The sequence below is a fragment of the Halomonas sp. ALS9 genome (assembly GCF_001651035.1).
Lineage (GTDB): Bacteria > Pseudomonadota > Gammaproteobacteria > Pseudomonadales > Halomonadaceae > Vreelandella.
Window position 1 is genome coordinate 1 of sequence record NZ_LXRG01000200.1, and the last position, 41901, is coordinate 41901.

Here is a 41901-nt window from a genome sequence, read left to right on the forward strand (position 1 = left end):
CCAGTTGAATACCCGTCCCCGAAAGCGGCTGGGATTTAAGCCGCCGCTAGAGGTTTTTATGAATCTGATCAAGCGCACTCAGGAGGCGCCATCAGGCATTCATTGACCGAGTGTTGCACTTAGAGTTGGAGACCGCCAGGTATTGAGATGCGAGAGGTGATCATCCGCTTGCTGCAACGCCTCTAGCGTCTTAGGCCGGTCGAATTCCGCCAATAAGCTGCACAGCACTTCGGAGACCGCTAACGCAGGAGTTAGCGTATGGAAGAAGCTGTCGCTTTCCGTGGGACAAAAGATAGCCTGCTCTGACAGCGCTACCAGCGGCGACACCTCGCTATCGGTGATCGAAACAATGCCCACCCCCTTCTCTTTTGCCAACTGGGCCAGTTCCAGCGTCCCTGTTGCATAAGGTTTGATGGAAATAACCAGCATAACGTCTTCCGGTGTCGCACGAATTAACGCGTCTCCGCCGGTTCCCCCCGGGCCATCCAGGTGAACCGAACGCTCGCCCAGTAGGGTCATCACGTAATGGAAATGCCAGGCAATGGCATGGCTGGAGCGTAAACCTAGCACGTAGACCTTTCGCGCTGACCTCAGTCTATCGGCGGTGGCTTCCAGCCGCCGGAGCGAATCGGGCTCGCAGAGTTTAGCCAGCTGGGCACTTAGCCCTTGAAGCATATGAATGGCGATATCGCTGGCTACCGTTTCGCTACCTCCATCAACCCGCTGGCGAACCTTAGCCGCAAAGCCATCGCCGCCCTGCCTAAGCGCCGCCGCATAATGCGCCCGAAGTTCATCGTACCCTGGTAACCCCAAGAACTTGGCCAGCCGGGTCATGGTGGCGGGTTGTACCCCCGCTAGGCGTGCCACCTCGCGCATGGAGACCAGCGCTACTTCCTCGGGATGCTCAAGCACATAGCGCGCGGCCTGTTGCAGCTGCGGTGACATGGCATCGTACTGGGCAATCATCTGCTCTCTCAGCGAATCGCTTGGCTGCATAGTGGTTGGCTCTGTGAAGAAATAAGGGTTGGCTCTGCGAGAAAATGATCCATGTGACTCATATTATATTTAAATGATTTATTTGTTGCAAACATCTTTGTGAGTGTGCCAATCTCATTGTCGTATGAATTACTCACCGTTTGATAATGAGGGTCAGGGGCTATGACGCGTATTCTTCACCGCGGTATTGGCGGGGCACTTCCTTATGCCGCGTCAGCGCAAGGTGTCTATATCACCGATACCACGGGTCGGCGCTACCTGGATGGATCGGGGGGTGCAGCGGTTACCAGCGTCGGTCATGCTCACCCGGAAGTGCTGGCCGCCATGCGCGCACAGATCGATAGCCTTTGTTACGCCCATACCGCTTTTTTCACCACCGATGCCGCCGAAGAACTTGCTGAAAAACTCGTGGATTTAGCCCCGGTCGGGCTGGATTATGTTTATTTGGTGTCGGGTGGATCAGAGGCCGTTGAAGCGGCGCTGAAAATGGCCCGGCAGTACTTTGTCGAGATTAATCAGCCCCAGCGGCGGCACATCATTGCCAGACGCCAGAGCTACCACGGCAACACCATCGGCGCGTTGGCCACCGGTGGCAATGCCATGCGGCGCCAGCAGTTTCAGCCCATCCTGCCCGAAACCCACCACGTATCGCCCTGCTATGCGTATCGCGATAAGGGCGACGATGAGTCTCCGGAGGCCTACGCTGCAAGGCTTGCCGATGAGCTTGAGGCAAAGATTCTGGCGCTAGGCCCCGACGAGGTCATGGCCTTTGTGGCCGAACCCGTCGTTGGTGCCACCTTAGGGGCGGTCGCCTCTGAGGCGGATTACTTTAAACGCGTGCGTGCCATCTGCGATAAATACGGCGTACTGCTGATTCTCGATGAAGTGATGTGCGGTATGGGCAGAACCGGCACCGTCTTCGCCTGCGAACAAGACGGGGTAACGCCGGATATCGTTACCATCGCCAAAGGGCTAGGGGGCGGCTATCAGCCTATCGGCGCGGTGATGCTATCGGCCAAACTCTACGCCAGCTTCGCCAATGGGTCTGGGCTGTTTCAGCATGGCCATACCTACCTTGGTCACCCTGTCGCCGCTGCAGCCGCCAATAAAGTGGTTGAGATCATTGCACGTCCGGAAACAATGGCAAACGTTAATGCCATGGGCGCGAGACTGCAGAGCGGCCTTGAAGCGGCGCTTGGTGCCTCGCCCCATGTGGGCGATATTCGCGGCAGAGGCTTGTTTCGCGGTATCGAGCTGGTGGCGGATAGGGAAAGCAAAACGCCGTTCGACCCGGCTCGCAAGCTTCACGCCAAGATCAAACGTCAGGCCATGGCGCGGGGCCTGATCAGCTACCCAATGGGCGGCACTATTGATGGCATTAGCGGTGACCATATCCTGCTGGCACCGCCCTATATCATTGCCCCTGACGAAGTAGATTTGCTCATTGAGCGTATTGCCGCGGCCATCGACGCCGCTATCGCAGAGTGATGATGAAATAACAACTATCTCAAACAGCCATCTCAAATAACGATCTGACTGGAGCTCAGCCATGACAACCCCCGTGACACCGTCTCCCTGCCCGCCTGTTTCCGATGCCGACTGGCCTGAAGAGATCGCGGATTTACGCGAAGATTTTGCTGGCGCACTCAACGTTTACCGCACCATGGCCCACCACCCGGCCCTGCTTAAAGCATGGGCACCGTTGCGCCAACACGTTGTGAAGGAGAATGCCTTAGGCCCGGAGTTGACCGAAGTGGTGATTCTTCGCGCTGGCCTACGTATGGGCTCAGCGTACGAGTGGGCCCACCATGTCAGTCGAGCGCTCGCTCTAGGGTTCTCCGAGGCCCGCATCAATGCCCTTCGCGGTAACCCCGAAGGCGTTGACGGGCTTATCGTCAAGGCCGTGGATGCGCTATTTGACGAGCGCATGCTGGCCAGAGAGCAGGAAGCAGAGCTTGCCGAGGCAATCGGGCGCACCGCCGTCATCGACCTAATCGCCATGGTGGGTTTCTATTCGGTGCTGGGTTATCTGCTCAAAACCTACGACACACCGATTGACGACAATATTCAGCAAGAAGCGCAAAAAAAGCCGGCGCTGTTTTCCATAGCGCCGGGCTCCAGCTCATCAATCAGCGGTGCTAACGATTAGCCCGTTTTAAAAGCGAGTCACGTTAGTTGCTTGACCAGCACCTTCGATTTGCGGGCGTGATTGTAGGTTTCGCGTTTTAGCGGGGGTAGGTCTTCCAGGCTGGCGGTACGGAAGCCATGCTCGACAAACCAGTGTGCGGTGTGGGTCGTCAGCACAAATATTTCCGTTAAACCGCGCTGGCGGGCGCGGCGCTCCATGGCTTCGACCAAGCGCTCGCCGCGTTCGCCGCCGCGGTAGCTGTCGTGAACCGCCACGCAGGCCAGCTCGGCAATGCTGGTATCAGTGAACACGTGCAGCGCCGCACAGCCAATCACCATGCCATCGCGCTCGATCACCATGTAGTCATCAATCTCATGTTCCAGCCGCTCACGGGAGCGCGCCACCAGCATGCCCCGCCGTTCTAGCGGCTCCAACAGCTCCAGCAAGCCAGCTACATCGTTAAGCGTGGCCGGGCGCAGCTGTTCGTAGCGGTGCTGGGTGATCATGGTACCCACGCCGTCGCGGGTGAACAGCTCCCCTAACAAGGCGTCGTGGTTGCGCCAGGAGAGCAGGTGGGTGCGCGCCACGCCTTCCCGTGCGGCGGTGCAGGCGGCCTGTAAATGGCGGGCTAACTCGCTGCCTGGAACGGCGTGGGTTAAACGCGGCTCCGCCTCCGCTGGGGAGAGCTGGCGCAGCAGTGCGCCGTGCTCATCTTCCAAGCCTTCCGACTCGCCGAGCAGAATCAGCTTATCGGCTTTTAGCGCCACGGCAGCGTGCTGGGCAACTTCTGAAGCGTCTAGATCAAACACCTCGCCGGTGCTGGAGAACCCCAGCGGCGGCAGCAGCACCAGCGAGCCCTTTTCCAGCAGGCCTTCAATGGCGCTGGCACGCACCCGGCGCACTTCGCCGCTGTGGTCGAAATCGACCCCTTCGCGTACGCCTAACGGCTTGGCAGTCACCAGATTGCCGGAGATCACGCTGAGCTCAACACCGTGCAGCGGCGTGCTGGGCAGGCCTAGCGAGAGCCGCGCTTCCAGCCATAGCCGTTGATGGGCAGCGACCTGCTCTACATGGGCCATCACCGCGCGGTCGGCGACCCAGCGGCCCTCGATACGGGTGGGCTCAACGCCTGCCACCGTTAGGGCTTCATGCACCTGGGGTCGAATACCAAACACCACCACCAGGCGCACGCCCAGGGTATGCAGCAGCGCCAAATCCTGGATCAGCTGCTCCCCTCGCCCAGACGCCATCGCTTCGCCTTCAATTAAGATGACAAAGGTTCGCCCCCTGTGCGCATTAATGTAGGGGGAGGCGTTACGAAACCAATCAACAAAGGGGAAGCGCGTATCCAAGGGCCGCTCTCCGGCAGCAGGTGAAAGAAATATCAGACGTTTACCACATCCAATCAGGTTACTTTACCAGAGCACAAAAAACAGCGGCACCTTCTAATGTAAATCTGCTCAAACTAATGCAGAAAAACATGAAGATGCCGCTGTGATGTTACCGCTTGGCGACTTATAAGCGCATGCGAGCCTGTTGTTAGCCGAACATGCCCTTGAACATAAAGAAGAACAGAATCGCCAGGCCCGCGCCCGCGGGTAGGGTGATCAGCCAGGACATCACAATGGTGCCGATAACCCGCAGGTTTAGCGCGGCCATACCGCGCGCCAAGCCAACGCCCAGTACTGCGCCAACGAGGGTGTGCGTGGTCGAAATGGGCAGGCCAGTTCCTGAGGCCAACACCACCGTGGTCGCCGCTGCCAAGGTAGCGGCAAAACCACGACTTGGCGTCAGTTCAGTAATCCCGGTGCCCACAGTGGCAATCACTTTATGGCCGTAAGTGACCAAACCCACCACGATACCGCCGCCACCTAGCACCAGCACCCACCAGGGCACCAGCGCAGCGCTGTCGATCACGCCTTCGCTCCGTACAACGCTAATAACCGCCGCTAGCGGGCCCACCGCATTGGCTACATCATTAGAGCCGTGGGCAAAGGCCATGGCGCAGGCGGTAAAGATCATCAGCACGCCGAACACGCGCTCAACGTTGTCATAGCCGAAGTGATCGCTGTCGTTCTGCACGTATTTGACCCGACGCTGCATAAAAACACCCAGCGCCATGATAACCACACCCAGCAGAATGGAGAGCAGCAGGCTTTGGCCAAAGCTGAGATCCAAACCAACGTGGGACAGACCTTTGGTCAGCGTCACCATGGAGACAATAAAGCCGACCAGGAAGATATAGCCTGGCACGTAGCGTTTGGCTGCGGCAAAGGGGTCGTCGTTTTCAAAAATCAGGTGGTGAACCGACTTAAACAACACGAAACCGATCGTACCAGCAAGCAGTGGCGAAACAATCCAGCTGGAGGCTATTTGACCTACTTTGCCCCATGCCACAGCTTCCATGCCGAGGCCTACGGCACCAAAACCGACGATTGCACCGACAATGGAGTGGGTAGTAGATACCGGCCATCCACGGGAAGAGGCAATCATCAGCCAAATGGCGGCAGCTAACAGCGCCGAGAGCATCCCGTAAACCAGCAGTTGGGGGTTATCCGCCAACAGTACGGGGTCAAGCATTCCCCCTCGAATGGTCGCGGTGACTTCGCCACCAGCTAACCAAGCGCCAAGGAATTCAAAAATAACCGCGATAATGATCGCTTGTTTGATAGTGATCGCTTTCGACCCTACCGAGGTTCCCATCGCATTGGCGACGTCGTTGGCACCAACGCCCCAGGCCATAAAGAAGCCGAACAAACAGGCCAGGATGATAAAAATTTCACCGTGCTGGGCAATAATCAGCATGAAAGTCCCCTTAGCGGGCAGTCAGGATCTGCAGACGGCTACCCACACGCTCGGCGCGGTCGGATAGTTCACCCACCCATTCAATAATCTTGTAGAGAAAGATCACATCTACAGGCGGTAGCTGGCTCTCAAGCGCGAACAGCTGGCGACGAATGGTCACCTGTTGGTCATCGGCCTGATGCTCGAGGGTGTGCAGTTCACGGATCATCTTCTGCATCACATCGGAGACATTTTTGCCAAAGCCGGATTCAAGCAGGTCTTTAAGCTCTTCCAGCGCCTGGCGCGCTTGAGCCACGCAAGCCACGCTGGTTTGGATGTAGTCACGCATCGGTTCGGCCAGTTCATCCGGCACGCGCATTTTACGCCCCAGCATAATGCCGGTAATGTCACGCACCTTATTGGCGATTTTGTCCTGCACACTAATCAAGTCGAGCAGGTCAGAACGCGAGACGGGCAGGAACATGGTGTTGGGGAGGTTCAACCGCAGCTCGGTTTTCAGCGTGTCGGCGTCATGCTCTAAGCGGGTGACGTTTTCGCGCAGTTCAGCCGCTTTGTCCCAGTCACCAATAAGCGATGCCTCGAAGAACGGCAATAGCTGGTCGGCGCATTCATTGGCCTTGACGATGTGCGCCAGTAGCGGCTGGAATGGCGAGCGGCCAAACATCGAAGAAAAAGGATTGGAGGTAACCATAGTGCCTTTAAGCCTGTTTTCGGGGAGCCTGGAAATGGCGGCGCCAGTATAAAGAGTGCGCCCGCTGCCGTCATGAAAAGTTCATAAATGTAATCAAATATTCATCTAAATGTCACGAAAACGAGGTGGCGAACATCATGAAAACACCAACCCCCATCGAAGTGGAGCTAAAGCTAGCCCTCACTCCAGAGGGGCCTGCCGCGCTGCGCCAACACCCGCGCCTGGCGTCACAACCAGCGCTTCAGCAATCGTTGACCAATACCTATTTTGATTCCCCCCAGGGAGATTTGGCCAAGGCACGCATTGCGCTGCGCCTACGCCAGGTGGATGGTCAGCTACTGCAAACAGTAAAAACCGCGGGTCAGGGCGGCGGCGGGCTCTCGCAACGCCAAGAGTGGGAGTGGCAGATTACGGGGCCTGGGTTAGATTTAGCGACGCTTGCCGAACTCCCCCCTTTTCAAGGTGAGCTTAGCGGTGTGCTCGATGCCCTCGCCCCCCAACTCAGCACCGATTTCACACGGCGTAGCTGGCAGCTAAAAGAGGGTGCACAAGGCCAGGAGAGTCATATTGAGCTGGTGTTGGATGAGGGCGAAATTATTAGCGGTGGCTACCGCACACCGATTCGCGAAGCAGAACTCGAACTTAAAGGCGGCGACCCGGAAGCGCTGTGGGCACTGGCATTAACCCTTGCCGAACAGATAGCGCTGCGGCCTTCAGACAGCAGCAAAGCGGCCCGGGGTAATGCATTGAGCGAGCAACGCTGGCTGCTACCGCAAGCGCACTCCCCAGCGGAGTGGCAACACCGCGCCACCTTGGCACTGGACGCCTACCACGACAGCCAGCAGGCCAGCTTTCTAAGCGATGCCCAGCAGGCGTTGACCACCCTCGCCGATCACCCCGAACTGGATGTCACTTCGCGCGGCTATGCCCAGGCGCTTCCCAGCGCACTCGATGCCCACGGCCAGCCCAAGAAGGCTTACGGTAAAGCGGCGTTAGCACTCGCCCATCGCCTGGCGCACCAAACCGCGCTACGCTAGCGGTTTATCCCCCTTTTTCAGGACAGGATTGAGGCTCACTTCAGGATGATGCGATGAATTTAAACTTAACCCCTGGCGGAGAAGGCCTGCGCGCGCGGCTGTTCCACATCATCTTCGAATCCGACACGCCGGGCGCTAAGGCGTTTGATATCGCCTTGATCGTGGCCATTCTCATCAGCGTCGCGGTTATCCTGCTGGGTAGCGTTGAGCGCTATGCGGAGCACTACGGGGCGCTGTTTTTTTACGTTGAGTGGATCCTTACCCTGCTGTTTAGCCTTGAGCTAATTGTGCGCATCTACTGCCTGGAGCGGCCATTACTCTATCTAAAAAGCTTTTATGGCATCGTCGATTTAATCGCGATTCTGCCTACCTGGCTGGTGCTGCTGGTACCTGGCGCCCATGGGTTGGTGATTGTGCGCATCCTACGCGTGCTGCGTATCTTCCGCATTTTGCGTTTGATGGAGTTTGTCGGTGAAGCAGGCCTGTTAATTGATGCCCTCAAACGCAGCCTGCGGCAAATACTGCTGTTTTTCAGTGCCATTTTTATGGTGATCACGCTGTTTGCGGCGTTGATGTACACCATCGAATCGCCGGAGGCTGGCTTTACCAGTATTCCCATGTCGATGTACTGGGCTATTGTCAGCATGACCACGGTCGGCTATGGCGACATTGTCCCCGCCACCGCTCTGGGCAAAGCGATCACCATGGTGCTGATGCTACTCGGCTACTCGATTATTGCGGTGCCCACCGGGGTTTTCTCCGCCCAGGTAATTCGCTCGATTCGTGAGGATCGCTACTCCGAGGAAGCCTGCCCTGGCTGCGGGCACGACCGCCATGAAAAGCGCGCCCACTACTGCCTGCGCTGCGGCACCTGGCTTGATGAAGACAGCGAAGACCCACGCAAGAAAGACAACGACAAAAAAGAGGAAGCTCAAAAAAGCAGTGACGAGGGAGACGCAGACAAAAACGCGCCCCAGGACAGCTAGACTAAGTTGCTTAGAAACAAAAACTCAATGGCCTAACCTGGAGCGCGCAGCGTTCATTTAATGCGCAATGGAGTGGTTATCTAACCGATCACTCCACTTCGTGGGGAGCGTCCCAGGCATCTAGCTCGGCATCGCTCCAAGCGCCATAGGTTGCGTTGGGGAATACAATCCAGTCGTTACCAAACCGCTCGGCATTCTCCTCAACCAGCCCGTGCTGCTGTTCCAGATCGGCACCGGCGAAGTCACCCGCGAAATCGTGAAGCGAGTCGCCTAACTGCATTACTAGGGTGTGGTTATCAACCACCTCGGCACGGCGCTCCGCCTTGGCAGGCCCTAATAGCATCACGCTCTGTTCAGAGACCTGGGGCAGCTCTAGCGCTTCTAGAGTGGCGATCGTATCGGCCTCGTTCTCCTGATAGCGGTCGGAGACGTAAAAAATGGCCACGCCCTGCTCGTCCGCAAAATCCAGAAACGCTTTGGCTCCCGGCATTAAGCGCGGCTCGCCTTCACGTTCCCAATGCTTCCAGGTGTCCCAGGTGGTGTAGTCGTGGCACGCCTGCATATCGCGAACCAACAGCGCGCTATTATCCAGCACCGTTTCATCCAGGTCGGTAATGATAGCCAAGCCGTCGCTGCCACCATGCGCCTCGATCTGATCCTCAAGCCGATAGGTGGCGAGGGCAAACCCCTGGCGCTGCAGGGCGGCCGCTTCTGCAGACTGCTGCTGATAGCGCAGGCCCATCGCATAGGCTTCTTGAGCACACATTTCAGCATCATCGCTAGCCGCATGGCTGGCCAAAGGTAATGCGGTCAAACTGGCTAACGCTGCGAGACTAAAGAGGCGAGAAGTGAAAGGTTTCGTCATTAAATGATCTCCTGGAATAGGCGATCTCAAAAAGACGAGGCGAGTCCTCGCCTTAAAGGATCACGATTTATTATCGAAAATAAGCACAAGGATCATATTTTATTTTCATTGATCATTCAAACAACAATAAAACCAAGCGAATCCCTGCCCGATATGCCTACGAGTCAAGGATTTGCCTTAAAATTAGCCTTCAAGAAGTGCTGTTAGCCGACGAAAGGCGAAATATCGCCGCGCCCTTCACGGATGATTGTCGGCGGCAGTTCACGCAGGTCAATAACGCTTGTGGGGTCTAAATGGCAGGCACCGCCGTCGATAATGGCATCCAGATGAGCGCCAAAGCGCTCGCGGATCTCTTCCGGGTCATTCATGGGCAGATCATCGCCGACCGGGATCAGCGTGACGCTCATCAGCGGCTCACCCAATGCCGCCAATAGCGCGTGGGTAATGCGGTGATCCGGCACGCGTACACCAATGGAGCGGCGCTTGGGGTGCAGCAGCAGGCGCGGCACTTCGGATGTGGCGTCCAGAATATAGGTGTAAGGTCCAGGCGTGTGGGCTTTCAGAAGCCGGAACACGTCGTTATCCACCTTGGCGTAGGTGCCGATTTCCGAGAGGTCGGAACACACCAGGGTGAAGTTGTGTTTATCGTCCAGTGAACGCAGCCATTTGATCTTCTCGATGGCTTTCTTCTCGCCCAGGTGGCAGCCGAGCGCATAGCCCGAATCCGTAGGGTAAGCCACCACACCGCCTTTACGAATGATGGCAATCGCCTGATCAATCAGGCGTTTTTGAGGGTTTTCCGGGTGAATCTGAAAGTATTGGCTCATTGGTAGCTCCTATCCGTAGGCTCTTCTTGTACCGCATTCGTACAACTGTACTCATATAAACGTATTCGTATAACCGTACTCTTATCACTGCACTTCTAAAACATAGCGTAAACGCTAAGCGGGTTCCCCTGCCGCCAGCATTCCAGCGGGCGCATCGCGCAGGTGCACCAGACGTGGGTGCTGCCATATGGGGGGCGCCGCCGTGCGCGGCACCAGGCTCATACTGCCGGGGGCCGAGTGGCTGCCGGGAAAGTGAAAATCACTGCCCATGGAAGCATACAGTTCGCGCTCCACTAGCTGACGCGCCAGGTCACGGGTGCTATCCGGATTCTGCTGGCCGCTGACCAGCTCCACCGCCTGTCCGCCCGCGGCCTGGAAAGTATCCATCAATAGGCCACGCTTGCGCCGGGTTAAGCCGTGGCGCAGGGGATGGGCAATTACGGCCACACCGCCGGAGTCGACAATCCAACCTACCGCTTCGCTGATTTCCGGCCAGTGGGCTTTAACATCGCCCTTTTTGCCGCTGCCCAAATAACGCTTGAAGGCACTGGCCCAGTCGGGCACCACGCCTTCCTCCACCAGCGCGCGGGCAAAGTCCGGTCGGCCCAGGGGGCGGTCGCTGCCTGCGTGCAGGCGCGCTTTTTCCAGCGCGTTGGATAAACCGACTTTTTCCAGCCTTTCGGCGATGACTTCAGCACGCTGAATACGCGCTTCCCGCTGCTGAATCAGGCCTTCCACCATTGGCCCCTGCAAGCCGCCGGGCAACAGCGCCACCACATGAATATTGACCCCCTGCCAGCGTGTGGATAACTCGCAGCCGGGAATAAGACACAGCCCAGCTTGCTCCGCCGCACGGCCCGCTTCTTCAATGCCGTCCATGGTATCGTGGTCGGTGAGCGACATGTGCGTCAGCCCACGCTCGAAGCACAGCGTCACCAGTTCGGTGGGCGATAGCGCGCCATCGGAAGCGGTGGAGTGCATGTGCAAATCAACCGGGTAGCGTTGATCGGCATCAAAAGTAGTGGGAAGTAGAGGCATAAGCATGACGCCGTGTGGCCAGTTTGTCAGAATGCGTTTTTCAGCTGTGAATAAAGCCTTCGCAATGGGTAAGATATGGTGCGCGCTTATGCCAGTGCGGTCAATTAGCGGTCACGATGCATCCTCGTTTAATCAAGGAGTTAACCCCCATGCTGTATGCCATTATGAGTGAAGATGTGCCCAATAGCTTAGAGCGTCGCCTGTCTGCTCGGCCCGACCATTTAGCGCGCCTGGAAGCGCTGCGCGATGAAGGCCGCCTGGTACTGGCTGGCCCCCACCCCGCCATCGACGCTGAAAACCCCGGTGATGCAGGCTTTTCCGGCAGCTTGGTAGTAGCGGAATTTGCCAGCCTGGAAGACGCCAAGGCCTGGGCCGATGCCGACCCTTACATGATTGCAGGGGTGTATGCCAAGGTTATTGTTAAGCCGTTCAAGAAAGTTTTGCCTTGACCTCAATAGGCGAGTGTGGAGGATCCGTATGCTTTTACACAGAGCCTGTGGAAAACTCTGTGCAAACCCGGCGGACGCTTTGCGCTAAGCCAGAGATAACGCCAGCGCCGACAAATTGATCATTTTTTAACCACCTGTTCATCAATACGGATACCCGCGTGACCCAACGTTCAAACGCTTTGCCACCGCTGGCGGCATTAACCACGCCCACACTGACCTGGAACGAGGGCGCCCCCCACGCAACAGCGTTTGATGACATCTACTTTACCCGTGGCGATGGGCGCGCAGAGACCGAACATGTGTTTCTGGGCGCCAACCACCTTCCTTGGCGTTTCGCTGCCTGGGAGGCCTCGCGGCCCTTTGTGATTGGTGAAACAGGCTTTGGCACCGGGCTAAACATGCTCTGCGCCTGGGCCTGTTTCGAGCAACATGCCCCGCCTTCTGCACGGCTGCATCTGTTATCCACAGAGAAGTTTCCCCTAGCGCTTGGCGCCCTTGAACAAGCGCTAGCGAGTTGGCCCTCACTCGCCAGTTATGCACAGGCACTCTGTGCCCAGTGGCCCGCCGCCGTTAGCGGTATTCACCGCCTGAACTTAACCGAGCGCGTCACCCTGGATCTACATTTCGGCGACACCACCGAGCGCCTGGAACAGTTAGATGGTCTAGTCGACGCCTGGTTTTTAGACGGTTTTGCGCCGTCTAAAAACCCCGATATGTGGCAGCCGGCGCTGTTTAACGCCATGGCCGCCCGCTCGCGCCCCGGCGCGACGTTCGCCACCTTTACCTGCGCAGGCATCGTCAAGCGGGGCCTCAAAGCGGCAGGTTTTAACTGGAAGAAAGTACCGGGCTATGGCCGCAAGCGGGAGATGCTGGCAGGCAGTATCGAAACGCCGCCAGCGGATCAGCGCCGCCAATCAACGCCCTGGTTTACGCCGCTGCCTGCGGCTTCAGCAAAGCACGTTGTCGTCGTCGGCGCCGGGCTAGCAGGAAGCAGCATGGCGGCGGCGCTGGCGCGGCGGGGGGTTAAGGTAACCGTAGTAGAGCGCGAAGCCCCCGCCGCGGGTGGTTCAGGCAATCGCCAGGGTGCGCTGTATGTAAAGCTAGCGGCTGAGACCAACCACCAAAGCAGGGTTTATCTCGCTGGCTTGCTGTATAGCCAGCGCTGGCTTTCGCAGCAGCTATTAACACAGTCGTTATCCACAGCTCCTTTATGGCAGCCCTGTGGCGTGGTGCAATTGGCAAGTAGCGTTAAAGAGGCGCGTCGCCAGCAGCGCTTTATCGAACAGCACCCGCTGCCCGGCGAGGTGGTTACCGCCCTGGAGAACCCGGCGCTATCCGAGACGGCGGCCATGGCCATTGACGCCCCTCACGGGCTTTATTATCCACAGGCGGGCTGGGTAAGGCCGAAGGCGCTATGTGAGCATTTACTTAGCCAGCCAGGTGTTTCCTTCCAACAAGGCGAGGTTAGCTCCCTGACCCAACTAGAGGACGGCTGGCAGCTCAACTTGGCCGACGGCAGCACGGTTGAGGCGGATCAGGTGGTGATTGCCAGCGCCCATTTGACCAACCGCTTTGCGCAAACGGAGGAGCTGCCACTGCAGTCAGTGCGCGGTCAGATTAGTGAATTGCAGCTACCCAAAGAAGTAGCCGGCCCTAAGCGAGTGGTGTGCGCCGGGGGTTATGTGGCGCCTGCTCTGGAGGGCGTGCTGACCTTCGGCGCCAGCTTTGTGCCCAATAACGCAACGATTGATGTGACGGCTGACGACCATCAGCGCAATATCGATGAGCTGCGCCAGACGCTGCCCGCTTTGGTAGAGGAGTTGGCTCAGGCAGGTATCGAGCTGACGCCGGAACACCTTCAAGGCCGCGCGGCGGTGCGGGCAGCAAGCCCCGACAAGACCCCTTACGCAGGGCCGGTACCGGTGGCAGCGGCATGGCGCGCTGACTATGCATTACTCAGCAAAGACGCCACCCGGGTGGCAGATACGCCCGGTGAGCACTACCCCGGCCTGTGGATATCCACCGCCCACGGCTCGCGGGGATTAGCCAGCGCGCCGCTATGCGCCGAGGTCATTGCCTCACGAATCTGCGATGAGCCAATGCCACTGGAAGCGCCGCTAGTCGATCACTTGCATCCAGGGCGGCGCATTATCAGCGCGATTATTCGTGGCAAGAACGCCTAACACCTAACACCTAACACCTAGAACATAGGCTTAGATATCGCCCTCTTCCTCGTCGTCGGCGATATCGCGGCCAAACGATCGCCACCGAGCCAGCGTCATCACTTCGGTCATCTCCAGCTCAAGGTCATGGGCGATGATCAGCTCATTACGCTCTAGCTGCTGTTTCAGCTCGGCTACCCAGCCGTGCATACCCTCGCCGGTGGTATCAGTGGTGTCGTAGCCCTGGCGGGTCACAAACGCCTCTAACAAGGCATTGAGGGTATCCGGCGGAAGCATTCTGGCGGGTACTTCAATAAAACGGCTCATTAGCGCTGCTCCCACTCTGCTAAACGTTCAATAAAGGTGGCTTCGTCGACGACTTCCACGCCCATCTGTTCGGCTTTAGTGAGTTTACTGCCCGCGGCTTCGCCAGCGACCAGGCAGGTGGTTTTTTTCGAGACGCTGCCCGCCACCTTGGCGCCCAGCGCCTGCAGGCGCGCCTTGCCTTCATCTCGGGTCATACTCTCAAGCGAGCCGGTAAGCACCCAGGTTTGGCCTTCCAGCGGCGTGGGGCCCTGGGTGACTTCCGCCTCTTGCCAGGTAATGCCCGCGTCAATCAACGCGGCGATGGTTTCCTGGTTGTGCGGTTGGCGGAAGAAGGTATGCACATGGGCGGCGACAATCGGGCCGACATCGTTAACCGCTTCCAGCGCTTCCAACTCTGCGGCTTGAATGGCGTCTAAAGTACCAAGATGATTGGCTAGGTTGGCAGCCGTGGCCTCGCCTACTTCACGAATACCTAGGGCATAGATAAAGCGTGCCAAGGTGGTCGACTTAGCTGTTTCAAGCGCGTTGACCAAGTTGGTAGCTGATTTCTCGCCCATACGCGGCAGGCTTTGTAGCTGCTCGACGGTTAAATGAAACAGCGCCGCCGGGGTTTCCACCCAGTCCAGATCGACCAACTGCACGATCAACTTTTCACCCAGGCCGTCAATATCCAGCGCTTTGCGGCTAGCGAAGTGCTTAAGCGCCTCTTTACGCTGCGCGGCACAATAAAGGCCGCCGGAACAGCGCGCCACCGCTTCGCCTTCAAGGCGCTCGATATCCGAACCGCACACTGGGCAGTGTTCAGGGAAAATAATCGCCTTTGCATCTGCGGGGCGCAGCTCGGTGTGCACGCTCACCACTTGGGGGATTACATCACCGGCCCGGCGAATTGAGACTGTATCGCCGATCATGACGTCCAGGCGTTTAATCTCATCGGCGTTGTGCAGCGTGGCGTTGGAAACCGTCACGCCTGCTACGGTCACCGGTTGAAGACGCGCCACGGGGGTAATCGCCCCGGTACGGCCAACCTGGAACTCCACATCGTTAAGCGTAGTGACCTCTTCCTGGGCAGGGAACTTGAACGCCACCGCCCAGCGCGGCGCGCGGGCGACAAAGCCAAGCTCTCGCTGGTAGCGCAGATCGTTCACCTTGATCACTACGCCATCGATATCGAACCCTAAACCGTCACGCTTTTCGCCTAGCTGCTCGCAGTAGTCGGCAACAGCCTGGGGGCCTTTGACTATCTGCAGCTCTGAACTGGCACGAAACCCTAGTGTGGATAACCGCGCCATTAATTCGCTGTGAGCCGTATCGCCAAGATCCGGTTCCAAGCGTGCAGCTTGGTAGGCGTGAAACTCCAGCGGACGCTTAGCCGTAATGCGCGGGTCGAGCTGACGCAGGCTGCCCGCCGCTGCGTTACGCGGGTTGGCAAAGACCTTGCTGTCTTCTTGCCGAGCTCGCTCGTTCAGCGCCTCAAAGCCAGCGTGGCGCATAATCACCTCGCCACGGACTTCCAGCAGCGCGGGTACGTTTTTGCCCATCAGCTTTAACGGCACCGAACGCAATGTGCGCAGGTTTGAGGTAATGCCTTCCCCGGTGCGGCCATCGCCTCGGGTCGCTCCGCTTACCAGTACGCCCTGCTCATAGACTAGCGAGACGGCGGCACCATCCAGCTTTGGCTCGCAGGTAAACTCAACGTCGTCTGCGCTGCATTCAAGGCGCTCGGCCACCCGCTCGGCAAAGGCGTGAATATCGTCACGACTAAAGGCGTTATCCAGCGACAACATGGGGATCGCGTGGGCCACCGAAGGAAAGCCGTCCGCAGGGGCAGCGCCAACGCGCTGGGTCGGCGAATCGGTGGTCACCAGCTCTGGATGTTCGCTCTCCAACTGCTGTAGGCGCTGAAATTTGCGATCGTAATCGGCATCCGTGAGCGTCGGTTCATCGAGCACGTAGTAGCGGTAGTTGGCCTCGTCCAGGGCGGCCCGCAGTTGGGTAATCTCTTCCAGAGATTGAGAATCAGACTGACTCATTAGGATGGGTTCCAGTACTAGCTAAAAGCGGCAGCGAAAATGCAAAAGTTAAATTTAAAAAAGCTAAGTTTCAAAAACATAAAAATGACAAAACGTCAGCGTATTGAACAGAAACACCCGCCTTCTGGCAAGAAGGCGGGTGTTCGCGGCAAGTGCTGCTTCGTCGGTTAGTGGGCGACGTTTAGCGCGCTTGCATCTGACGGTGCAGCCTATGGCGGCGCTCAAACTCACGCACCCGCTGACGGGCGAATTCGATGGTTTGTGCGGTCATCACGCTGCGGTTTTCATCTTTCAGCTCACCGCCCATATGGCGTACCACGACCATGGCGGTTTCTACCATCGCTTCAAAGGCAGCGGCGCTATCAATGGCGCCAGGCAGCGGCATCAGCAGCGTGATACCCGGCGTCATAAACTCACCCATTTCTTCAATGGGGAAAGTACCCGGCTTAACCACGTTCACCATCGAGAACTGAAGCTCGCTATCATCGCTCTCGGTTTCAAAGCGGTGGAATACGCCCATTGCGCTACTGTAACGCAAACCGCACACCATCATCAGGTCGAGCAGTTTGGTGCCATCGAAGCCTTCCGGGTCTCTGGAGAGCACGCTAATCACCACGACTTCTTCTGCGTTAGTCAGCGTTTCTTTAGCGTGCTCACCGCTCACATCATGACGTAACGCTTTTTCTAACGTTGGGTGTATGCGAACTCTCTCATTCACCTCACGCTCGTCGGCAGCTTGGCTGTCATAAGCGTTAGCCTCAAAGCTTTCTTCAAAACCATCTTCCTGGGAATACTCACTGGTTTCGTAGCGACGCGCTTCTTCCTCTGCAGCACGTTGCTGAGCGGCGAGCCTATCTGCAGCCGCCGCACTAGCTGCTGCTTCTTCACGGGCTTGGGCCTGCTCTTGGGCGAGACGCGCACGCTCTGCGTCGGCGGCTTCTTTGGCTTCACGCTTTTGCTCTGCTTCCAATGCTTTACGCTCAGCCTTCTGTTTGGCCAAGGCTTTATCACGCACTGCTTTCTCGGCTTTTTTACGCTGTTTCTCTTTACGCCGTGCAATTAGACGACGCTTCAGCGAGCGTCCCATGCCTTCAAAGTCGACTAGGCGATATTCATCAACTTCGTCATCATCCAACTCGTCGTATTCACCCACTGTGTCAGAGCGCAACTGGCGCCGCTTAGGCGAGTGCTCATTGGCGTGCTTAGCAAACACGGCGTCTTCTGGCTCCGCCCGCAGTACAGGTTCTTGCTCAGTCTTTTTCTCAGCTATTTGCTCAGATTCTGGTTCATATTCAGGCTCAGAGCGGAGCGGTGCCGACATTTCAGTGTCTGCTTCACTGGCAGAAAGCGAGATGGCGTCAGAGGCCGCTGGTCGAGTCGCTGCAGCTTCAGCCGCCGAAGCATTGGGCGTCGCAGCATTAGTCGTCGCAACATTGGACGTCGCAACAGAGTAAGCAGGCTGCTGAGGTACAGCTTCCTTGACTTGCGACGTCTCAATTGGCGAAGCGTCGGTCATTGAGATACTGGGCTCGCGACGCTCGTGTTCTGTCGGCGCATTATTGGCAGCATATGAAGTAGCCGCGACAGAAGTCACTGGCTGCTCTGGCTTAGTAGCTACGCTGGGATAAACCGCTGCGCTGGGCGCTGGTTTCGCAATTGATGCCGCTTTATCTAGTTTGCTTGCCTTATCTGCTTTTCGCTTGGCCGCTTTAGCAGAGGCTGAACGTCTAAACTCGGAAAGCACCCTAGAGGGCCCTGGATGCTCTTGACGTTCTAACTTTGGTTTATTACCTAAGCCACTATAGTCAGCGGGCTTAACAACTCGCGCACCGCCATTAGGAAGTTCCCAATTGATCTCCGCGGCTTTAGCAGCCTCATCGGGATCATCGAGCGAACTGCCGGAAAGATCTTTCTCCGCCTGATCCAGACGGGGTACGCGTCGCTGACGTTGAAGTCTCCGCACACCGTCAATAACGATGAGCGATACCAACGCCAGCCCTAAAATGATTAGCCACTCTCTTAGTTCCATGTCGAACGTTCCATGGTCGTCTTGCCGGTTGCTAAGGCACTGGGTCTAAAAAGGCATGCCTGAATTTGGATAACTGTAACTGCTATTTGATAAGTACTTGTCACCAAGCATAGCGCGATTGTGGTGAAAATGGCCAATTTTTGCTGTATTTAACGCGATTTTCACGTTTTGGCAAAATTTTGACACTGTTTGAGGCGAAGCAGTTCGACCTTAACTTCAAACAAAAGTGCCACAATCATTTGCTCTAACATCTATGATTAGCTTTATAAAGGAATCCTAGAAGCAAGAAAAGCCGTTTTGACAGCCGTCTCACCCTTCAGTGTATATTCTCTCTATAAGCCGTTTAACCATCTCAAGCGCGCTATTAGTAGGGGTAATATAGTTAAGTTGAGCGCTTTAGGACATTTTTTTACGCATTTAGCCAATAAAAGATTACCCACTTGGCGTTTGTCTCTCCCGCTTTGTCGCTCGAAATAGATTATTCAGGACTCACTCACAACACTTTCTTAGTTTTGCTTTAATCAACTAACGCCGCTGCCTCTTCAATACCCACCGAGACTAAACGCGAAACGCCTGGCTCCTGCATGGTGACCCCCATCAAACGCTCGGCGGCTTCCATGGCGATCTTGTTGTGGGTGATATAGATAAACTGAACGTTTTCAGACATTTCCTTCACTAGCCTAGCGTAACGTCCGACGTTGGCGTCATCCAGCGGCGCATCCACTTCATCCAGCATACAGAACGGCGCGGGGTTAAGCTGAAAGATCGCAAATACCAGCGACAGCGCAGTCAGCGCCTTCTCGCCGCCCGAAAGTAGATGAATTGTGCTGTTCTTTTTACCCGGGGGGCGAGCCATTATCGCCACGCCGGTTTCTAAGAGATCATCACCAGTGAGCGTTAGCCATGCAGCACCGCCGCCGAATACGCGTGGGAAAAGGGTTTGTAGCCCGGTATTCACCTGCTCAAAGGTTTCCCGGAAACGCACGCGGGTTTCCTGGTCGATTCGTTTGATCGCCCTTTCGAGGGTTTCCAGCGCCTCGGTCAGCTCGGCGTGCTGGGCCTCCAAGTAATTACGCCGTTCGGCCTGCTGATCGTACTCCTCAATGGCGGCCAGGTTGATCGCCCCCAAACGACGGATTTTATCTGTGGTGCTTTCCAAGAGCTCTTGCCAACGGGTTTCCGTCGCTTCCTGGGGCAGTTGCTCGGTAAGCGTTTCAACGTTATGACCTAATTCCGCCAGTTGCTCATCCTGGGTGGCGGCTTTGAGCGCTAGCGCCTGGGCATCCATACGCCGCTGCTGTAACTGCTCGCGGCTCTGTTCCAGGTTGCGCTCGTGCTGTTGGCGGGCCAGTTCATCATTGCGCAGCTGCTCTGCCAGCCCCTGAGCCTGCTGTTTAGTAGCGTTTAAGCGTCCTTCCTGCTGCTCGCGCTGGTGAAGCAGTTCTTCGAGCTCTTCTCCTGCCAGTTCATCGGGCTCAATCAACATCTCCCGCGACTCTTCCAGCTCGGCAATCCGCAGCGCTAGGCGCTCTTCAGAGTCGCTGGAGCGCGCCTGCTGGGAGCGCAGGCTATCGCGCTCGGCACTTAAACGTTCCCGCTCAAGTGCCAACGCCTGCTGCTGCGCTTTGAGTGGAGCATGCTGCTGAGTGAGTTGTTCTCGCGCTTCGCGTTGCTGGTTGCGCTGCTCGGCGCTGGCTTCCCGCGCTTGCGCTGCACGTTCCAACTGTTCCATCGCCACGTCCCAGCGGGCGCGCTGCTCGTCGATGGTAAGCGCTAACTCTGCTTCATCCTCTTGCAACTGGGCAAGTTCAGCATCGAGCTCAGTGGCGCGGCTTTCTAGATGTTCCAAGCGCTGGGCTAAACTGCGCTCTTTCACCGCCAGCCGTTGCAGGGTGGTAGCGTGGGCACGCTCCTGTTCGGCCTGCTGCTCGCGGGTCTGCTCCAGTGTTTCAATCGTCTCACTGGCAGCCTCACACTGCTCTTCCGCCAGCGCCAGCGCTTCTTCTTCACTTTCGCGCTGAGTGGTCAGTTCGGCGTAGCGGCGACGGGTTAGCAGTAGCCCATCGATACCTTCGCCGTTGGCCTGCTGGCTCAGCCAACCGCGGCCTAACCAAACCCCATCCTGGCTCACCACGCTTTCGCCAGGGGCCAGGTGCGCGACCTGCTGCTTCGCCTCTTCAGCGGTTTGCGTATAGTGAATGCTTGCTAACCATTCGCCCAGCGCCCCTGCGTTTTTTACCAAGCCATCCAGCCGCTGCCCTGATGCTGAGGCGGCAGGCGACGTTTGATCGATCAACCGCCAGTCCGTGGCTAACGCCTCGGGCAAAGCAGCCAGCTGCTCGCGCGCCACCAGACGGGCATTGAGCCAGGGCGCCAGCAGCCAGGACACCAGCGTTTCCCAGCCGGGCGCTACCTGCAGCACTTCCCCAAGCTGAGGCGCATCCGCCAAGCCATGCGCTTCCAGCGTCGTGCCAATGGCCGGATCGTGATCGGCTAAGGCGGCGTCCATTAATGCTTGCAGCGAAGCCAGCTCGCCCTGGCGTTGGCTGAGTTCGGCGCGCTGTTGATCCCGTGCCTGAGTTGCCTGCTGGTAAGCCGCTTTGGCATCGCCGTAGCGCTGCTGCCACTGGTCGCGCTGGGTCTGAAAACCTTCCGCCTGCTGCTGGGCATCGGCTAACTGCGCCTCACACACGGCGTGCTCTTCACGTAGCGCGGTGAGATCGGCGACCTCGCTGCGCTGCTGGCGACGGCGCTGGTTTTCCGCCTGCAGGCGCGCAATACGTTGTTCAAGATCACGCAGTTGATCCTGGCTGCGATCTGCATCGCGGCTGGCATCTCGCCAGCGGGTTTCGGCATCGGCCCACTGCTGTTCGGCGGCTTCCAGTGCAGGAGAGGCGTCGGCCAACGCCTGTTCCAGGCTTTCAAGCTGCTCTTCCAGCGCTTCGTGTTCCGGGAGCAGATCGTCAAAGCGCTCGTCAATGGCGGCTAAACGCGCCTGATCGCCTTCACTGACCCGGCGCTGCTCGTCTAACTCGCGCCGCGCCGTGGCGATATCACTGGCCAACTGAGTTTCACGGCTACGCCGGTGGGCCTGATCCTGCTCTAAACGCGCAATCCGCGTGGTAGTTTCAAAGAACTGCTGCTGGTGGCGGTCGAGCACTTCAGAAAGTTCGTCGTGTTGTTCGCGAGCTTGCTCCAGACGGGTTTCGCACTGGCGTACGCCGAAGACATCTTTTTCAACGGCTATTTCCAATTCGCGGACACGGCTTTCTTGATGCGACTGCTCCGCCCGCAAGGCGCGCCCGCGCAATAGCGCCAGCTCACCCTTAAGTCGATACTCCTGCTCTTTTAGGTCTTGATAGCGTTTGGCGGCTTCGGCCTGACGCTTGAGACGCTCTAGCTGCTTATCCAGCTCTTCGCGAATATCGTCAAGGCGTTCCAGGTTCTCCTGGGTGCGCCGCATGCGGTTTTCGGTTTCCCGGCGGCGCTCTTTGTACTTGGAGATCCCCGCGGCCTCTTCAAGCGTTGAGCGCAGGTCGTCGGGGCGCGCTTCGATCAGCCGCGAAATCATTCCCTGGCCGATAATCGCGTAGGAGCGCGGCCCAAGGCCGGTACCCATAAACAGGTCGGCGATATCGCGGCGACGGCACTTCTGACCGTTAAAGAAATAGTTGGACTGTCCGTCCCGGGTGACCAAGCGCCTTACGGCAATTTCCGCATACTGGGCATAAACACCGCCCATGCCGCCGTCGCGATTGTCGAACTTGAGTTCTATGGACGCCTGACTGATCGGTTTACGGCCGGTGGAGCCGTTAAAAATAACGTCGGCCATGGATTCGCCGCGCAGGGTTTTGGCGGAGGACTCCCCCATCACCCAGCGCACGGCGTCAATAATATTGGATTTTCCGCAGCCGTTAGGACCCACAATGGCGGTCATATTGCCATCAAAGGGCACCGTGACGGGATCCACAAAGGACTTGAACCCGACTAAGCGAATCGACGTTAAGCGCATACCGAGGCGACGTTCCCGTTGCGGTTATTCAAAAACACGGTTAATCACCACTTCAACCGCTTCACCTTCGTCGATCGGCCCTACGCTGACGCTCTCAAGGTCACCAAACAGATCCCCAGGCTGGGGCGTTGCTTGGCCGGAGGGAGAAACGCGTACCACCAAGCGCGCTTCACGTACCTGGGAGATCTGCGCCTGGGGCGACATAGCAGCGCTGTCGTTTAGGGTCACCGTCATGGGCAGCTCAGATACCTGCGCACGCACCACGGCAAGCGGCGGTAACTCGCCCTCAAGATCGCGGGCAGTGATAAACACCGTGTCGTTAACGCCAACGCGCCCGGCGAGTTCTTCGTCTAATGCAACGCGAACTCGAATGCCATTGCCCTCGGCAATGGCCTCTTCAGATTCTATGCCCATGCGTTCCTGAGCTACACGAATACCCTCGCGTAGCGAGGCAACCGTGTTGGGATCTTCGATATTGGCAATCGCTCGGCGCCAGTGATCAATGGCCTGTTGGTAATCGCCGTTATCAAAGGCGTTAACTCCCAGTAGGCCCAACACCGTGGGCTGACGAGGGTCTTGTTCCAGGGTCTCATCGACCAGCGCCTGCACTTCGTTGGTCAGCTCGCGCTCGGCCATAAAGAAACGAATTTGCGCCAGTTGTGCGAGCAGCGGTGGGATGCGTCCTTCAATCTCAATCAAACGCTCCAGGGCGTTCACGGCCTTGGGCATTTGCCCGGTTTCGCGGTAAAGCGGAAACAGTGTGCTCCACACATTGGGATTATCCGGCTGGCGCTCGGCCTGCTCCTCCATGCGTTCGATATACATGGCGAGCGATCCTTCAGGGTCGTTCTGCACTTCTTGTTGCACGGCCAGTAACACCAGGTCGCCCTCAGCGCCCTTGTGCTGGTACCAAATGACGCTTACGGCCACCACAGCGACCATGACCAGTGGCACGACAATTCGGCCGGCGCTGGCTGTTTTTAACGGCCGACGCTCGCGAAATGCGGTGTCTTCCAGCAGGCTACGCTCAAGCTCGAGGCGGTCTTCTTCAAAACGTGCGGCATCAATATCACCGCGCTCCTGGGCCGCTTCCAAGGACGCCAGACGGCGCTTAAAAATCGCTACGTTCTGCTCCGCGGAGGTGTCGTTGGCTTCAAAATCGCGCTGCTGGTCATGCAGTGCACGCGCGTTTCTTAGCGGCGACACCAGCAGCCACAGCGCGGGAACCAGTAAAACGGCAATCGCAATCCAGAGCAGCGTCATGAAGACCTCTTACGGTTAGTCAGCGCTTCTATACGCTGGCGCTCTTCGGGGCTCAACGCTTTAGCAGAGGCGTTGCGGCGGGCACGGATCATCAGTACGACCACAACAGCGCCCAGCAATACCAGGCCGATGGGCAGGCCCCAAAGCAGATAGGTGCGGCTCTCTAAACGCGGGTTGTAGAGAATATATTCGCCAAACCGCTGCACCATGTGATTGATGATTTCGATATCCGACTGGCCGTCTTGCAGCAGTTGATAAACGCGGTCGCGCATATCGGCTGAAATAGGGGCGTCGGAGTCATTGATCGCTTGGTTCTCACACAGCGGGCAGCGCATGGAGGCGGTCAAGTCGTGATAACGCTTCTCCGTAACAGGGTCGTCAAATTCACGCAGTTCAATGCCGCCCGCCATTACGCCAAACGCCATGACTAGCAGTAGTAGCGCTGTTAGGGTTCGCATTAGCGCCATTTTTCCACCTCCGGCAGAATCCGCTCGCGCACATCTTGGGGTGATACATAGCCTTTATGGTGGTAGCGGATCACCCCGTCGGCGTCGACCAGGAAAGTTTCCGGCGCACCGTAGACGCCGAGATCAAAGCCTAGCTCACCTTCTGGGTCGAAAATATTCACCTCAAACGGGTCGCCAAATTCGCTGAGAAACTGCATGCCCTTCTCACGGGTATCGCGGTAGTTAACCCCGATCATGCGAATGCCGTGGTCAGCCAGCTCCAGCAACTGCGGCATCTCCTGCTTACAGGCGGGGCACCATTCGCCCCATACGTTTACCAGGGTCACTTCACCCTCTAACAGCGTTTGGTCGACGCGGCGATTCTCATCACGTAGCGTGGCGGCTTCAAAGGGCGGGAACTCCCGCGCCATCAGCGCTGAGTCGCGCTGGGAAGGATCCAGCGAAAGGCCCTGGTAAAAGAACAGTGCCAGACCTAAAAAACAGAGCGGCAGCAGTAATAACAGCAGTCGTCGCTTCATGCCGTTGCCTCCCGCGCGCTATCGCCCTTGCTGGTCATATTGGGCGCTTCACGGGTTACCGTGGCGCGCCGATAGCGCTTGTCGAGCACCGCCAGCACACCGCCGAACGCCATCAGCAGCGCACCTAGCCACAGCCAGCGAACAAATGGCTTGTACTGCACTCGCATCGCCCAACTGCCATCGCCAAGGTTTTCCCCCATGGCTACATAGAGGTCGCGGAACAGCCCTGGGCGCAGCGCTACTTGGGTCATTGGCATACCGGTGGCCAAGTAAAGGCGTTTTTCAGGTCGCATGGTAAAGCTGCGGCCTGACTCGCCCCGCTGAACCTGAATGATCGAGGTGTCAGCCAGGAAGTTAGCCCCACGACGCTCGGTCAACTCGGTCATGGTGAACTGATAGCCGGCTACTTCGACCGTGGTGCCCGGCGACATACGCACATTGCGTTCAATGTTGTAGTTGGATACCACGGCAACACCGACGATAGTGACCGCAACGCCGACGTGACCCAACACCATGCCCCAGTAAGCCAGGGAGAGCTTGCGGACACCGGCAACAAACGAGCTGGCGTGGCGGGTTTTGTCGAACACATCACGCACCATGGGCAGCACAATCCAGAGTGCAGCGACAATGCCCAAGGAGACAAACAGGTTCCACTCTCCGCGATACAGTAGTGGCATCAATATGCCCAGCACCAGGGCAGCGACGCCTGCCAGCCACAGTTTACGGATCAGATCCCGCGCCGCCATGCTTTTCCAGCGCGTTACCGAGCCTAGCCCCATAAAGATGCACATCACCACGGTGAGCGGCACAAACAGGGCATTAAAATAAGGCGGGCCTACGCTGATTTTCCCCAACCCCAGAGAGTCCAAGATGAGCGGATAGACAGTGCCCAGCAGCACGGTGACGGTCATGATCACCAGGAAGATATTATTGACCAGCAGCAGCGCATCCCGGGAAAGCCAGTTAAAGCCGACTTTATGGCTTACCCGCGGTGCGCGTAGGGCAAATACCAGCAGCGACAGCGTTACCGTAATGGCCAGTAGCATCAAAATAAAGAAACCGCGGGCAGGATCGTTGGCAAACGCGTGTACCGAGGTCAGCACCCCAGAGCGCACCAGGAAAGTACCCATCAGCGATAGCGAAAAGGTCGAGATCGCCAACAGTACGGTCCAGCTTTTAAACGAGCCACGCTTCTCGGTGACCGCCAGCGAATGCACTAGCGCGGTTCCCGTCAGCCAGGGCAGTAGCGAGGCGTTTTCGACCGGATCCCAGAACCACCAGCCGCCCCAGCCAAGCTCGTAGTAGGCCCACCAGCTACCTAACGCGATACCGACGGTTAGAAACGCCCAGGCCAGATTCGTCCAGGGCCGTGCCCAGCGCGTCCAGGCCGCATCTAAACGCCCGCCCATTAGCGCGGCAATAGCGAAGGCAAAGACCACGGAAAAGCCCACATAGCCCATGTAAAGCATCGGCGGATGTACGATCAACCCGAAGTCTTGCAGCAGTGGGTTAAGGTCGGCGCCATCCTGAGGCATGTCGGGCAGCAGCCGCTCGAAGGGGTTCGATGTGATCAGAATAAACAGCAAGAAACCGACGCAGACCATGCCCATCACGCCCATCACGCGCGCGACCATATCCCGCGGTAAGTTGCCGGTGAACAGGCTAGCCGCAAAGCCCCAGCCCGCGAGCATAAAGCTCCATAGCAGCACCGACCCTTCGTGGTTGCCCCACACGGCGCTGAACTTGTAGTACCAGGGCAGCAGCGAATTGGAGTTGTTGGCCACATTGGCCACGCTAAAGTCGTCGAGCATGTAGCTGGCGGTCAAACAGGCGTAGGCAATAGCAATAAATACAAACTGCCCCACCGCCATGGGTTGACCGTAGGCCATCCATAGTGGTCGCCTTGTCGCCGCACCGGCCAACGGCATCACCGCCTGCACCATCGCCATCAGCAGCGCGATGATAAGAGCAAAGTGGCCAATTTCAGGGATCAGTTTAATAAGCATGAGTGCTCCGCATAAGGCTTTGTTGCCAACCCTGGATGACGAAAACTAGTATTCGCTTGCCTGGGGTACGCCTTCTTCGTCCAGGCGTTTGCCCACCTCAGCGGCTTTGGCTTGGTAGTCGGCCGGCGAGTAGCCCGCTTCTTCTAGCGCCTGGGCGACTTCTGGGGGCATATAGTTCTCGTCATGACGGGCGAGCACTTTGTCGGCATACAAACGACCATCCGCCTGAAGTTCACCCACTACCACCACGCCTTGGCCTTCACGGAACAGATCAGGCAGGATCCCGCTGTAGTAGACCTCCAGGTCATCGACGTAATCGGTGACGGTAAATTCGACGTCCAGGCTCTCTGGGTCACGGGAAACCGACCCCTCTTTGACCATGCCGCCGGCGCGAATCTGCCGCTCCATCGGGGCATCGCCCTGGGCGATCTGCACCGGGCTAAAAAACAGATTAATGTTCGCACGTAGCGCGTATAGGGTTAGTCCCACGGCAATCGCTGCCAACGACACAAGGCCCAGAATAACAAACAGTTTCTGTTTACGTTTAGGCGTCATTGGGCACTCCCCCTCGCTCTGTTTTCGCGTCTTGCGCGACGCTTTAAGCCTTTCAGCAGTTGGCGTTGCTCTGCACGTGCATGCCAAACGATGGCGAGCAACAGCAGCGCGGTAACGCCCCATGCAGACCATACATAAGGCGCGTGGCCACCCATGGCGAGAAATTCGGAAAATGAGGTAAATGCCATTAGCGGGCCTCCTCTGCCTCTACGTTCATTACCTGGCCGTTAACCAGATCCTGTACCCAGCGCTTGTTAGCTTCGCGGCGCAGAATCTCACTGCGCGTGCGCATCAACGTTAAGGCGATAAAAAAACTGTAAAAACCCAGCACCATAATCACCAGCGGCAACCACATCTCGGTCGGCATGGTCGGGCGCGACGTCAGGGTAAAAGAAGCGGGCTGGTGTAGGGTGTACCACCAATCCACCGAATATTTGATAATGGGAATATTAATCACCCCCACCATGGCTAGCACCGAGGCTGCCCGTGAGGCGCTATCGCGGCTGGTGAACGCGCCACGTAGAGCAATCACGCCCAAATACAAAAACAGCAGTATCAACATGGAGGTCAGTCGGGCATCCCACATCCACCAGGTTCCCCAGGTGGGCACGCCCCACACGGCGCCAGAGAAAAGCGCCACAAAGGTCATAGCTGCGCCAAGAGGGGCCATCACCGCGGCTGCCATATCAGCCACTTTGATTTTCCAGACCATAAACACCAGGCCAGATACCGCCATGGCGATAAAAATGGATTGGGCTAAAAAGGCTGCTGGCACATGAACGTAAATAATCCGGAAACTATTACCTTGCTGATAATCCGCCGGGGCAAACGCCAGCCCCCACAGCGAGCCAACAACCAATAACAGTACCGCCGCTGCCCAGAACCAGGGCTGCAGCTTGGCGCTAATGGTGTAGAACCACTTGGGTGATCCCAGTTTATGTATAAAGGCCCACATAGCGTGTCCTGTCCTTAACCGTTGATACTGATACGCAGCGATGCGGCAATCGCCCACGGCGCCAACATGAGTGAGGCGGCGAGCAGCGCGCCCAGGATAGCCAGATGGGCAGCGACGCCGTCTCCGAAAATGGCCGCCTGCACCGCGCCGGCGCCAAAAATAAGCACCGGGATATACAGCGGTAGCACCAGCAGCGAGAGCAGCACCCCACCCCGCGCCAAGCCGACGGTTAACGCCGCCCCAATCGCGCCAATCAAACTCAAGCTGGCCGTGCCCAGAGCAAGCGACAGCGCCAGCACGGCGTAGCTACCCGCGGGCAGCGCCAGCATAATACCCAATATCGGCGCCATCAGCGCCAACGGTAGGCCTGTCAGCAGCCAATGCACGGCCACTTTGGCTAAACTCAGCGCGGCTAACGGCTGCGGCGCCAATAGCAGTTGCTCCAGACTGCCATCGTCATAATCGCTACGAAACAGGCTGTCTAATGAAAGCAGCGCGGCTAACAGCGCCGCTACCCACAGCAAACCTGGAGCAATTACTGCTAACAGCTCAGGGTCGGGCGAAATCGCGATCGGAAACAGCGTGATCACCAGAGCGAAAAACACCAGCGGATTGAGCACTTCGCCACGGCGTCTCAGCAACAGCGTTAAGTCACGCACGAGCGTGGCCTTCACTGCGATCATCAAGCCACCTTTATGCTCACGCAGTGGCACTGCTAGCACCTGCGAAGTGGTATCTGAACCTTGTGAAGAGCTGTGTACAGAGCTGTGCAACCCTTTCTCCTTTACCCCAGGGATATTCGTCTCAACAATGGTGAAGCGGTTAATTCATGGTGTGTCGTTACCAGCACGCACCCCCCTGCTTGAGCGTGGGCAACAAGCTGCCTTTCTAGCTCAGCGACGCCGTGGCGATCTATCGCGGTAAAAGGTTCATCCAACACCCAGAGAGACCGTGGCGTTAGCGTCAAGCGTGCCAGCGCCACGCGACGCTGTTGGCCTGCAGAGAGTTGCCCCGCAGGCACATCTTCAAAACCTGCCAGGCCAACCCGCTCAAGGGCATCCAGGCGCTGTTCCTCATTACCGTTTTCCCCGCTTAGGGCCTGATACCATGCCAGGTTTTCTAATGGGGAAAGCCCTAACTTAATGCCAGGGGCGTGCCCTAAATAGAGCAAGTTAGCGAGGAAATGTTCACGCGCCTCTTTCATCGCAGCGCCATTCCAAAAGAGCTCGCCCTGATAGTCACTGAGCTGCCCGGAGAGGATTTTTAGCAGGCTGGTTTTACCACTGCCATTAGGGCCCTCAATACGCACAACTTCACCACTGCAAATATCCAGATCCAAGCCTTCAAATAGCCAACGATCATCGCGTTCACAGGCAAGCTGTCGGGCTTGTAGACACAGGCTCAAGCGTCTCTCCAGGCATATTGATTTCGCGTCGAACTCTACACGTAAAGCCCCTTTCTCGCCACTCACACAATGCGGCGCTGGGTCGCAGCGTGATCTCCATCAAGGAGTGTTAAGACTAATTACTGCTAGCACTGTATGCAAAAACAGGTCTACAATGAAAACCACTGTATGAAAGAACATGCAATGGAGATTTCCTCATGACTCTATCGATGGCAGCACCTACCGCTACATTCGGCCGTAGACAACCTGCACCACGTCCATACGCGATGGCGCCTAGCGTTACCCGACGCAATACCTATGCGCTCAAAGTGCGCGGCAATGCATTGTGTGATTGCAACTTATTCGATGGCGATGTCATTATTATCCGGCGCTATCAACACGATACCCAGACAGAAACAGCCGTTGCCGAAATTAACCAGCAAACAATCGCCTTGAAGCAGCTCTCGATCAGCCGCTTTGGCGTAGAGCTATGGCCAGAGGATACTCAGCAGCCAGCGCTTTTTTTGCATAACCGGGATATTCAGGTGCTCGGCATGGTAATGGGTGTGAAAAGTGAGACTACCTTCACGGAGCATTAATGCGCTATCGGGTTCCCGAGTTACCCCCTACATCATGGCATACGGCTGACACCGAAGTAGAAAAGAGCCAATTTATCACCTGGGTCTGCTACGCCCCAGATATCCAGTCATTCACTAACCTGCTGAATGCTGCAAAAACCGCGCACCCTAATGCCAGCCACCACTGCACTGCCTATATTGCCGGGCCACCTGGCGAGCAAAATTTGATCGGCTTTTCCGATGATGGCGAGCCTGGCGGCACCGCTGGCCGTCCCATGTATCAGGTTCTCCAAGGTAGTCAACTTGGCCAGATCGGCTGTGTTGTCATTCGTTATTTTGGCGGCACCAAGCTGGGTACCGGAGGCTTAGCCCGCGCCTACGCCCAGGCGGTTAGCCATGCCCTAGAGACGCTGCCTACCCGTGAAGTAGTCGAGCGAGACACCTATACCCTGCGACTCACCTTTGCCAATGAAGCGATTGCCCGCGCCTGGTGCGCAGAGCGCGATATCCCTATTGAGCAAGCCGATTACGATGGCGATGGTGTGCGCCTAACCATTGGCTGGCCACGGGACTGCCCACTTGACCTTGCCCCGCTAGAAAACCGCTTAAAGAGTGCTATCGACATTCTCACTGTCTAGATAGCCCATCGAAACAGCCCATCGAAACAGTCCATCGAAACAGTCCATCGAAATAGCCCACCCATAAAAAAACGCGACATACCGAACGTATCAGCATGCCGCGTTCTGTCATTCACTATTAAGAACCCGTTTTTAAATCCAGCTATTAAAACCAGTTTTGAACGGTTAACCCAAGTATTTAATCATCACCCCGGCGGCGACCGCCGAGCCAATGACACCGGCCACATTGGGCCCCATGGCGTGCATCAGCAGGAAATTATGTGGGTTCGCCTCGAGCCCCACCTTGTTGGCCACGCGCGCGGCCATCGGCACAGCGGACACCCCCGCAGCGCCGATCAAAGGGTTGATGGGCATTTTGCTGACCAAGTTCATTAACTTGGCCATCAATACCCCGGCGGCCGTACCAATGCCAAAGGCGACAATCCCCAAACCTAATATCCCCAGGGTCTCAAACGACAGGAAGCTATCGGCCATTAGCTTTGAACCTACCGATAGACCTAGGATAATCGTGACAATATTGATCAGGGCATTTTGCGCGGTATCCGACAGGCGCTCTACCACACCGCACTCACGCATCAAATTACCGAAGCAAAACATGCCCAGCAGCGGTGCCGCATCGGGCAGAAACAGCGCCACTAGAATCAACAGCACCAGCGGGAAGACCACTTTCTCCAGTTTGGAGACCGGCCGCAGCTGGGTCATCTTGATCTCACGCTCTTTCTGGGTGGTCAACAGACGCATAATCGGCGGCTGAATCAGAGGCACCAACGCCATATAAGCGTAGGCAGCCACGGCGATAGCCCCCAGCAGCTCCGGCGCCAGCACGCTGGAGACGTAGATAGAGGTCGGGCCATCGGCACCGCCAATAATACCGATGGCGGCGGCCTGATTAAGCGAGAAGTCCATGATCCCCATCGAGCTTAGCACTACAGCGCCAAACAGGGTGGCAAAAATACCAAACTGAGCGGCCGCACCTAAAAATAGCGTGCGTGGGTTGGCCAACAGCGGGCCGAAGTCGGTCATGGCGCCTACGCCCATAAAGATAATCAGCGGAGCAATACCCGAAGCAATCGCGACATTGTAGAAGCTATAGAGCATGCCATCGCCGTAGCCAACGCCCACGGCAATATCACGCGCAGCGCGCAGTTGGTCGGGGGCCGCAGCATCGTGTGCGATGGCGTGCAACGACTCCCGCCAAACGTCTGCGTTCGATAGCGGATCAAGGCTTGCACCCAGCGCCGCCGCCATCTGCTGCAGTACCGCAGGCTTGGCCACCTCAATGGCCTGGTCTAGCGCTGAAATGGCCAGCCCAGCCTCAGGAATATTGGCGAGAATGCCGCCAAAACCAATCGGCACCAGCAGCAGCGGTTCAAACTTCTTATAGATCGCCAAGTAGAGCAGCAGTAGCCCCACTACCATCATGACCGCCTGGCCAAGCTCAAGGTTATACAGCCCAGAGCCTTCCCATAACGTTACTAATTTATCCATTACTTTTTATCCATTACCGGGGGCCCTTAGAGCTCGATCAGCGTGTCGCCTACGACAACGCTGTCGCCTTCGCTGACGTTAACCTTAGACACAGTGCCCGCGCTGCTGGCTCGCACTTCGGTTTCCATTTTCATCGCTTCAAGGATGATTACCACATCCCCTTCGGCGACTTTGTCGCCAGGGCGGACATTGACCTTGAAAATATTGCCCGCTAACGGCGCATCGATGCTGTCTCCACTGCCTTCACCGCTGCCTTCACCACCGGAAGCAGGCGATTGCTCTTTGGGTGCGTCAGTAGTGGCTACCGTTTGCTCTTGCACCTCGCCTAGCTCGCCACCTTCAGACACTTCCACCACAAAGGCTTTGCCGTTGAGCTTAACGGTATAGGTTTCAGGGCCGCTGCTAGCAACTGGCGCGCTGCTTTCCACCTTGGCAGGTGTCTTTTCAGCGCTTGCTTCAGCGGCTTGAGGAACAGGCTCAAAGGCATCAGGATTGTCGCGGTTTTTAAGAAACTTAAGACCAATCTGCGGAAACAGCGCATAGGTCAGCACATCATCCACTTCGCGCTTACCTTCGGCTAGACGAATGCCCTCAGTGCTGGCTTTGTCTTTCAGCTCAGCGGCCAGCTTGTCCATTTCTGGTGAAAGATTGTCTGCCGGGCGGCAGGTGATCGGTTCGCCACCTTCCAACACGCGCTTTTGCAGCTCGGCGTTGAAAGGCGCAGGCGCCGCGCCATATTCGCCCTTGAGCAATGCCTGAACTTCTTTGGAGATCGACTTATAGCGCTCGCCCATCATCACGTTCATTACCGCCTGGGTGCCCACAATCTGCGAGGTGGGCGTCACCAGCGGGATAAAGCCAAGGTCTTCACGAACGCGAGGAATTTCGCTTAACACGTCGTCTAGCTTATCGCCTGCGCCTTGCTCCTTGAGCTGGCCTTCCATATTGGTCAGCATGCCACCCGGCACCTGGGCAATCAGGATGCGCGAATCAATACCGCGCAGCGAGCCTTCAAAAGCGGCGTATTTCTTGCGCACTTCGCGGAAGTAGCCGGCAATGTCTTCCAGCAGCTCAAGATCCAGACCGGTATCACGGCCGGTATCTTTCAACATTGCCACCACAGACTCGGTGGGGCTGTGGCCGTAGGTCATCGACATGGACGAAATCGAGGTATCAACATTATCAATACCCGCTTCCACTGCTTTCAAAATGGTCGAAGTAGAAAGGCCAGTGGTGGCATGGCAATGCAGGTGCACCGGAATCGACAGCTCTTTTTTGAGCCGGGTGACCAAGTCGAACGCCGTGTAGGGCGTCAATAGCCCCGCCATATCCTTGATAGCCAATGAGTCTGCGCCTAAACCGGCAATGGTTTTAGCGAGATCAACCCAGCTATCCAGGGTATGTACCGGGCTCACGGTGTAAGAGATGGTGCCCTGGGCGTGACCTTCAACATTGCGCACGGCCTGAATGGCGCGTTCTAAATTGCGCGGGTCGTTCATGGCATCGAAAACACGGAAGACATCCACGCCATTGGTTTTCGCCCGCTCGACAAACTTATCGACAACGTCATCGGCGTAGTGGCGGTAGCCCAGCAGGTTCTGCCCACGCAGCAGCATGGCCTGCGGGGTATTGGGCATAGCCTCTTTTAACGCGCGAATGCGCTCCCACGGATCTTCACCTAAATAACGTATGCAGGCGTCATAGGTTGCTCCACCCCAGGTTTCCAGCGACCAGTAGCCAACACGATCCAGCTTTTCGGCGATCGGCAGCATATCGTCCAGACGCATGCGCGTGGCAAACAGCGATTGATGGGCATCGCGCAGCACGACATCGGTAATGCCTAGAGGGCGTTTAATTTCGTTCATGGTTTTGGCTCACAGTAGAGAGTTGTAAGTTTGTAGTAAAAATAACAAAAAAATAGCCAAAAGAGGGCTGAAATGGAAAAAATTGAGAAAGTTAGCGACGCCGTGTTGAACGGTAACGGTGCACTGCAGCACTGATAACGGCCATGACTTCGTCACTTTGCGCAGAAGGGGCCGAAGACTGCGACGTTTTTTTACCCGTATCAACAGCGACGGGGACGGGTTGGAAACGCCCGATTAGCTTCGACATCAGCGTGACGCTAATAACCAAAACAGTAAGAAAAACAAACACTAAGCCCATACCGAGCGCCATCAATGCTAACCCATCTTGTAATAGTTCTTGATCCTGCATAAGACGCTCTCCTTTCTTAAAGTACCGTTCAAGTACTGTTTTACGCACATCATTCTGCCAATACGACGAAAGGCGCTTGGCGCAGTAAGGGGAATACACTAACCTGCCACACCCAGAATAGAATGCAATGGCGCGATAGTGGAAGTCATGGTTGTTAATTTACTACAAAACGGCAGAATCGGCCTAGCCCCTAAAATTGGTCTAGCCCCTATGGAAGGCGTGATCGACGCACTGACTCGTGATCTGTTAACCCGTCATGCTGGGTTCGACTGGACGGTCACCGAGTTTGTCCGCGTTGTTGATGCCCGCCTGCCACCCAGAGTGTTTTATAAGCACTGCCCCGAACTTACGCAACCGCCTGTAGCAACACCAAGCGGAATTCCGGTGCATTTACAGCTATTAGGCTCTGACCCAGCCGCCTTGGCCGCCAACGCGCGCCAGGCACTTAGCTTAGGCGCAGTGAGCGTCGACCTTAATTTCGGCTGCCCTGCCAAACTGGTTAACCGGCACGATGGCGGCGCTTCGCTGCTGCGCCAACCTGATCGCGTCTATCAAGCAGTTAAAGCCGTTCACGACGCTTTAGACGGAGAAATCCCGGTAACCGCCAAGATTCGCCTGGGCTTTGCCAATCGTCGCTTAGCGGTTGCCTGCGCTCAGGCCACCGAAGCGGGAGGCGCTGCGCAGCTAGTGGTGCATGCGCGCACCCGAGACGAAGGCTACCGTCCACCGGCTCACTGGGAGTGGATCGGCAAAATTCGCCGTCAGGTGAGCATTCCGGTTGTCGCCAATGGCGATATTTGGACACTGGAAGATTACTGGAAGGCTCGCACGCTGTCAGGGTGTCGCGATGTGATGCTAGGGCGTAGCGCACTGGCCGACCCTTGGTTGGCGCCACGTATCCGCCACTGGCTGCAAACCGGCGAGCGTCTGCCTGAAAGCAGTTGGGCAATGCGCGCCAACGTACTCAAAGAGTACGCCGCACTTCAGCGTCAACAGCTACCAGACCGCGTCGTCGTCTCCTTAGTAAAGCAGTGGCTCGCCCAAATGCGCCAAGGCAGTAGTGAAGCCGAACAGAACTTTCAGCGCGTGAAGCGGCTCACCGAGCTGGATCAACTCCTCGACAGCCTTGTTGTTGTTGAACATGTTGATGAACAGCACGCCACACTGGCTTAACTGCTTTCGATCACCCTCGTCCAATCAGCAGGCAAAAAAAAGCGCCCTACCGCAAAGCGGGGGGCGCTACACACGATCGCAAGACCGGGGTGCGAGCCTTAGCCGGTCAGGCTGGAAATAGATGATTAGGCTGGAAACAGGTAACAAGACTGGAAGCGGACGGTCAAACCGGAAACAGAAAACCCGCTCTCTATAAGAGAACGGGTTTTGGAATCTGGCGCGCCCGGGAGGATTCGAACCTCCGACCCCCTGATTCGTAGTCAGGTACTCTATCCAGCTGAGCTACGGGCGCGTAATAAAATACTAACACTTGAACTTGCCAAGACGATGTTCATCAAGACAATACTTATCAAGAAAATGCTTACCAAACTACTACTTATCAAAACACATACAACGATTAACAAGCAGTCAACAAGGTAGATAAAAAGGTGGCGCGCCCGGGAGGATTCGAACCTCCGACCCCCTGATTCGTAGTCAGGTACTCTATCCAGCTGAGCTACGGGCGCATACCTTCTAACATGCAATTGGCGGAGAGAGAGGGATTCGAACCCTCGATAGGGCTATAAACCCTATACTCCCTTAGCAGGGGAGCGCCTTCAGCCACTCGGCCACCTCTCCTCAACGGCACGGCGCGAATATTACCGATTTAGCCTTCTTGTGTCTAGTCCCCTACGGTTTTTTTTTCGCACCGGCCATACCTTACCTATTAACTTACGCTTTAAGCATCGTTTCATCATGCAAGCCCGCAAGTCTTATTCCACTTCGTTTTCACTGTCTCTTTCACGCTGGATACGCTGGTAAATCTCTTCACGGTGAACTGCCACATCTTTCGGCGCATTAACGCCAATTCGTACTTGATTGCCTTTCACACCTAGAACGGTGACGGTGATTTCATCACCGATCATCAGGGTTTCGCCAACACGGCGAGTTAGGATGAGCATGGCTGATCTCCTTTTCAGACGTTTTATGCAACGGGATATGTCAGCCGGAGGCAACACCATGCCATTATGCGGCATAGTGCTGCCTGTCACCAATGACGCCGGCTCCATGACACCTTACAACCTCCCGTTGAAAGAAAGCTCACCACCACACGGCAGCAAGTACCTCTTCAGCGTAGAAGGTTTAAGGCATAAATGTTATTCAGATTCGATATCTGCCTTATCTAAACCAAAAGCTTTGTGTAATGCATTAACGGCAAGCTCCATATGTTTCTCATCAATAACCACCGAGATTTTAATCTCAGAAGTGGAGACCATACGAATATTGACGTTTTCGTCGGCTAGCACGCGGAACATTTTCGACGCCACACCGGCATGAGAACGCATACCAACACCGACCAAAGAGACTTTAGCAATATTGTCGTCGCCGCGCAGCTCACCGCCGCCCAAATCAGGAATCACCGTCTCTTCAAGCAGCTTCTTAGTGGCCTTGTAGTCACCCTTGGCAACGGTAAAAGTAAAGTCGGTATAATCACCGGCAGGCGCCACGTTTTGCACGATCATATCAACTTCGATATTGGCATCGGCAATAGGGCCTAGGATGCGCGATGCGACACCAGGCACATCCGGGGTATTGAGCAGGGTTAATTTCGCTTCATTCTTGGTAAAGGCGATACCGGAGATCAGTGGTTCTTCCATAGCGTCCTCGTCTTTGTCTGCTTCTGCAACAATTAGGGTACCGGGGCCGTCTTCAAAGCTCGACAGCACCCGCAGGGGCACGTTGTATTTACCGGCAAACTCTACCGCGCGGATCTGCAACACTTTAGAGCCAAGACTGGCCAGCTCCAGCATTTCTTCCACGGTAATGCTGGTTAAGCGCTGAGCTTTTGAGCATACGCGAGGGTCGGTGGTATATACCCCGTCGACATCGGTGTAAATCTGGCACTCATCGGCGCCTAGCGCAGCGGCCAGGGCCACACCAGTGGTATCAGAGCCACCGCGACCTAGCGTGGTGATATTGCCGTCTTCGTCGACCCCTTGGAATCCGGCCACAACCACTACTTGTCCGGCTTCAAGGTCAGCTTTCAGGTCGTCAGTTTCGATGCGCTGGATACGCGCCTTGGTATAAGCGCTATCGGTATGAATACCTACCTGGGCGCCGGTGTGCGAAGTCGCTGGCACGCCGATTTGCTGAAGCGCCATGGCGAGCAGTGAAATAGTCACCTGCTCACCGGTCGACAGCAGCATATCCATCTCGCGCGGTGCCGGATCTTCGTTAAGCGCCTGGGCCATATCGGTAAGGCGGTTGGTTTCGCCGCTCATGGCGGAGACCACGACCACTACCTGATGGCCTTGATCGCGGAAACCCTTAACCTTTTCCGCTACGGCCTTGATACGCTCGACAGAGCCCACCGAAGTGCCGCCGAACTTCTGTACGTATAGTGCCATATGCCGTTTTTCCTATGCGTTCGGGAATGGAGGGTGAAAGTGTCGTAAGTGTTAGATAAATAATAAGGCCGATAGCAATAATGCCACCGGCCCAGGGGTTTAGCTAAGAACGTTTTCCAACCATCCTGGCACGCTCTTCAACGCATCCGGCAAGGCGTCGGGTTGACTACCTCCGGCTTGGGCCATATCGGGGCGGCCTCCACCCTTTCCGCCTACTTGAGAGGCGACATGGTTAACCAGCTCACCGGCTTTCACTCGGCCAGTCAGATCCTGGGTTACCCCAGCGATCAAACTTACCTTGCCCGCCGCTTGGTCGGCAACGCCAAGGATAATCACCCCAGAGCTTAACTTGTTCTTAAGCTGGTCAAGGACGCCGCGTAGATCTTTGCCAGACACGCCATCCAATTGCGTCGCCAACAGCTTAACCCCATTGATCTCCTGCACCTGGCTGAGCATATCGCTACCCGCAGCACTGGCTAGTTTGGCTTTGAGCTGTTCAAGCTCTTTTTCTAGGCTACGGTTGCGCTCAACCAGTGACTCTACCCGCGCTTCGACCTGCTCTGGCTTAGTCTTCAAACGTTCGCCAAGTCGTTCAAGGCGGGCTTCCTGCTCGCGGAAGTAGCTCAGCGCATTGCTGCCAGTGATCGCTTCGATACGGCGCACACCGGAAGCAATGCCTACTTCGCTCATTACATGGCAGCAGCCAATATCGCCGCTACGTGCCACGTGGGTACCGCCACATAACTCGATAGAGAAGTCGTCGGCACCAATGGTCAGCACGCGCACGTTGTCGGCGTATTTGGCCTCAAACAGTGCTGCTGCGCCCTTGGCCTTGGCTTGATCCAGGCTCATTTGCTCAATCTTGGTCGGCGCGTTAGCCAAAATCTGCTCATTGACCAGCCGCTCGACTTCCGCCAGTTGCTCGGCGGTCATCGGCTCGAAGTGGCTAAAGTCGAAGCGCAGGCGCTCGGCGTTAACCAGCGAGCCTTTCTGCTGCACATGATCACCCAGCACCATACGCAGCGCTTTGTGCAGCAGATGAGTGGCCGAGTGGTTACGGATGGTGGCGGTGCGCAGGCTGGCGTCTACTTCGCCGCGCACGCTGGCACCGACTCTTAGCGAGCCTTCAACCATTATGCCCTGGTGAAGATGATGCCCACTCTGTTTCTGGGTATCGGTGACCTGGAAACGGCCGCCGTCGACATACAGGTAGCCAGTATCGCCCACCTGGCCGCCCGACTCGCCGTAAAACGGCGTGCGGTCTAGTAACACGACACCCTTCTGCCCCGCTTCCAAGGCGGCCAATTCGTTGCCTTCGCTGTCGACCAGCGCCGTTACCTTGGCCTGATCTTCCAGGCGGTCATAACCGGTAAAGGCCGTCTCACCCTCCAGCTCGATGGAGGCGCTGTAGTCGGCGCCGAACTGGCTGGCTGCCCGTGCGCGTTCGCGCTGGGCCTCTAACGCCTGCTTAAAGCCCTCTTCGTCCAGGGTAACGCCACGCTCACGACAGACGTCAGCGGTGAGATCGAACGGGAAGCCGTAGGTGTCGTAAAGTTTGAACACGGTTTCACCCGGCAGTACTTTACCGTCCAACTCAGCCAAAGCCGCATTCAATAGCCCCATACCGTGATCCAGGGTGCGCGCGAACTGCTCTTCTTCTTTCAGCAGCACCCGAGCAATTTGATCGCTCGCTTCACGCAGCTCCGGATAGGCATCACCCATCTCAGCGTCCAGCGCCTCAACCAGCTTATGGAAGAACGGCTCCACCGCACCCAGCTTGTGGCCATGACGAATCGCGCGGCGAATGATCCGGCGTAGCACATAGCCACGCCCTTCGTTGGAAGGCAGCACGCCATCGGCAATCAGGAAGGCACAGGAGCGGATATGGTCGGCAATTACGCGCAGTGAGGGTGTAGCGGTATCCGGGTGACCCGTGGCTTTTGCCGCGGCCTGGAGCAGGTTTTGGAACAGGTCAATTTCGTAGTTGGAGTGCACGCCCTGCATGACAGCGGCGACCCGCTCGAGGCCCATACCGGTATCGATTGAGGGCTTGGGTAGCGGATTGAGCGTGCCGGCAGCATCGCGATCAAACTGCATGAACACCAGGTTCCAGATTTCGATATAGCGATCGCCATCTTCTTCCGGGCTGCCTGGAGGGCCACCCCATACCTCTGGGCCGTGATCAAAGAAGATTTCCGAACTGGGGCCACAGGGGCCGGTATCGCCCATTTGCCAGAAATTATCTTCATCCAGCTTGGAAAAGCGCTCGGGATCGATGCCGATTTCATCTTTCCAGATCCGTTCGGCTTCATCATCGCTGATGTGCACCGTTACCCACAGCTTATCTTTAGGCAGACCCAGCGTTTCGGTCAGAAATACCCAGGCAAAGCGAATAGCGTCGCGCTTAAAGTAGTCACCAAAGCTGAAGTTACCCAGCATCTCAAAGAAGGTGTGGTGACGCGCGGTATAGCCGACGTTGTCCAAGTCGTTATGCTTGCCGCCCGCACGTACGCAGCGCTGCGCAGAAGTGGCGCGCACGTAAGGGCGCGGGTCGCGGCCTAAAAACACATCTTTAAACGGCACCATGCCGGCATTGGTAAACAGCAGCGTCGGATCGTTGCCCGGCACTAAGGAGCTGGTGGGTACAATGGTATGCCCCTGCTCTTCGAAGAAGGTGAGAAAGGCCTGTCTAATCTCTGCGCTTTTCATAGGGTATCCGTAACAAGAAAGCGTGATGTCCCAGGGCGCTGTTGCCGCTACCCTCAGGGGTCGCAAAGCAGCCATTATAGCGCAGTTGTCAAACGACTAAAGCCGCACTTAGTGGCAGAAAGGCAAACAGCTAGCGACAGAAGCGCAACAACTACGTGAACAACTACGTGAACAACCAGATAGACAAGCGTATTAGAGCGCTACTAGAAATGTAAGAGGGGAGCGTTTCACAGGCTGGAGAAAACCTATTAAAGACAGGAGAGCGCGTAGCGAATTTGCTCAAAATCAAAGCCGCGATTGGCGAGAAAGCGCTCGCGACGAGCGCGCTCTTTAGGTGTCTCGCCGGGATTATCAAAGCGGCGCGCCAGGGTTTCCCGGGCTAATTCGAACCAGTCGACCTGTTCGCCCTCCTCTACCTCTTCAAAAGCGCTCTTAAGGGTTTCCTGGTCAACACCACGCTGGCGTAACTCGCCTTTAATGCGGATAACGCCCTGCCCGCGCAGTATGCGCGAGCGGACGAAACTGGCTGCAAAGCGAGCGTCAGACTGCAGCCCTTGCTCAACCAGCGCATCAAGACACTCATCAATAGCGTCGTCGTCGAAGGCTTTTTTCTTTAGCCGCTGGGCAAGCTCGGTGCGGGAGTATTCGCGCCGAGCGAGTAAGCCAATAGCGATATCACGGGGCGTGGCATCACGCTGGGAGGTGAATGCCATCAGCTTGCTTTAGACAAAATCAGCTTAGCCAGAATCCGCTTGGCTAAAATCGTCTTAAAGCAGATCGTCATCACCCGCATCCAACTCTGCCGCTGCTTCGGCAGGCGCGTCGTCCTTCTCCTTTTTAGGATCGGGCTTGGCCAGGAGCTGCTCACGAATCTGCGTTTCGATTTCGAGCATAATTTCTGGGTGCTCTTCAAGGTAGAGCGCTGAGTTCGCCTTGCCCTGGCCGATTTTCTTACCTTTATAGCTGTACCAAGCACCGGCTTTGTCGACCAGGTTGCACTGCACACCCAAATCAATGACCTCACCGGCGTGGTAGATACCCTTGCCATAAAGAATCTGGAATTCAGCCTGACGGAACGGTGGCGCCACCTTGTTTTTAACCACTTTTACGCGGGTTTCGTTACCAGTGACTTCATCGCCCACTTTCACCGAGCCGGTACGACGAATGTCCAGACGCACGCT

36 protein-coding genes, 3 tRNA genes and 1 pseudogene are annotated in these 41901 nt (G+C 56.7%); 9 read left to right on the forward strand and 31 right to left on the reverse strand.

Annotated features, from left to right (window positions below; all coding sequences use genetic code 11):
* Positions 1–99 precede the first annotated feature (99 nt).
* Positions 100–996, reverse strand: a complete 897-nt coding sequence (locus tag A6R74_RS17650) for a MurR/RpiR family transcriptional regulator (protein WP_064235801.1) — start codon at positions 994–996, stop codon at positions 100–102.
* Positions 997–1158: 162 nt separating this feature from the next.
* Between A6R74_RS17650 and A6R74_RS17655 the strand changes: the two genes are divergently transcribed.
* Both A6R74_RS17655 and A6R74_RS17660 read left to right on the forward strand, forming a co-directional pair.
* Complete coding sequence (locus A6R74_RS17655; protein ID WP_064235802.1) at positions 1159–2484, forward strand: aspartate aminotransferase family protein; 1326 nt, start codon at positions 1159–1161, stop codon at positions 2482–2484.
* A gap of 61 nt (positions 2485–2545) precedes the next feature.
* Positions 2546–3145, forward strand: coding sequence for a carboxymuconolactone decarboxylase family protein (locus A6R74_RS17660; RefSeq protein ID WP_064235803.1), 600 nt, complete (start codon positions 2546–2548; stop codon positions 3143–3145).
* A gap of 17 nt (positions 3146–3162) precedes the next feature.
* Here the strand turns inward: A6R74_RS17660 and argA are convergent, their stop codons facing one another.
* The 3 genes from argA to A6R74_RS17675 form a co-directional block, all read right to left on the reverse strand.
* The gene (gene argA, locus A6R74_RS17665) at positions 3163–4476 is read right to left on the reverse strand and encodes an amino-acid N-acetyltransferase (protein ID WP_064235804.1); all 1314 of its coding nucleotides are present in this window, start codon (positions 4474–4476) and stop codon (positions 3163–3165) included.
* Positions 4477–4663: 187 nt separating this feature from the next.
* Positions 4664–5929 carry an inorganic phosphate transporter gene (locus tag A6R74_RS17670; RefSeq protein WP_064235805.1) on the reverse strand — a complete coding sequence of 422 codons (1266 nt, stop codon included), beginning with the start codon at positions 5927–5929 and terminating at the stop codon, positions 4664–4666.
* A gap of 10 nt (positions 5930–5939) precedes the next feature.
* A complete protein-coding gene (locus tag A6R74_RS17675) occupies positions 5940–6620 on the reverse strand; it encodes a TIGR00153 family protein (RefSeq protein WP_064235806.1) in 681 nt (226 codons plus the stop codon).
* 137 nt (positions 6621–6757) lie between these two features.
* Here A6R74_RS17675 and A6R74_RS17680 point away from each other — a divergent pair, with 137 nt between their 5' ends.
* Both A6R74_RS17680 and A6R74_RS17685 read left to right on the forward strand, forming a co-directional pair.
* Positions 6758–7657: a CYTH domain-containing protein gene (locus A6R74_RS17680; protein ID WP_064235807.1), complete on the forward strand. Its 900-nt coding sequence runs from the start codon at positions 6758–6760 to the stop codon at positions 7655–7657.
* A 53-nt stretch (positions 7658–7710) separates the two neighbouring features.
* Complete coding sequence (locus A6R74_RS17685; RefSeq protein ID WP_064235808.1) at positions 7711–8643, forward strand: ion transporter; 933 nt, start codon at positions 7711–7713, stop codon at positions 8641–8643.
* Between the two features lie 88 nt (positions 8644–8731).
* Here the strand turns inward: A6R74_RS17685 and A6R74_RS17690 are convergent, their stop codons facing one another.
* The 3 genes from A6R74_RS17690 to A6R74_RS17700 all read right to left on the reverse strand — a co-directional run bounded on the left by A6R74_RS17690 (position 8732) and on the right by A6R74_RS17700 (position 11379).
* Positions 8732–9508, reverse strand: coding sequence for a 5'-nucleotidase, lipoprotein e(P4) family (locus tag A6R74_RS17690; RefSeq protein WP_064235809.1), 777 nt, complete (start codon positions 9506–9508; stop codon positions 8732–8734).
* 203 nt (positions 9509–9711) lie between these two features.
* Positions 9712–10335 carry an L-threonylcarbamoyladenylate synthase gene (locus A6R74_RS17695; protein WP_064235810.1) on the reverse strand — a complete coding sequence of 208 codons (624 nt, stop codon included), beginning with the start codon at positions 10333–10335 and terminating at the stop codon, positions 9712–9714.
* Between the two features lie 114 nt (positions 10336–10449).
* Positions 10450–11379 (reverse strand): PHP domain-containing protein, encoded by a 930-nt coding sequence (locus A6R74_RS17700; protein ID WP_064235811.1) that lies wholly within the window; start codon positions 11377–11379, stop codon positions 10450–10452.
* A gap of 143 nt (positions 11380–11522) precedes the next feature.
* Here A6R74_RS17700 and A6R74_RS17705 point away from each other — a divergent pair, with 143 nt between their 5' ends.
* Both A6R74_RS17705 and mnmC read left to right on the forward strand, forming a co-directional pair.
* Positions 11523–11822: a YciI family protein gene (locus tag A6R74_RS17705; RefSeq protein ID WP_064235812.1), complete on the forward strand. Its 300-nt coding sequence runs from the start codon at positions 11523–11525 to the stop codon at positions 11820–11822.
* 158 nt (positions 11823–11980) lie between these two features.
* Positions 11981–14005 carry a bifunctional tRNA (5-methylaminomethyl-2-thiouridine)(34)-methyltransferase MnmD/FAD-dependent 5-carboxymethylaminomethyl-2-thiouridine(34) oxidoreductase MnmC gene (gene mnmC / locus A6R74_RS17710; RefSeq protein ID WP_064235813.1) on the forward strand — a complete coding sequence of 675 codons (2025 nt, stop codon included), beginning with the start codon at positions 11981–11983 and terminating at the stop codon, positions 14003–14005.
* 30 nt (positions 14006–14035) lie between these two features.
* On the opposite strand, the gene A6R74_RS17715 is transcribed toward mnmC, so the two are convergent.
* The 13 genes from A6R74_RS17715 to ccmA form a co-directional block, all read right to left on the reverse strand.
* Complete coding sequence (locus A6R74_RS17715) at positions 14036–14311, reverse strand: YheU family protein (protein WP_064235814.1); 276 nt, start codon at positions 14309–14311, stop codon at positions 14036–14038.
* Positions 14311–16344 carry an NAD-dependent DNA ligase LigA gene (gene ligA / locus A6R74_RS17720; RefSeq protein WP_064235815.1) on the reverse strand — a complete coding sequence of 678 codons (2034 nt, stop codon included), beginning with the start codon at positions 16342–16344 and terminating at the stop codon, positions 14311–14313. The genes A6R74_RS17715 and ligA overlap by 1 nt, the downstream gene beginning before the upstream one ends.
* A 181-nt stretch (positions 16345–16525) precedes the next feature.
* Positions 16526–18373: a cell division protein ZipA gene (zipA, locus tag A6R74_RS17725; RefSeq protein ID WP_064235816.1), complete on the reverse strand. Its 1848-nt coding sequence runs from the start codon at positions 18371–18373 to the stop codon at positions 16526–16528.
* Positions 18374–18890: 517 nt separating this feature from the next.
* Positions 18891–22385 (reverse strand): chromosome segregation protein SMC, encoded by a 3495-nt coding sequence (gene smc / locus A6R74_RS17730; protein ID WP_064235817.1) that lies wholly within the window; start codon positions 22383–22385, stop codon positions 18891–18893.
* A gap of 24 nt (positions 22386–22409) precedes the next feature.
* The gene (gene ccmI / locus A6R74_RS17735) at positions 22410–23648 is read right to left on the reverse strand and encodes a c-type cytochrome biogenesis protein CcmI (protein ID WP_064235818.1); all 1239 of its coding nucleotides are present in this window, start codon (positions 23646–23648) and stop codon (positions 22410–22412) included.
* Positions 23645–24115 (reverse strand): cytochrome c-type biogenesis protein, encoded by a 471-nt coding sequence (locus tag A6R74_RS17740; RefSeq protein ID WP_064235819.1) that lies wholly within the window; start codon positions 24113–24115, stop codon positions 23645–23647. Before A6R74_RS17740 ends, ccmI begins: the two co-directional genes overlap by 4 nt.
* Complete coding sequence (locus tag A6R74_RS17745) at positions 24106–24633, reverse strand: DsbE family thiol:disulfide interchange protein (RefSeq protein WP_064235820.1); 528 nt, start codon at positions 24631–24633, stop codon at positions 24106–24108. The genes A6R74_RS17740 and A6R74_RS17745 overlap by 10 nt, the downstream gene beginning before the upstream one ends.
* Positions 24630–26639: a heme lyase CcmF/NrfE family subunit gene (locus tag A6R74_RS17750; RefSeq protein ID WP_064235821.1), complete on the reverse strand. Its 2010-nt coding sequence runs from the start codon at positions 26637–26639 to the stop codon at positions 24630–24632. Before A6R74_RS17750 ends, A6R74_RS17745 begins: the two co-directional genes overlap by 4 nt.
* 45 nt (positions 26640–26684) lie before the next feature.
* On the reverse strand, positions 26685–27194 hold the full coding sequence (ccmE, locus tag A6R74_RS17755) for a cytochrome c maturation protein CcmE (protein ID WP_007111490.1): 510 nt from the start codon (positions 27192–27194) through the stop codon (positions 26685–26687).
* Positions 27191–27382, reverse strand: coding sequence for a heme exporter protein CcmD (gene ccmD / locus A6R74_RS17760; protein ID WP_064235822.1), 192 nt, complete (start codon positions 27380–27382; stop codon positions 27191–27193). The genes ccmE and ccmD overlap by 4 nt, the downstream gene beginning before the upstream one ends.
* Positions 27382–28149: a heme ABC transporter permease gene (locus tag A6R74_RS17765; RefSeq protein ID WP_064235823.1), complete on the reverse strand. Its 768-nt coding sequence runs from the start codon at positions 28147–28149 to the stop codon at positions 27382–27384. The genes ccmD and A6R74_RS17765 overlap by 1 nt, the downstream gene beginning before the upstream one ends.
* A 14-nt stretch (positions 28150–28163) precedes the next feature.
* Positions 28164–28832 (reverse strand): heme exporter protein CcmB, encoded by a 669-nt coding sequence (ccmB, locus tag A6R74_RS17770; RefSeq protein ID WP_231896862.1) that lies wholly within the window; start codon positions 28830–28832, stop codon positions 28164–28166.
* 101 nt (positions 28833–28933) lie between these two features.
* The gene (gene ccmA / locus A6R74_RS17775) at positions 28934–29554 is read right to left on the reverse strand and encodes a cytochrome c biogenesis heme-transporting ATPase CcmA (protein ID WP_064235824.1); all 621 of its coding nucleotides are present in this window, start codon (positions 29552–29554) and stop codon (positions 28934–28936) included.
* 197 nt (positions 29555–29751) lie between these two features.
* On the opposite strand from ccmA, the gene A6R74_RS17780 reads away from it, so the two are divergent.
* Positions 29752–30132 (forward strand): LexA family protein, encoded by a 381-nt coding sequence (locus A6R74_RS17780; protein ID WP_064235825.1) that lies wholly within the window; start codon positions 29752–29754, stop codon positions 30130–30132.
* Positions 30132–30749, forward strand: coding sequence for an IMPACT family protein (locus tag A6R74_RS17785; protein ID WP_064235826.1), 618 nt, complete (start codon positions 30132–30134; stop codon positions 30747–30749). The genes A6R74_RS17780 and A6R74_RS17785 overlap by 1 nt, the downstream gene beginning before the upstream one ends.
* A 165-nt stretch (positions 30750–30914) precedes the next feature.
* Here the strand turns inward: A6R74_RS17785 and A6R74_RS17790 are convergent, their stop codons facing one another.
* The 3 genes from A6R74_RS17790 to A6R74_RS17800 all read right to left on the reverse strand — a co-directional run bounded on the left by A6R74_RS17790 (position 30915) and on the right by A6R74_RS17800 (position 34451).
* Entirely contained in the window at positions 30915–32237 is a 1323-nt protein-coding gene (locus tag A6R74_RS17790) for a sodium ion-translocating decarboxylase subunit beta (RefSeq protein ID WP_064235827.1), read from the reverse strand.
* A 26-nt stretch (positions 32238–32263) separates the two neighbouring features.
* Positions 32264–34102 carry a sodium-extruding oxaloacetate decarboxylase subunit alpha gene (oadA, locus tag A6R74_RS17795; protein WP_064235828.1) on the reverse strand — a complete coding sequence of 613 codons (1839 nt, stop codon included), beginning with the start codon at positions 34100–34102 and terminating at the stop codon, positions 32264–32266.
* A gap of 91 nt (positions 34103–34193) precedes the next feature.
* On the reverse strand, positions 34194–34451 hold the full coding sequence (locus tag A6R74_RS17800) for an OadG family protein (protein ID WP_064235829.1): 258 nt from the start codon (positions 34449–34451) through the stop codon (positions 34194–34196).
* Between the two features lie 147 nt (positions 34452–34598).
* On the opposite strand from A6R74_RS17800, the gene A6R74_RS17805 reads away from it, so the two are divergent.
* The gene (locus A6R74_RS17805; protein WP_082906741.1) at positions 34599–35624 is read left to right on the forward strand and encodes a tRNA dihydrouridine synthase; all 1026 of its coding nucleotides are present in this window, start codon (positions 34599–34601) and stop codon (positions 35622–35624) included.
* Between the two features lie 215 nt (positions 35625–35839).
* Here the strand turns inward: A6R74_RS17805 and A6R74_RS17810 are convergent.
* From A6R74_RS17810 to A6R74_RS17845, 8 genes and pseudogenes are all read right to left on the reverse strand, one after another.
* Positions 35840–35916, reverse strand: a tRNA-Arg gene (locus tag A6R74_RS17810).
* Between the two features lie 137 nt (positions 35917–36053).
* Positions 36054–36130: transfer RNA gene (locus tag A6R74_RS17815), tRNA-Arg, on the reverse strand.
* A gap of 19 nt (positions 36131–36149) precedes the next feature.
* Positions 36150–36242, reverse strand: a tRNA-Ser gene (locus A6R74_RS17820).
* 134 nt (positions 36243–36376) lie between these two features.
* The gene (gene csrA, locus A6R74_RS17825; protein ID WP_035576792.1) at positions 36377–36565 is read right to left on the reverse strand and encodes a carbon storage regulator CsrA; all 189 of its coding nucleotides are present in this window, start codon (positions 36563–36565) and stop codon (positions 36377–36379) included.
* A 195-nt stretch (positions 36566–36760) separates the two neighbouring features.
* Complete coding sequence (locus A6R74_RS17830) at positions 36761–38011, reverse strand: aspartate kinase (protein WP_064235830.1); 1251 nt, start codon at positions 38009–38011, stop codon at positions 36761–36763.
* 99 nt (positions 38012–38110) lie between these two features.
* On the reverse strand, positions 38111–40720 hold the full coding sequence (alaS, locus tag A6R74_RS17835) for an alanine--tRNA ligase (RefSeq protein ID WP_064235831.1): 2610 nt from the start codon (positions 40718–40720) through the stop codon (positions 38111–38113).
* Between the two features lie 248 nt (positions 40721–40968).
* On the reverse strand, positions 40969–41433 hold the full coding sequence (locus tag A6R74_RS17840; RefSeq protein ID WP_064235832.1) for a regulatory protein RecX: 465 nt from the start codon (positions 41431–41433) through the stop codon (positions 40969–40971).
* A gap of 54 nt (positions 41434–41487) precedes the next feature.
* Positions 41488–41901 (reverse strand): annotated as a pseudogene (locus A6R74_RS17845) (recombinase RecA); the annotation flags it as partial.

Coding starts and splice junctions, on each gene's coding strand:
- A6R74_RS17650 (WP_064235801.1), bottom strand. CDS start 996: ATGCAGCCAAGCGATTCGCTGAGAGAGCAGATGATTGCCCAGTACGAT.
- A6R74_RS17655 (WP_064235802.1), top strand. CDS start 1,159: ATGACGCGTATTCTTCACCGCGGTATTGGCGGGGCACTTCCTTATGCC.
- A6R74_RS17660 (WP_064235803.1), top strand. CDS start 2,546: ATGACAACCCCCGTGACACCGTCTCCCTGCCCGCCTGTTTCCGATGCC.
- A6R74_RS17670 (WP_064235805.1), bottom strand. CDS start 5,929: ATGCTGATTATTGCCCAGCACGGTGAAATTTTTATCATCCTGGCCTGT.
- A6R74_RS17675 (WP_064235806.1), bottom strand. CDS start 6,620: ATGGTTACCTCCAATCCTTTTTCTTCGATGTTTGGCCGCTCGCCATTC.
- A6R74_RS17680 (WP_064235807.1), top strand. CDS start 6,758: ATGAAAACACCAACCCCCATCGAAGTGGAGCTAAAGCTAGCCCTCACT.
- A6R74_RS17685 (WP_064235808.1), top strand. CDS start 7,711: ATGAATTTAAACTTAACCCCTGGCGGAGAAGGCCTGCGCGCGCGGCTG.
- A6R74_RS17690 (WP_064235809.1), bottom strand. CDS start 9,508: ATGACGAAACCTTTCACTTCTCGCCTCTTTAGTCTCGCAGCGTTAGCC.
- A6R74_RS17695 (WP_064235810.1), bottom strand. CDS start 10,335: ATGAGCCAATACTTTCAGATTCACCCGGAAAACCCTCAAAAACGCCTG.
- A6R74_RS17700 (WP_064235811.1), bottom strand. CDS start 11,379: ATGCTTATGCCTCTACTTCCCACTACTTTTGATGCCGATCAACGCTAC.
- A6R74_RS17705 (WP_064235812.1), top strand. CDS start 11,523: ATGCTGTATGCCATTATGAGTGAAGATGTGCCCAATAGCTTAGAGCGT.
- A6R74_RS17715 (WP_064235814.1), bottom strand. CDS start 14,311: ATGAGCCGTTTTATTGAAGTACCCGCCAGAATGCTTCCGCCGGATACC.
- ligA (WP_064235815.1), bottom strand. CDS start 16,344: ATGAGTCAGTCTGATTCTCAATCTCTGGAAGAGATTACCCAACTGCGG.
- zipA (WP_064235816.1), bottom strand. CDS start 18,373: ATGGAACTAAGAGAGTGGCTAATCATTTTAGGGCTGGCGTTGGTATCG.
- smc (WP_064235817.1), bottom strand. CDS start 22,385: ATGCGCTTAACGTCGATTCGCTTAGTCGGGTTCAAGTCCTTTGTGGAT.
- ccmI (WP_064235818.1), bottom strand. CDS start 23,648: ATGACGCTGCTCTGGATTGCGATTGCCGTTTTACTGGTTCCCGCGCTG.
- A6R74_RS17740 (WP_064235819.1), bottom strand. CDS start 24,115: ATGGCGCTAATGCGAACCCTAACAGCGCTACTACTGCTAGTCATGGCG.
- A6R74_RS17745 (WP_064235820.1), bottom strand. CDS start 24,633: ATGAAGCGACGACTGCTGTTATTACTGCTGCCGCTCTGTTTTTTAGGT.
- A6R74_RS17750 (WP_064235821.1), bottom strand. CDS start 26,639: ATGCTTATTAAACTGATCCCTGAAATTGGCCACTTTGCTCTTATCATC.
- ccmE (WP_007111490.1), bottom strand. CDS start 27,194: ATGACGCCTAAACGTAAACAGAAACTGTTTGTTATTCTGGGCCTTGTG.
- ccmD (WP_064235822.1), bottom strand. CDS start 27,382: ATGGCATTTACCTCATTTTCCGAATTTCTCGCCATGGGTGGCCACGCG.
- A6R74_RS17765 (WP_064235823.1), bottom strand. CDS start 28,149: ATGTGGGCCTTTATACATAAACTGGGATCACCCAAGTGGTTCTACACC.
- ccmB (WP_231896862.1), bottom strand. CDS start 28,832: ATGATCGCAGTGAAGGCCACGCTCGTGCGTGACTTAACGCTGTTGCTG.
- A6R74_RS17780 (WP_064235825.1), top strand. CDS start 29,752: ATGACTCTATCGATGGCAGCACCTACCGCTACATTCGGCCGTAGACAA.
- A6R74_RS17785 (WP_064235826.1), top strand. CDS start 30,132: ATGCGCTATCGGGTTCCCGAGTTACCCCCTACATCATGGCATACGGCT.
- A6R74_RS17790 (WP_064235827.1), bottom strand. CDS start 32,237: ATGGATAAATTAGTAACGTTATGGGAAGGCTCTGGGCTGTATAACCTT.
- oadA (WP_064235828.1), bottom strand. CDS start 34,102: ATGAACGAAATTAAACGCCCTCTAGGCATTACCGATGTCGTGCTGCGC.
- A6R74_RS17800 (WP_064235829.1), bottom strand. CDS start 34,451: ATGCAGGATCAAGAACTATTACAAGATGGGTTAGCATTGATGGCGCTC.
- A6R74_RS17805 (WP_082906741.1), top strand. CDS start 34,599: ATGGTTGTTAATTTACTACAAAACGGCAGAATCGGCCTAGCCCCTAAA.
- csrA (WP_035576792.1), bottom strand. CDS start 36,565: ATGCTCATCCTAACTCGCCGTGTTGGCGAAACCCTGATGATCGGTGAT.
- A6R74_RS17830 (WP_064235830.1), bottom strand. CDS start 38,011: ATGGCACTATACGTACAGAAGTTCGGCGGCACTTCGGTGGGCTCTGTC.
- alaS (WP_064235831.1), bottom strand. CDS start 40,720: ATGAAAAGCGCAGAGATTAGACAGGCCTTTCTCACCTTCTTCGAAGAG.
- A6R74_RS17840 (WP_064235832.1), bottom strand. CDS start 41,433: ATGGCATTCACCTCCCAGCGTGATGCCACGCCCCGTGATATCGCTATT.